This is a genomic window from Blautia sp. Sow4_E7 (assembly GCF_052116245.1).
GTDB lineage: Bacteria > Bacillota > Clostridia > Lachnospirales > Lachnospiraceae > Blautia_A.
In genome coordinates, this window is record NZ_JBQKLL010000016.1 from 1 (window position 1) to 57671 (window position 57671).

General features: G+C 45.7%; 42 protein-coding genes, 3 pseudogenes and 1 riboswitch (1 of these 46 running past the window's edge). Of the genes and pseudogenes, 34 read left to right on the plus strand and 11 right to left on the minus strand.

Going from position 1 to position 57671, the window contains the following annotated elements:
* Positions 1-372: 372 nt before the first annotated feature.
* Positions 373-1341: an Rpn family recombination-promoting nuclease/putative transposase gene (locus ACTQ50_RS10615; protein WP_441484181.1), complete on the plus strand. Its 969-nt coding sequence runs from the start codon at positions 373-375 to the stop codon at positions 1339-1341.
* 93 nt (positions 1342-1434) lie between these two features.
* Here ACTQ50_RS10615 and ACTQ50_RS10620 read toward each other — a convergent pair.
* Positions 1435-1704 (minus strand): annotated as a pseudogene (locus ACTQ50_RS10620) (response regulator); the annotation flags it as partial.
* 12 nt (positions 1705-1716) lie between these two features.
* On the minus strand, positions 1717-3447 hold the full coding sequence (locus ACTQ50_RS10625) for an ATP-binding protein (protein ID WP_441484182.1): 1731 nt from the start codon (positions 3445-3447) through the stop codon (positions 1717-1719).
* 144 nt (positions 3448-3591) lie between these two features.
* On the opposite strand from ACTQ50_RS10625, the gene ACTQ50_RS10630 reads away from it, so the two are divergent.
* The 4 genes from ACTQ50_RS10630 (at position 3592) to ACTQ50_RS10645 (ending at position 5204) form a co-directional block, all read left to right on the plus strand.
* Positions 3592-4275 (plus strand): hypothetical protein, encoded by a 684-nt coding sequence (locus ACTQ50_RS10630; protein WP_441484183.1) that lies wholly within the window; start codon positions 3592-3594, stop codon positions 4273-4275.
* A 28-nt stretch (positions 4276-4303) separates the two neighbouring features.
* Positions 4304-4543 carry a hypothetical protein gene (locus tag ACTQ50_RS10635; RefSeq protein WP_441484184.1) on the plus strand — a complete coding sequence of 80 codons (240 nt, stop codon included), beginning with the start codon at positions 4304-4306 and terminating at the stop codon, positions 4541-4543.
* Between the two features lie 93 nt (positions 4544-4636).
* A complete protein-coding gene (locus ACTQ50_RS10640; protein WP_441484185.1) occupies positions 4637-5011 on the plus strand; it encodes a hypothetical protein in 375 nt (124 codons plus the stop codon).
* On the plus strand, positions 5004-5204 hold the full coding sequence (locus ACTQ50_RS10645; RefSeq protein ID WP_441484186.1) for a hypothetical protein: 201 nt from the start codon (positions 5004-5006) through the stop codon (positions 5202-5204). The genes ACTQ50_RS10640 and ACTQ50_RS10645 overlap by 8 nt, the downstream gene beginning before the upstream one ends.
* Positions 5205-5215: 11 nt before the next feature.
* On the opposite strand, the gene ACTQ50_RS10650 is transcribed toward ACTQ50_RS10645, so the two are convergent.
* The 3 genes from ACTQ50_RS10650 to ACTQ50_RS10660 all read right to left on the minus strand — a co-directional run bounded on the left by ACTQ50_RS10650 (position 5216) and on the right by ACTQ50_RS10660 (position 10380).
* Positions 5216-6799, minus strand: a complete 1584-nt coding sequence (locus tag ACTQ50_RS10650) for a glucose-6-phosphate isomerase (RefSeq protein ID WP_441484187.1) — start codon at positions 6797-6799, stop codon at positions 5216-5218.
* Between the two features lie 375 nt (positions 6800-7174).
* Positions 7175-9859: a heavy metal translocating P-type ATPase gene (locus tag ACTQ50_RS10655; protein ID WP_441484188.1), complete on the minus strand. Its 2685-nt coding sequence runs from the start codon at positions 9857-9859 to the stop codon at positions 7175-7177.
* Between the two features lie 137 nt (positions 9860-9996).
* Complete coding sequence (locus ACTQ50_RS10660; RefSeq protein WP_295307829.1) at positions 9997-10380, minus strand: metal-sensing transcriptional repressor; 384 nt, start codon at positions 10378-10380, stop codon at positions 9997-9999.
* Between the two features lie 392 nt (positions 10381-10772).
* Here ACTQ50_RS10660 and ACTQ50_RS10665 point away from each other — a divergent pair, with 392 nt between their 5' ends.
* The 3 genes from ACTQ50_RS10665 to ACTQ50_RS10675 all read left to right on the plus strand — a co-directional run bounded on the left by ACTQ50_RS10665 (position 10773) and on the right by ACTQ50_RS10675 (position 17257).
* Positions 10773-14594, plus strand: coding sequence for an Ig-like domain-containing protein (locus ACTQ50_RS10665; RefSeq protein WP_441484189.1), 3822 nt, complete (start codon positions 10773-10775; stop codon positions 14592-14594).
* Positions 14595-14892: 298 nt separating this feature from the next.
* Positions 14893-15068, plus strand: a riboswitch (cobalamin riboswitch).
* Between the two features lie 226 nt (positions 15069-15294).
* Positions 15295-16545, plus strand: a complete 1251-nt coding sequence (locus ACTQ50_RS10670) for a sirohydrochlorin cobaltochelatase (protein WP_441484190.1) — start codon at positions 15295-15297, stop codon at positions 16543-16545.
* A gap of 97 nt (positions 16546-16642) precedes the next feature.
* Positions 16643-17257 carry a hypothetical protein gene (locus tag ACTQ50_RS10675; RefSeq protein ID WP_441484191.1) on the plus strand — a complete coding sequence of 205 codons (615 nt, stop codon included), beginning with the start codon at positions 16643-16645 and terminating at the stop codon, positions 17255-17257.
* A 206-nt stretch (positions 17258-17463) separates the two neighbouring features.
* Here ACTQ50_RS10675 and ACTQ50_RS10680 read toward each other — a convergent pair whose 3' ends face one another.
* Positions 17464-18861, minus strand: coding sequence for an alanine/glycine:cation symporter family protein (locus ACTQ50_RS10680; protein WP_441484192.1), 1398 nt, complete (start codon positions 18859-18861; stop codon positions 17464-17466).
* A gap of 134 nt (positions 18862-18995) precedes the next feature.
* On the minus strand, positions 18996-19562 hold the full coding sequence (locus ACTQ50_RS10685; protein WP_441484193.1) for a flavodoxin family protein: 567 nt from the start codon (positions 19560-19562) through the stop codon (positions 18996-18998).
* A 358-nt stretch (positions 19563-19920) separates the two neighbouring features.
* Here ACTQ50_RS10685 and ACTQ50_RS10690 point away from each other — a divergent pair, with 358 nt between their 5' ends.
* From ACTQ50_RS10690 to ACTQ50_RS10715, 6 genes and pseudogenes are all read left to right on the plus strand, one after another.
* Positions 19921-23673, plus strand: a complete 3753-nt coding sequence (locus ACTQ50_RS10690) for an ABC transporter ATP-binding protein/permease (protein WP_441484194.1) — start codon at positions 19921-19923, stop codon at positions 23671-23673.
* A gap of 298 nt (positions 23674-23971) precedes the next feature.
* Positions 23972-24904: a 1-phosphofructokinase gene (gene pfkB / locus ACTQ50_RS10695; RefSeq protein WP_441484195.1), complete on the plus strand. Its 933-nt coding sequence runs from the start codon at positions 23972-23974 to the stop codon at positions 24902-24904.
* A pseudogene (locus tag ACTQ50_RS10700) lies at positions 24901-25359 on the plus strand (PTS sugar transporter subunit IIA); the annotation flags it as partial. The gene pfkB and the pseudogene ACTQ50_RS10700, both read left to right, overlap by 4 nt.
* A 166-nt stretch (positions 25360-25525) precedes the next feature.
* On the plus strand, positions 25526-27175 hold the full coding sequence (gene ptsP / locus ACTQ50_RS10705; protein WP_441484196.1) for a phosphoenolpyruvate--protein phosphotransferase: 1650 nt from the start codon (positions 25526-25528) through the stop codon (positions 27173-27175).
* Complete coding sequence (locus tag ACTQ50_RS10710; RefSeq protein WP_441484197.1) at positions 27169-27924, plus strand: DeoR/GlpR family DNA-binding transcription regulator; 756 nt, start codon at positions 27169-27171, stop codon at positions 27922-27924. The genes ptsP and ACTQ50_RS10710 overlap by 7 nt, the downstream gene beginning before the upstream one ends.
* 121 nt (positions 27925-28045) lie before the next feature.
* On the plus strand, positions 28046-28843 hold the full coding sequence (locus ACTQ50_RS10715) for an HAD family hydrolase (protein ID WP_226822509.1): 798 nt from the start codon (positions 28046-28048) through the stop codon (positions 28841-28843).
* A 133-nt stretch (positions 28844-28976) separates the two neighbouring features.
* On the opposite strand, the gene ACTQ50_RS10720 is transcribed toward ACTQ50_RS10715, so the two are convergent.
* Entirely contained in the window at positions 28977-29789 is an 813-nt protein-coding gene (locus tag ACTQ50_RS10720) for an ATP-binding protein (protein WP_441484198.1), read from the minus strand.
* Positions 29790-29802: 13 nt separating this feature from the next.
* Complete coding sequence (gene hcp / locus ACTQ50_RS10725) at positions 29803-31398, minus strand: hydroxylamine reductase (protein WP_441484199.1); 1596 nt, start codon at positions 31396-31398, stop codon at positions 29803-29805.
* Positions 31399-31647: 249 nt separating this feature from the next.
* Here hcp and ACTQ50_RS10730 point away from each other — a divergent pair, with 249 nt between their 5' ends.
* From ACTQ50_RS10730 to ACTQ50_RS10740, 3 genes and pseudogenes are all read left to right on the plus strand, one after another.
* Complete coding sequence (locus ACTQ50_RS10730; protein WP_441484200.1) at positions 31648-32313, plus strand: Crp/Fnr family transcriptional regulator; 666 nt, start codon at positions 31648-31650, stop codon at positions 32311-32313.
* Between the two features lie 3 nt (positions 32314-32316).
* Positions 32317-33520 (plus strand): annotated as a pseudogene (locus ACTQ50_RS10735) (MalY/PatB family protein).
* A 150-nt stretch (positions 33521-33670) separates the two neighbouring features.
* On the plus strand, positions 33671-34042 hold the full coding sequence (locus tag ACTQ50_RS10740; RefSeq protein WP_441484201.1) for a PAS domain-containing protein: 372 nt from the start codon (positions 33671-33673) through the stop codon (positions 34040-34042).
* 751 nt (positions 34043-34793) lie between these two features.
* Here the strand turns inward: ACTQ50_RS10740 and ACTQ50_RS10745 are convergent.
* Positions 34794-35270, minus strand: a complete 477-nt coding sequence (locus ACTQ50_RS10745; RefSeq protein ID WP_226822704.1) for a COG2426 family protein — start codon at positions 35268-35270, stop codon at positions 34794-34796.
* Positions 35271-35475: 205 nt separating this feature from the next.
* On the opposite strand from ACTQ50_RS10745, the gene ACTQ50_RS10750 reads away from it, so the two are divergent.
* The 4 genes from ACTQ50_RS10750 to ACTQ50_RS10765 all read left to right on the plus strand — a co-directional run bounded on the left by ACTQ50_RS10750 (position 35476) and on the right by ACTQ50_RS10765 (position 39448).
* On the plus strand, positions 35476-35694 hold the full coding sequence (locus tag ACTQ50_RS10750; protein ID WP_226822705.1) for a cation transporter: 219 nt from the start codon (positions 35476-35478) through the stop codon (positions 35692-35694).
* Between the two features lie 161 nt (positions 35695-35855).
* Entirely contained in the window at positions 35856-37724 is a 1869-nt protein-coding gene (locus tag ACTQ50_RS10755; RefSeq protein ID WP_441484202.1) for a heavy metal translocating P-type ATPase, read from the plus strand.
* A 22-nt stretch (positions 37725-37746) separates the two neighbouring features.
* Positions 37747-38118, plus strand: coding sequence for an ArsR/SmtB family transcription factor (locus ACTQ50_RS10760; RefSeq protein ID WP_295277586.1), 372 nt, complete (start codon positions 37747-37749; stop codon positions 38116-38118).
* Between the two features lie 325 nt (positions 38119-38443).
* Positions 38444-39448: a calcium/sodium antiporter gene (locus tag ACTQ50_RS10765; protein WP_441484203.1), complete on the plus strand. Its 1005-nt coding sequence runs from the start codon at positions 38444-38446 to the stop codon at positions 39446-39448.
* 144 nt (positions 39449-39592) lie between these two features.
* On the opposite strand, the gene ACTQ50_RS10770 is transcribed toward ACTQ50_RS10765, so the two are convergent.
* The gene (locus tag ACTQ50_RS10770; RefSeq protein ID WP_441484204.1) at positions 39593-40177 is read right to left on the minus strand and encodes a manganese efflux pump MntP; all 585 of its coding nucleotides are present in this window, start codon (positions 40175-40177) and stop codon (positions 39593-39595) included.
* Between the two features lie 545 nt (positions 40178-40722).
* Here ACTQ50_RS10770 and feoB point away from each other — a divergent pair.
* The 13 genes from feoB to ACTQ50_RS10835 all read left to right on the plus strand — a co-directional run.
* Positions 40723-43068: a ferrous iron transport protein B gene (gene feoB / locus ACTQ50_RS10775; protein WP_441484205.1), complete on the plus strand. Its 2346-nt coding sequence runs from the start codon at positions 40723-40725 to the stop codon at positions 43066-43068.
* 101 nt (positions 43069-43169) lie between these two features.
* The gene (locus tag ACTQ50_RS10780; protein ID WP_441484206.1) at positions 43170-45257 is read left to right on the plus strand and encodes an efflux RND transporter permease subunit; all 2088 of its coding nucleotides are present in this window, start codon (positions 43170-43172) and stop codon (positions 45255-45257) included.
* 244 nt (positions 45258-45501) lie between these two features.
* Positions 45502-46248, plus strand: coding sequence for a nickel pincer cofactor biosynthesis protein LarB (gene larB, locus ACTQ50_RS10785; protein ID WP_441484207.1), 747 nt, complete (start codon positions 45502-45504; stop codon positions 46246-46248).
* A gap of 91 nt (positions 46249-46339) precedes the next feature.
* Positions 46340-47899 carry a nickel pincer cofactor biosynthesis protein LarC gene (gene larC, locus ACTQ50_RS10790; RefSeq protein ID WP_441484208.1) on the plus strand — a complete coding sequence of 520 codons (1560 nt, stop codon included), beginning with the start codon at positions 46340-46342 and terminating at the stop codon, positions 47897-47899.
* A 235-nt stretch (positions 47900-48134) separates the two neighbouring features.
* Positions 48135-48911 carry an ABC transporter permease gene (locus ACTQ50_RS10795; RefSeq protein WP_295306267.1) on the plus strand — a complete coding sequence of 259 codons (777 nt, stop codon included), beginning with the start codon at positions 48135-48137 and terminating at the stop codon, positions 48909-48911.
* Positions 48912-48920: 9 nt separating this feature from the next.
* Positions 48921-49661: an ABC transporter ATP-binding protein gene (locus ACTQ50_RS10800; RefSeq protein ID WP_441484209.1), complete on the plus strand. Its 741-nt coding sequence runs from the start codon at positions 48921-48923 to the stop codon at positions 49659-49661.
* A 5-nt stretch (positions 49662-49666) separates the two neighbouring features.
* Complete coding sequence (locus ACTQ50_RS10805; RefSeq protein ID WP_441484210.1) at positions 49667-50764, plus strand: glycosyltransferase family 1 protein; 1098 nt, start codon at positions 49667-49669, stop codon at positions 50762-50764.
* A 9-nt stretch (positions 50765-50773) separates the two neighbouring features.
* Positions 50774-51766 (plus strand): stealth family protein, encoded by a 993-nt coding sequence (locus ACTQ50_RS10810; protein WP_226822717.1) that lies wholly within the window; start codon positions 50774-50776, stop codon positions 51764-51766.
* Between the two features lie 2 nt (positions 51767-51768).
* Entirely contained in the window at positions 51769-53043 is a 1275-nt protein-coding gene (locus ACTQ50_RS10815; protein WP_441484211.1) for a CDP-glycerol glycerophosphotransferase family protein, read from the plus strand.
* A 134-nt stretch (positions 53044-53177) separates the two neighbouring features.
* Positions 53178-53594, plus strand: coding sequence for an adenylyltransferase/cytidyltransferase family protein (locus ACTQ50_RS10820; protein ID WP_226822719.1), 417 nt, complete (start codon positions 53178-53180; stop codon positions 53592-53594).
* A gap of 8 nt (positions 53595-53602) precedes the next feature.
* Entirely contained in the window at positions 53603-54979 is a 1377-nt protein-coding gene (locus tag ACTQ50_RS10825; protein ID WP_441484212.1) for a CDP-glycerol glycerophosphotransferase family protein, read from the plus strand.
* Positions 54980-55068: 89 nt separating this feature from the next.
* The gene (locus ACTQ50_RS10830; RefSeq protein WP_441484213.1) at positions 55069-56286 is read left to right on the plus strand and encodes a glycosyltransferase; all 1218 of its coding nucleotides are present in this window, start codon (positions 55069-55071) and stop codon (positions 56284-56286) included.
* Positions 56287-56353: 67 nt separating this feature from the next.
* Positions 56354-57671, plus strand: partial view of a CDP-glycerol glycerophosphotransferase family protein gene (locus ACTQ50_RS10835; RefSeq protein WP_441484214.1) — the 5' portion only. The gene runs 944 nt beyond the window's last position; the window shows 1318 of its 2262 coding nt (coding positions 1-1318); the start codon lies at positions 56354-56356; its stop codon lies beyond the right edge, outside the window.

Genomic DNA, 57671 nt, shown 5'->3' on the forward strand with positions numbered 1-57671 from the left:
AGTGAAAAACTCCAATCTATCAAAAATCGCATGTGAATTATAGTGAATTACTCCAACTCGCAAAGGGCTGGGGTAATTTTATATCTGACCGCATTATTATTTGGCGGTTACTTACATTGTAGTGAAATAAGGTAAAGAAACAAGCTTTTGGGGCAGTCTTTTGGGACTGCCCCTGTTTTGAAATATGTACTCTGTTGTAATAAAATTTCTTAAATTTCTATAAAACTTATTAAATAAAATTCATACTTCTGGAAAATATTTTTCTTTCAAAAATGAACAGGACGTGTTATTATAGATACATCATAAGAGTTTCAATTCTATATAATCTACATAAGCTCTTCTGAAAACAAATCTTAAAAGGTGGTGAAGTCCATGGGAAAAAAGGATATCATCACAAAAGAGTACATGGAGGACACAGAAGTTTTTGCGGATGTGTTCAACCATATGATCTACCAAGGAGAAAAGGTTATTGAGCCTGAGAAGTTGAAAGAACTGGATACGGCAAACGTGGTAATTCCGCATGGAGCGGATGGGGCTGAGGTGCCCTATCAGAAGTACCGGGATATTTTTAAGGTGCTTTGTGCCATGGAGGATGAAAATGCGGTGTATCTGCTCCTGGGAGTAGAGAACCAGTCTAAAGTGCACTTTGCAATGCCAGTGAAAAACATGGTTTATGATTCGCTGGGATATACAGCACAGGTGCAGAAAGCAGAGGCATCTCATAGGAAAGCGCGGCAGGAGAAAGATCCCAAGGAGAAGAAACCGGATTCCGCAGAGTTTCTTTCCGGTTTTTATAGGGAGGACAGGCTGCTGCCGATTATAACAGTCGTTGTATATTTCGGAGCCGATAATTGGGCTGCGCCAAGATCGCTGCATGAGATGCTGGTGGTGCAGGATGAGGAGATTCTAACGCTGGTTCCAGACTATCGGATCAATCTGATCGCGCCCGCAGAGCTGAGTGAAGAAGAACTGGAGCACTTCGCCTCCAGTTTCCGTGAAGTGATGCAGTTCATTAAAGCTTCCATAGACAAGAAAAAGATGAAACAGCTGGTGGAAGCAAATGCCGCATTTGAAACTATGGACCGGAAAGCTGTCCGGGTAATGGAGGAGATGACAGGAGTGAAGTTAGAAAGAGAAGAAAAGGAAGAAAAAGTGAACGTTTGTAAAGCGTTTAGGGATATAAAAGAAGAGGAAAGGGCTGAAGGAAGAAACGAGGGCAAAGAATGTGAGCAGCGACTTACGAAATATCTTTTGCAGGACAACCGTATCGAAGACTTAAAGCGTTCTCTTGATGACGAAGATTTCCGAAGTAAACTGCTTAAGGAGTACGGAATAGAGTAACGGTTATTTTGTACGAAACAAAGAGTAGAAGTTAATGAAATCCCGGTTTCCTCTCATTTGAAGAAGATGAGAGAAACCCGGGATTCTTTTATATTATTTATGGAATTTCTCCAAAATCCGTATCAGCTGCTGCTCCTCAATAGGCTTGCCGATGTGCGCATTCATCCCTGCGTCTTTGCATTCCATAACACTCTCAGGAGAGGTCTGGGCGGTCATGGCAAGGATTGGGATGCTCTTGGCATCTGGATGGGAGAGTGCCCGGATGGTTCTGGTGGCGGCAAGGCCGTCCAGAACAGGCATCATAACGTCCATCAGGATCATCTGGTAGGTGCCGGGAGCAGAACTCTGGAATTTCTCTACAGCTTCCTGTCCGTTTCATGCCTGATCCACTGTGGCCCCGCAGTCTGTCAGATAGAATGCTGCAATCTCCATGTTAATATCATTATCTTCTGCCAGGAGAATGTGCATTCCGGCAAGTGGAGAGGCAGGAGCACCAGGCGCAGCGGAATCTGATCCAGTGGAGCAATCCGCAGTTGGTACATCTGTCAAATCTTGAGGCCGTTCACTTCCAAAAGAATTAGAAGAGCTGCCTGAACTGGAACCAGGGGAACTAAGGCTGTGATCACAACTCTGGACGTCGGAAGCCTTGCTGGTATCCACCTCAAACTGAATCCGGAATACATAGGTAGTTCCCTCATTCAGAACACTGTGTACTTCAATCTCTCCGCCCATTTTCTCCACCAATGACTTTACAATGGACATTCCAAGCCCAGTTCCTCTGTACTGGGTGCGGGCATCCGCCTTTTCCTGGGTAAAGGGTTTGAACAGCTGATTCTGAACAAAATCTTCGCTCATTCCAATTCCGGTATCTACGATCTTGAACTCAAAAACCGTATTCTCCCCATCATAAGACAATTCTTTTGCATAAGTGTCAATGGAGCCATCTGGTTTGTTGTACTTAATGGCATTGCTGAGAAGATTCAGCATGATCTGGCGAAGCTGGAGCGGACTGCCGATAAGGTCGGTGTGAATCACATTCTCCCGATGCCTGCGATGGCAGATATTGCTCTCTATCAATTGTCCGTCTATCAGGGCTGCCACCTCATCCATCAGATCTTTCAGATCAAAGGATTCTCTTGGAAGTACCGTGTCAGAATCCTCCAGCTTGTTCATATCCAGTACATCATTGACCAGAGCCAGCAGATGTCTGGTAGAAAGATGGATCTTATTCAGGCAATCATCCACCTGTTCTTCATCTTTACGGTTCTTGTTGATAATCTCCAGCATTCCCATAATTCCATTGATGGGAGTGCGGACATCATGACTCATACGGTTCAGGAAAACGGTTTTTGCCCGATTCTCAGAATCCGCTTTTTCCACAGCCACCTGTAACCGTTTGTTCTCTTCCCGCTCTTTTTCATGGAAACGGGAGGTGTTTTTATAGAGGATGATTCCATGTACGATCCGTGTTTCCACATGGGTGCGGCTGTCGTACTGGGTGTCCTGTGACATAAGTACTGTCTTCTGAAGCCAGGTAGGAGTACCGGAAGCATTGATTTCCATATATTCCACAGTGATCTGTTTGGAACCCATCTGGAAACGTTCCAGAAGCTTCTGGGAAGAGTCCACGATCCGGTAAGTCTCCAGGGTATCCTCTGTGACAAAAGCGCTGCGCTCCTGACAGTAAAGGTCATAGGAACAGGGAGTCTCTACCGGATTGTCGAACTCTTTTAGATCCGTGTGATAAAAAACGTTTTCCAGTGTATCGTGTGTCAGGTCAACGGAATAGATCACCTGGGCATTTTCCATCAGCGCATCTACATAGCTGCCATTTTCCAGAATGGACTGCTTCATCTGTTCATAATAATGAAGCAGCTGCGCCTTTTCATTGGGGGCGATTGGATCCTCCTTGGTGTGGAAATTCTCGAAGCCAAGAATGAAATGGTGAAGCCGTCCGTCCGGTGTGTCATTGGAAAAGAGGGCGGTGATACGTCCGTAATGGGTGCGTCCATCCTTTTCATACTGGAACGGAAGCTCCAGGGAAGTCTGCTCTTTATTAAGATGCCCTCCCAGGTAGTCTGCCTGAAGCTTTTCCCACAGCGCCATACGGGTGTCATCTGTGGAAAGCTCGTGGACGATCTGCTCTACGGCACCTGAGTAGCTTCCGTCTTCCGCAAGGAAAAATCCGGAGCTGGCACGAAGGACATCATACTGATCCAGCAGTGCATCGCAGTAAAGGCAGGCAGAAAAATGGAAATTCTGTTACTTAATAAAATCCAGAAGCTGGTAGTGAAGGTTCTGTTTATCCTGTGCTTCCTGGATCTTCGCCTGGTTTTTGTCAATGTACATGTTCTTGTCTGCATACCGGACAATTTACCGGTTACAGACCAGGTCCGTTCCACGGAGGACTGGCATCAGAAATTTGCGGATAAATTTACAGATACCGTAGTGGCAACGGACACCTCTTACACCAGTCCAAATTTGTCTATTCAGCTTTCTTATAACAGTTATGACACTGGAAAACTGGATTATTCCAACTTTGGAAAGCACTTAAAATATGGGACTAAGACATCTTATGTGCTGGCGGACATCTATGTGGGAGATATCAGTCAGCTGAAAACGGCTTTTGCCCAGGACACTTATGGTGTGGGGTATACAGAGAAGCTGTCTGATATGTCGGACAGAATGAAATCTGTGCTGGCGGTGAACGGAGATTCCTACAGCAATGACAGGCACAAGGACAATGGTACGATCATCCGAAACAGCGTGATCTACAGAAGCCAGCAATCGGCAGCGGAGACCTGTGTGCTGAGCAAGAAGGCTTACAACCTGGACGGCGGGCATTGTTCGTTCATGACTTTTAATGGGACAACAGCCAATCATCCCTATAAACCGGAGCATGAGATCTCGGATGGGATTTTTATTACAGAGTAGGGCTCAAAAAAGCAAAGGAGGAATTACAATGGAGCGGGTGAGAGGAATTTTGCTTCACATCAGTGTGGTGTGCAGCCTGATCTGCATTACAACGAAAATATTGGATTATTATAATCCATATATGGACTTTTCCGGGAATACAGTTGGGTTCCAATTTGTTTTATACGTGGCGGTGATCGCACTGGCCGTTACCAGAACCTATAAGACCAGACAGAAGAAAAGTAAAAAGACACATTACAAAATGTTAAATAATTTAAAATACGTTTAACATTAACAACACACAGAATTTAACATAGATGGCTATAATATCTCTCAGAAAAGAAAAAATGAAGGATGTTTTTGAAGCAAGGGGGCTTCTTTTATGAGAAAGATATTACAGAGAAATGAGAAAGTAGAACTCAATAATTTTATAGAGGAATTTGTAAAGGCAAGACAGAAATATTTTACACCAGGTCAGGAATGGTTGGAGGCAGATCTGTCACAGGAAAAGATCAGCGTGTATATGGATAAAGCACAGCTGGAAAAAGACCTGGATGAGCTTGTGAAAACCAGTCTCATGTATGGAAAAGTACAGAATCTGGTAATGAAGATCCAGGTGAAGAAGACTGCAGATGGTGCTGAAATCTGTTTCTCAGATAATGGAGCTGGAAACTGGAGAAATAAAAGCATTTGTGTAACAGGAAAATCTGGCAGAAGCCTGGAAGTGAAGAAAAACTGGGGCGTACAGGTTGCCTGAATGTAAAGGAAATTATGAATTGCGGATCGCAGAGGAATGTAGGGATACAGGAATCTGCGGTCCGTTTTTGTGTTGTAAGGACGAGACAAAAGCGGTTCTTCGAGTTTTATTCGTTATCGTGGGAACGATCAAGGTTTGGCTCGTTGCATGCGAAAATAAAAACGGCAGCCCGGAAATTCCCGGACTGCCGTAAATCTTCTATAATTAGATGTTCAGAAGATCACTGAATACCTTCAGTGCACCGTCTGTATTGTGTGCAAGTACACGTTTCGCAAGAACTTTACCAAGCTGAACGCCTTCCTGGTCGAAGCTGTTCAGGTTCCATACGAAGCCCTGGAACATGATCTTGTTCTCAAAGTGAGCAAGTAATGCGCCAAGGGAAGCAGGGGTAAGCTGCTCGCCGATGATGATGCTGGATGGACGTTTACCTTTGAAGTTCTTATTCAGGTTCTCATCCTCTTTACCGCAGGCAAATGCTACGATCTGAGCTGCAACGTTAGCACAGAGCTTCTGCTGGCTGGTGCTGTTCTCAATGTCAACGTCTACGCCAAGCTGGCTGTTCTTGAAGCCGATGAACTGAAGCGGGATGATGTCAGAGCCCTGATGTAATAACTGGTAGAAGGAATGCTGTCCGTTGGTTCCTGGCTCACCGAAGATAACCGGTCCTGTCACATAGTTCACTGGCTCACCGAAACGGTTGACTGTTTTACCATTGGACTCCATATCACACTGCTGAAGGTGTGCCGGGAAGCGGCTTAATGCCTGTGAATATGGAAGAACAGCTGTGGAAGGATAGCCCTGTACGTTTCTCTCGTAGATACCGATGAGAGCGTCCAGCATATCCGGGTTCTTCATAAGGTCGCGGTTGGTTGCAAGCTGATCCTCAGCTGCTGCGCCGTCAAGAAGCTGTGCAAATACTTCCGGTCCAAATGCCAGGGAAAGGATTGCGCCGCCTACACCGGAAACGGAAGAGTAACGGCCGCCGATGTAATCATCCATAAAGATGGCGGTGAGGTAATCCTCGCTCTTTGCAAGAGGAGATGTCTCGCTTGTAACGGCAAGCATATGTCTGGAAGGATTCAGGCCTGCTTTTGTGAGGGCATCCTTTACAAATGCTTCGTTGGTCAGAGTCTCAAGGGTTGTACCGGATTTGGATACAACGATGAATAAGGAGTGTGCAAGGTCTACAGAAGCAAGGACTGCAGCTGCGTCATCCGGGTCAACGTTGCTGATGAATTTCGCTTCCATCTTGAAGGTGTTATTGGCCTTCGCCCAGTTTTCCAGTGCGATGTAAAGGGCACGAGGACCAAGGTCGCTTCCGCCGATACCGATCTGTACAACGGTGGTGAATTTCTCACCAGCTTCGTTGGTGATCTCACCAGCATGAACCTTATTTGCAAAATCAGCTGCTTTCTTCTGCTGGGCAACGTAGAATTCACGCTTGTCTACACCGTCTACAACAACCGGGTTACCAAGCTGTTTACGTGCAAGGTGATGAAGGACCATACGGTTCTCTCCGGTGTTGATCACTGCACCATTGTATAATTCCTGGAACTTGTCGATCAGCTGTGCCTCGTCAGCCAGCTTCGCAAGTGCGGCTAAAACGGTTTCGTCTACTTCTTTGGCTGCATAGTTGTAAGAAAGACCTGCTGCCATTGGTGTACTATAATCAGCTACACGCTTGCCACCTTCTTCACCAGACAGAGCTGCTGCAATGTCTACGTGATCCTTAAGTTCTTTCAGCTCGTCAAAAGAATCAAGTGTGTCAAGATTTTTCCATGTTGCCATAATATAATTCCTCCTTTAGATGGTTGAGATGATAGCTGCTGCCCACAGTCGGATCAGCGGCTGCTTATGCTCTCAGAGGAGTCTCACTGTGAGACTCACATTAATGCCATTATACTGAATAAATTACAGAATTTCAATGCAAGGATGAAGATTCTTGAAAAATTAACATTAACATAGGAAAGAACAAGGGCGATATGAAAAAAAGAACATAAAACCTGACAAAAGCAAAAGTGGGAAGTCTGATTAAAGATAAAATATAAAAAAGCCAGTCGGCAGAAGCACAAAACTGTCTCTGCCGACTGACGGATCAGACCGTTGCAATGAGATTTAGAAATCAACTATTACGCATTGGTCAATTAGAAGATGAGAACCTGATTACTCCTGAGTAATTCCAGTTACTTCATAACCAGCATCTTTGATCACCTGGCGGACTTTGTCTTCGTCTACTTTTTCTGGTGCTGAGAAGATGGTGGTTCCGGCATCGTGGGAGGATACAACATCCTGTACTCCAAATGCTTCCTGGATTGCTTTGTTTACATGTGCTTCACAATGTCCGCACATCATTCCTGTTACATTTACTGTTACTTTTACCATGGTATGACTCTCCTTTTTGTTATTATTGTTATTAATATCGTCGCACTCGTTGGAAAGGGTGCAGCTGTTATTAATCGCTTTTTCTGCTCCTGAAGTTTTATCTGCATTGGATGATTTAGAGGAATCGGCAGATGGTGCTTTAACGGAACCGGTAATATTTGCAGAATTTGATTCTATGGAAACAGGATTCTTAATTTTCTTGTCTTTGCTTGCATCATGGATTTTAAACAGATTCAGTCTCAGTGCATTGGTGACAACGCAGAAGCTGGAAAGGCTCATGGCAGCAGCACCGAACATTGGGTTCAAGGTCCAGCCGAAAATCGGGATCCAGACACCGGCAGCCAGCGGGATGCCGATTACGTTGTAGAAGAATGCCCAGAAAAGATTTTCGTGGATGTTCCGAAGGGTTGCGCGGCTCATACGGATGGCAGCTGGCACGTCGGAGAGCTGGCTCTTCATAAGAACTACATCTGCGGCATCAATGGCTACATCAGTTCCGGCACCGATGGCGATACCGATATCTGCTCTGGTAAGGGCCGGAGCATCGTTGATTCCATCGCCCACCATGGCTACCTTGCCTTTTTCTTTCAGGAAGCGGATGACACTTTCTTTTCCATCCGGAAGGACACCTGCAATAACCTGGTCAACTCCGGCCTGTGCGCCGATAGCTCTGGCAGTGCGCTCGTTGTCACCGGTAAGCATAACTACATGGATGCCCATATTCTGAAGCTCTTTGACTGCCTGGGCACTGTCTGGCTTAATTACGTCAGCAACTGCAATGATTCCAAGAAGCTTTCCATTCTTTGCAAAGAGAAGGGGAGTTTTTCCTGCTTCGGCAAGCTTCTCGGCCTGGTGCATAAGGGAAGGGGATACAGACACCAGTGTGCTGATATATTTCATGCTGCCGCCGATCAATGTGGAAGCGCCAAGCTTTGCAGAAAGTCCGTTTCCCGGAAGGGCCTGGAAATCTGTGACTTCCTGGGCAGTAAGGCCAAGGGTTGCCGCTTTTTCCAGGATGGCTTTTGCAAGAGGATGCTCGCTTTTTTTCTCAAGGGCGTAGGCAAGGGTGAGAAGATCGTTCTCGGATATGCCATCGGCGGGAAGAATATCGGTAACCTCCGGCTGACCGCTTGTGATGGTTCCGGTTTTGTCAAGGGCAACGATCTGGACCTTTCCAGCTTCCTCAAGGGAGACTGCGGTTTTGAAAAGGATACCGTTCTTGGCACCCATTCCGTTTCCTACCATAATGGCAACCGGGGTGGCAAGACCAAGGGCACATGGGCAGCTGATGACCAGAACGGAAATTCCTCTTGCAAGGGCATAGCCGAATTCGTGGCCTGTGAGCAGCCAGATAATGGTGGTCAGGACCGCAATGGTAATAACGGCTGGTACGAAAACGCCGGAAACACGGTCTGCAATCTTGGCAATAGGAGCTTTGGTGGCTGCGGCATCACTGACCATTTTGATGATCTGGGAGAGGGTGGTGTCTTCGCCAACGCGGGTAGCTTCACATTTGATAAAACCAGACTGGTTGACTGTGGCTGCGGAGACAAGATCTCCGGCAGCTTTGTCAACGGGGATACTCTCGCCGGTAAGGGCGGATTCGTTGACTGCACTGGAGCCTTCGATGATCACGCCGTCCACCGGGATGTTTTCACCAGGGCGGACAACGAAGGTATCGCCTTTTACAACCTGGTCAATGGGAACAGTGGTTTCCTGGCCGTTCCGGATGACAACGGCAGTCTTGGGAGCAAGCTTCATAAGACCTTTTAAGGCGTCAGTGGTTTTGCCCTTGGAACGGGCTTCCAGCATTTTTCCAACAGTGATCAGGGTCAGGATCATGGCTGCGGATTCGAAATAGAATTCCATCATGTAGTGCATGACAAGCTCGGAATTTCCGTCAACCTGGGCTCTTGTCATGGCGAACAGGGCGTAGACACTCCATACAAAGGAGGCCATGGAGCCAAGGGCTACCAGGGTGTCCATGTTCGGGGAGCGGTGCCACAGGCTTTTGAAGCCGCTGATGAAAAACTTCTGGTTGATGACCATGACGATTCCTGCAAGAAGCAGCTGCACAAGTCCCATGGCGATGTGGTTGCCATCAAACCAGGCTGGCAGCGGCCATCCCCACATCATGTGTCCCATGGAGAAGTACATCAGCACCAGAAGAAAGCCTACGGATGCGATAAGACGTTTCTTCAGGATTGGGGTTTCGTGATCTTCCAGGGCTTTCTCAGCGTCGGAAACGGATTCCTTCTGGCCGGAAGCACCTTTTAAGCTGCAGCCGTATCCGGCTTCTTCTACAGCTGAGATAATGGCAGAGGCTGGGGCGGTTCCTTCTACGCCCATGGAGTTGGTAAGCAGGCTCACAGAGCAGGATGTAACACCCGGGACCTTGTTTACCGCTTTTTCCACACGGGCGCTGCAGGCCGCGCAGCTCATGCCGGTGACGTTGTATTGTTCCATAACAAATTTCCTCCTTCTAATATGGTACTCCGATACCTACGGACTGCTCCGCACTTTTGTGCTCCCGCAGTCCTGCACAAGCTAAAATGTCTTTTCGTGCAAGCACGAACGACATTTCACTTTGCAATCCTGGTATCTCATTTCATTAATTTCTGCAATGTTGCAACCAGCTCATCAATGGTTTCGTCCTTGCCCTCACGGATATCTCTTGCAACGCAAGTACGGATATGGTTGGCGAGCAATTCCTTATTGAAGGCATTTACAGCGGCATTTACAGCGGCAGACTGGATCAAGATGTCGTTGCAGTAAGCGTCATTCTCCAGCATTCCTATAATGCCCCTTATCTGGCCTTCAATACGTTTCAGGCGGTTCACAAGCTTCTTGCGTTCTGCCTCGGAACGGTCGGTGTGCTTGGTACAGCAGCAGGAACAGACCTTCTTGGTGGGTTCCTGGCTGGAAATATTCTCCGTATCAGCTGCTGGCTTAGTGCAGCAGTTTTCAGATTTATGTTCAGCTGTCATAGGCAGTCTCCTTTCTCAATATACCCCTTGGGGGTATCACTTGATGAAAACAATATATACCCCATGAGGGTATTTGTCAACCCCGATTTTATAATTTTTTAATGTTTATAAATTGGGGGATATTTGGGAAAAGTAATTGATTCTTTGGATTTTTTATAGTATCATAAGAAATGATAAAAAAGCACATTTAAATGGAATGCGGTTTATCTCCGCAGCGGCGTCCTTGCCACCGTAAAGTCGGGTCTTTTTGAATGTGTCTTATAATGTAGGCTGTATCTCAGGGGCGTTGCAGCATACATTAGATCCTTAATACAGATGGCAATTGCCAGATGCATTAACGTTTACCTGTACCCTCTTGTATAAGAGGGCTTTTTTTATGAAGGAGGAAGAAAATGAAACAAAGAAGAACAAAAATTTTGGCTCTGTTTCTTACCGCTACGATGGCAGTTGGCTCCCCGGTCACTGCTTTTTCCGTAAGCGCAGAAGACTGGGCATCCGCCGATGAGATTGCTGGTTTTGAAAGCGATTGGGAAAGCACTGATACCCAGGAGTCTGCTGATGATTTTGCAGCTGTGGAAAGTGAAGCAGCCCCTGAAGCTTCCAGTGATGCTGCAGTAGATGATTTTTTCAGTTCAGAAGACGGATTTGCAAGTGAGGTAACAGAAGAAGCGGCTGGTGAAGCTGTTGGAACAGAAGCAGTAGAAACCGGTCTTGGAGAAAAGACGGAATTTGCAGACGGAACCTATGTGCCAGATGACTTTTCTTTTTCAGGCGGAACTGGAAAAGTTACCATTACCTGCCCATCTATTGTGATCGAAAATGGTGTTGTTTATGGAAATATTCTGTTTTCCAGTAAAAAATACACACAGATTAAATTGAATGGGGAAGTATATCCAGTACTTTCAACAGAGGATGGTTCTTTGTTTAAAATCCCGGTAGTACTGAACCAGGATATGGCGATTGCGGCAACAACCGTGGCTATGACTGAGGCTCATGATGTTGATTACACTCTGAAGATTACACAGGATACCAGCAAGTTTACTCCGAAACCTGAGGAGAAAGCAGATTACACAGCTGTAGATGCTGCGCTTGCGAAGGTTCCGTCAGACCTTTCCATCTATACTGAGGAAACTGCAAAAGCAGTCACAGATGCAGTTGCAGCAGTTCAGCGCGACTATGGAAAGTCCAGACAGGCTGAGGTTGATGCAATGGCTTCTAAAATTGAAGCAGCAGTTGCTGCCCTGGTCAAAAAAGCAGTAGAGCCTACAGAGACAGAGCTGGCAATTACCAATAATACTGCAATGTTTAAAGCACAAAAGGCCGTTCTTCATAAAGATGAAAACGGAACCAGCCTTATTGTAACTTTAAGTGGATCTGGTTATCACTATCTGTATAAGGGTACATATGAGGAAGCAGTTGCAAACGGCGACAACAGAGCCAACTGGTGTGCAGGAACTTTGGTAGATGGCAAATGGCAGTTTACCATTCCGGTAAGTGAAGGTGAGACAAAGCTTGCACTGGTAGCAATTTCAAACAGCTATCTTACCAAATACGAGCAGGGCTTAAATACACTGGAGAGAGCTTTCTATCCGAGACAGGCTGTGATCGATTATGACGCAAAGACTCTGGTAACAGGTGATTTTGATCATACAATTGATCTGACTGTAACCAATAATGTGAAAATGTTTAATGTAGCTGCTGCAGCATTACATACCATTGGTGGTCCAACTTCCAATAATTATCAGGAAATTTTACAGCTGACAATGGGAAGTGACAGCTTCGACCAACTGTATGTAGGAACCGCAGCAGAGGCAGCTGCAGCAGAAAGTACAATTGCGATCACCAGCCGTAAAGCAGATGTTGTGGTAAAAGCAAATGCCATGGGCGGAAGTACAGCTGTAGATTACCTTGATAAAGCAACAACTTTAGCATTCCATTCTGCAAAAAATGAAAAATGGTATGAACGAGTTTTCACAGTAAGCAAAACAGGAAAAACGGTTGTGGTTGATCCAGTTCCGGTACCTGCAACTGGTATTACACTGGATGCTTCTGAGAAATCTGCTTATGCAGGAGAGAGCTTTACCCTCACAGCAACTGTAGAGCCAAAGGATTCCACAGATAAGGCTGTATGGTCCAGTGACAAGGAAAATGTTGCAAAAGTAGATCAGAATGGTACGGTAACTGCTGTGGGCGAAGGAACAGCTGTGATTACTGCAAAAGCTGGAAATTTCAGTGCGCAGTGTACAGTAACGGTAAAGAAAGGCTTCTCCATTGGAGTAAAAACCTATCTTCTTGATGAAAACGGGGCAACTCCTTCCAGGCTGACTGGTGTAGAAGTTACTTTAACTGATTCTGAAGGAAATGTTCTGAAGGAAACAAGTCAGAATACTACTACTTTTTCATTTACAGGCATAGATGCAACAAAAGAATATACACTGAAAGTAGTCAGAGATGGCTGCTATGTAATTGATGGAAAAACAAAAGAGCCAGCCGGATATTTTGTTTATACCACAAAGGTTACAAAAGAAAATGACGGTGCTTCCTATTCTGTTTACTTTAAGAAGGATGCGCTGATTGCAGCACTTAAGAAAGCTCCGGCAGATTATTCCCTTTATGATGAGGCGTCTGTACAGGCTGTGAAAGATGCTATTGCAGCAGCAAATCCTGATGAGACAGATTTTGCAAAGAGAGATGAAGCAGCGGCTAAGATTGAGGAGGCAGTCAGCAAACTGGTTCTGAAAGATGGAAAATATGCTGCAGCAGCAGAACCAGGAGAGAGCAATGCCGGTTTTGAGGCAAAGGACGTTGTGATTTTCACAGAAGATGGCGTACTGAAGGCAAGCTTTACAGGAACTCAGCCAGTTTACAAGAGGCTGTATCTGGGAACTGCTTCCGAAGCGAAAAAGGCAGTGAAGAGTGACACAGAAGATCCAAAACTGATCCAGGGTGTTGCAGTAGAAGAGGCTGATGGAAGTACTTCTTATCGTTTTACAATGCCAATTCCGGCATTAAATACAAAGGTAGAATTTGTTGCAAATAGTGGTACAGGTACAAGATGGCTTTCAAAAGCTCTTACATTTACTACTGATAAAGTGACGAAAGGTATTACCCTTGATACAACTGAGGAAATGCTGAATGTAGGTTCTGAGAAAGCGATCACAGCTACTGCAGCTGCTGATTACAGCACAGGTAAAAAGATCACATGGACTTCCAGTGATGAAAAGGTTGCGACTGTAACAGATGGTACAGTAAAAGCAGTAGGAGAAGGAAAAGCAGTGATCACAGCACAGGTTGGAGAGTTTACAGCAGAGTGCCAGATCACAGTTCATACTTATGAAACCCTTCCGGCAAGAACTGCAACCTGTACAAGAACCAGTCTTACAGAGGGCCTTAAATGCTCTGTATGCGGTGAGATCCTGAAAGCTCAGGTGGAAGGTCCGGCACTTGGACATAAAGAAGTAGTTCTTCCGGCTGTGAAAGCTACCTGTACCAAGGATGGATGGAGTGAAGGTAAGAAATGCTCTGTATGCGGTATCATCCTGAAAGCCCGCAAGCTTGTAAAGGCAAGCGGACATAAAGAGGTTGTGATCCCGGCTGTGGCAGCAACACAGGGACATACCGGACTTACAGAAGGAAAGAAATGCTCCGTATGCGGTGAGATCCTGACAGCCCAGAAAACCACACCGGCACTTCCAATCCTTGTTGCCAAGGTAACTGTAAGTGCGAAAAATTCCGTAAAGGTAGCAGCAGGCAAGAAAGTACAGCTTCAGGTGAAAACAGCTCCTTCTAATGCAGACAACAGCGCGGTAACCTGGAAATCCAGCAATACCAAGGTAGCAACTGTCAATGCAAAAGGCGTTGTAACTATGAAGAAAAATGCTGGTGGAAAGAGCGTTGTAATTACCGCAACTGCAAAAGACGGCAGCAAGGTATACGGTTCCATTAAGCTTACCTGCATGAAGGGCTATGTGAAGAAAATCACCATTTCCGGAAAGAAAACAGTCAAAAAAGGAAAGACCCTGAAGCTGAAAGCAAACGTTACAGCATCCAGTAAGGCAAACAAGAGCGTGGTATGGAGCTCCAGCAATACCAAGGTAGCAACGGTATCTTCCAAGGGTGTTGTGAAAGGGAAAAAGAAAGGTACTGTAACAATTACAGTCAGATCTCTTGACGGAACCAATAAGAAGGCAACGATCAAGATCAAAGTAAAATAAGTAAAAATGTTTAAATGCGATAATATCTGAATTGCTTTAAAATGGTCCATGGCATAGTCTGTGGACCATTTTTTTCTATGAAAGTTCTGGACGGCAGCCACGAATTCGTCATGCCTGCATGTTAGAAAATCTGCTGGAAATCTGTATAGAAGAGTGGACTGTGGAGGAGCGGAAAAATATGGCTGAGAAGATTTAAAGAAAATGTATAAATCCAGGCTGATTTACAAAAAATACATATTTTGTTCATAAAAAATACATGAAAATATGGTAATTTCTAATCATCCGAGTCGAATATGTATAATGGTTATAACGCAAGGGTTGCATCATGAACATGGTGCATAAAAGAGAATCCGGTGAGAATCCGGAACGATGCCGTCACTGTGTAAGGGAGCTGCTTCAGAGCCCACTGGGAAACCGGGAAGGGGAAGCGGCGTTGACCGAAGTCAGGAGAACTGCCTTGGCGTGGAATCTTAGGTCTGCGGTACACAGAACCTGTATTCTCATAACGATACATGAATATTTTCTAAATGTTTTTTGGAAGAAACGTGTGTATATGGGGATGGTTACAGTCGCAGAAAATGCGGCTGTTTTTTACGCGGTATGAGCCAGAGACTATGCTTGCATGAGACCTTGGCGATTGCCGCGGGATTCTTTATACGTGATTCTATCCGGAAATACAAGAAAAAAAGAGGAAAAAGAAATGAAAAGAAACTCTTTATTAGCAATCCTTCTTGCAGCTTCTATGGCAGCAAGCATGACAGTAGCAACTGGATCTGTTGCATTTGCAGAGACAGAGGAAGCTACAGAGGAGACAGCAGACGATGCAGAAGCAGCCGATGATGCAGAAGCAGCAGATGACACAGCGGATGCAGATCAGGAAGCTGCTGATAAAGTAGCAGCACTTATTGACGCAATCTATGTTCAGGAGAGAACAGATGATACAGACGCACAGTGCAAAGAAGCAAAAGAAGCATGGGATGCCCTTACAGATGCTCAGAAAGAGCTGGTAGAGGGAGAAGAAGCAAGCCCAGAGTATTTCGGACGTGACACAGGTGATGCTTCCAAGGATGATCCACGTAACCAGGATGAGATCGGTGACAATGAGCTTCTGGTTGTAAGCTTTGGTACATCCTTTAATGACAGCCGTGCTGAGGATATCAAAGGAATTGAGGATGCTCTTGCAGAAGCATTCCCGGATTGGTCTGTAAGAAGAGCATTTACCGCTCAGATCATCATCAATCATGTACAGGCAAGGGACGATGAGCACATTGACAACATGCAGCAGGCTCTTGAACGTGCTGTAGAGAACGGTGTTAAGAATCTGGTTGTTCAGCCTACACACCTTATGCATGGTGCTGAGTATGATGAGATGGTAGAAGCTATTGATGCGTACAAAGATAAATTTGAGTCTGTAGCAATCGCTGAGCCAATGCTTGGTGAGGTTGGAGATGACGCTACTGTTATCAACGACGACAAAGCTGCTGTTGCACAGGCAATTACAGATGAGGCTGTAAAAGAGGCTGGATATGACACCATGGAAGCTGCTGCAGAAGATGGAACAGCATTCGTATTCATGGGACATGGTACTTCCCATACAGCAAACGTTACATATGACCAGATGCAGACACAGATGGAGAACCTTGGATTCACAAACGCATTCATCGGTACTGTAGAGGGTGAGCCAGAGGATACCGCTTGTGACGTAGTAATTGACAAAGTTAAAGATGCTGGCTTCAAGAAAGTAATCCTTCGTCCACTTATGGTTGTTGCTGGTGACCACGCAAACAACGATATGGCTGGTGATGATGACGATTCCTGGAAGAGCATGTTCGAGGCTTCTGGAGATTTTGATGAGATCGATTGCCAGATCGAAGGTCTTGGAAGAATTGATGCTGTAGAGCAGCTTTATGTAGCTCATACTCAGGCAGCTATTGATTCTATCGCTGAGTAATCAGAAGAATAAATTTTATAGCATACAGGCAGCTGCTCCACGGTGGGGCAGCTGTTTGAGTAATAAAATATAAGAAAGAAAAGCAAGGAGAGTTATTATGAAACGTTCATTAGTCATTTTATTAACAGCAGTAAGTATTTCCACTATGACAGCAGCAACTGCATTCCCGGCATTTGCAGAGAGTACAGAAGCCACAGCAGAGGAGCCAGCAGATGATGCAGCAGCTACGGATAGTGAGCTTGAGGACGGCGTATACGGCGTAGAGTTTGACACAGACAGCGGTATGTTCCATGTAAATGAGGCTTGCAACGGAAGAGCTACCCTCACTGTAAAGGATGGCAAAATGACCGTTCATATCACTCTTGTTTCCAAGAATATTGAAAATCTTTTCCTTGGAACCGCAGAGGATGCACAGAAGGACGGTGCTAAGCTGATCCAGCCTACCATTGATAAGGTAACTTACAGTGATGGTATGACAGAGGAAGTTTATGGATTTAATGTCCCAGTGGAAAAACTGGATGAGGAATTTGACCTGGCCATCATTGGCAAAAAGGGAAAATGGTATGACCATAAGGTAAGCGTTACGGATGTACAGGAGCAGACTGAGGAAGAGAAGAATGCAGTTGAGATCGGCGAGGAAGAGGAAAGCGAAGATGCTGAGGCTACTGATACAACCGCAGATGCAGCTGCTGAGGAAGAGTCCAAGGATTGATCTTCAGAAAAATAAAAGATCTGCCGGAAGTTTCATTTTATGATGAAAATGAATTATTCGGAAAATTTTATTAGAGAATGAATGAAAAAAGGGACATCCCATGAGTGAAAATGTATTCATGAGATGTCCTTTTTGTATAGCAGGAGATTCCAATGTGATTTCCTATCACATAAAAAACAGGCTCCGAAGAGCCTGTCCTTTACCATTTATTTCCCTCTCCCTTCTCCTGCGAAATACTCTTTCGTCAGTTTTACAACTGTACCGGAGAGCAAGAACAGGGCGATCAGGTTGGGAATCGCCATCAGGCCATTAAAGGTGTCTGCAATATTCCACATCAGCCCCAGGTTTGCAGTTGCACCAACAATAGCAACCAGGGAATATACAACCATAAAAGGCTTGATCACTTTTTCGGAAAACAGGAACTCGATGCAGCGGGCTCCGTAAAGTCCCCATCCAAGAGCTGTGGAAAAAGCAAAGCAGCACATAGCAACAGCAGTAAAGATGGATACCCAGTTTCCGTATGTAGAAGTAAATCCAAGGATGGTCAGTTCTGCACCTGCAGCTTCGCCGTAATTGACCGTAACACCGCTGCAAAGGATAACAAGTGCAGTCAGGGTACAGATCACGATGGTGTCTGTAAATACTTCGAAAATACCGAACATACCCTGTTTTACAGGCTTCTTGGTATCTGCACATGCGTGGGCAATGGATCCGGTACCAAGGCCGGCCTCATTGGAGAAAATACCACGGGAAACACCCTTTTTCATACTGGTGAACATGCTTCCGATGATTCCTCCGGTTACCGCTGCTGGCTGGAATGCACCGCGGAAAATAGAAGCAAACACAGATGGTACGTGCTGGATGTTCAGAAGGATCACCCCAAGTCCAAGAAGGATGTAAAGCAGTGCCATAAATGGAACCAGCTTCTCTGTAACCTGTCCGATACGTTTGACTCCGCCAAGAAGGATCATGGCAATGAGAATGGCAATGATAATGCCAATGATCAGGTTGGAAGTGGAAACGGAGCTTTCGCTGATCACGTTATAATTCAGCAGTGCGGAATTGACAGCAGTGGTGATGGTGTTGACCTGTGTGGCATTACCGGTTCCAAATACGGTGAGGACACCAAATGCAGCGAACAGATAAGCCAGCCAGTTCCATTTCTTTCCAAGACCGTTTTTAATATAGTACATAGGACCGCCTACCAGCTCGCCGTTTGCGTTGATCTCACGGTAGTGGACCGCCAGGGTGACCTCGGCAAATTTGGTGCACATGCCAAAAAGAGCAGAAACCCACATCCAGAAAATGGCTCCGGGACCGCCGATGGCGATGGCACCTGCAACACCGGCGATATTGCCGGTACCCACTGTGGCGGCCAGTGCCGTACACACTGCCTGGAAAGGAGTGATAGCACCGTCGGAAGCATCACGCTTGCGGAAAATACGTCCAAGGGTTGTCTTGATGGCATAGGGGAATTTGCGGATCTGAAGGAAATTGGTGCGGATACTAAGATAAAGACCAACTCCGAAAATACAGACCATTGCAGGAACACCCCAGATAAAATTATTTACAGCTGTGTTGATGGTTTCGATTATTTGCAGCATAAAATACCTCTCTGGAAGTTTTGTAGTTGATACATGCAGTGCAGAAGCAATCCGTACACTGCATGTATTCTTTAAAGGAGTCTGGCAGCAGTGAAAATCCATGTAATGGGAAAGGAATCGCTGCCATGCTGTTATTAGCGGATAAAGTTTGTCTTGATCTTATTCTCTGCCTGAGGAATGGCTACGCCTGCGGCTTTTCCCGCCTCCAGAGATTTCAGAAGCCATGCCATGTTGTTTCCAAGGGTACGCATGATCTGCAGTCCCTCACCGTCCTGTGCAACCTCTGCAGGAGTATTGCCATGGACCATATTCCAGTAGTTGGCAGATACGATGGGCATCTCATGATAGCTGAAATATTTCAGAAGTACGTCTAAAGTAGCTGTGGTTCCGGCTCTTCTTGCAGATGCAACTGCAGCGGCTGGCTTGTGGAGCATGTCTTTCCCAGCCATGGAGCAGAGCTTATCCATAAATTCAATGATCTGGCCGGATGGGGATGCCCAATATACAGGGGAACCTACTACAAGAGCGTCCGCCTCTTTTAATTTCGCCGCCGCGGCCTTTACGTTATCTGTATCTGGATTTCCTGCCTGGAAAATCTCGGTATCAATTCCATTGTTATTCAGTGCTTTTGCAACTTCACTCAGTGCTGTGAAGGTACAGCCTTCTTTACGCGGGCTGCCGTTTAAAAGTAAAACCTTCATCTTGTTCATCCTTTCTTACTTTTGTTGTACCGGACTGCGCAGAAAAATACGGTCCGTACACATCATCTCTCTAAAGCGGTAATGTATTTCCTTATTATACGATAGAAATGGTTGGATTTCAAGAGAAGGGTTTCATTTTAAAGATATTAAAGACACAATATGTTCACAATTTAAGGATATAATAGGGACATTCTGTGATAATGGGGATTTTGCCAGCTGTGGGAGTGCCAAAGGCACGGAACAGCTGACTTTCATATATGGTGATGCTGCCGGTAGGCGACATATCCGTTTAGTGCGGGAACCCCTCACAGACTTTGCAAAATGACAGTATCAGACATGACCAGAAAGGAAGTAATCAGTGCTTCAGATCAAAGACATACACAAAGAATACAGAACCGGAAACCTGGTGCAGCGGGCGCTGGATGGGGTGAGTCTTGCCCTTCGGGACAACGAATTTGTGGCAATCCTTGGCCCCAGCGGTTCGGGAAAGACCACCCTTCTTAACATTATTGGCGGTCTTGACCGGTACGACAGCGGTGACCTGATCATCAACGGGATTTCCACAAAGAAATATAAGGACAGGGACTGGGACTCCTACCGAAACCATACCATTGGTTTTGTTTTCCAGAGCTATAACCTGATCCCCCATCAGACGGTGCTTGCTAATGTGGAGCTTGCCCTTACCATCTCAGGCGTTTCCAAAAGTGAGCGAAGACGCCGGGCGAAGGAGGCTTTGGAAAAGGTGGGCCTTGGCGCCCAGATCCACAAAAAGCCCAGCCAGATGTCCGGCGGACAGATGCAGCGTGTGGCAATTGCCAGAGCTTTGGTAAATGATCCGGAAATCTTATTGGCAGATGAGCCAACAGGAGCTCTTGATTCAGATACCAGTGTCCAGGTTATGGACCTTCTGAAAGAGGTTGCCAAGGAGCGGCTGGTGGTAATGGTCACCCATAACCCGGAACTTGCCCAGCTTTATGCTACCAGAATTGTGACTGTAAAAGATGGACGGATCCTTTCCGATACAGATCCTTTTGAAATCGACAGTGAAAAAATGGCACCTCCGGTTCATAAGAATATGGGAAAATCCTCCATGTCCTTTTTTACCGCTCTTTCCCTGAGCTTTCAGAACCTAAAGACCAAGAAGGCCAGAACTCTTCTGACCTCTTTTGCAGGTTCTATCGGTATTATTGGAATTGCGTTGATCCTTTCTATCTCAAATGGAGTGGATAAATACATTACAGATATGGAAGAGGAGACACTTTCGGAATATCCGCTGCAGATCCAGAGTACCGGAATGGACCTTACCTCCATGATGGTGGGAGCGGCCGCTGCGCAAAGTGAAAAGAAGGATGGAGAAGTAGGGGTAGCCCAGATGGTGACCAATATGTTTTCCAAAATGAATTCCAATGATCTGGAGTCCCTGAAAACCTATCTGGACAGCGAAGAAAGCGGTGTTTCCCAGTATGCCAATTCGGTGGAATACACCTATTCGGTTTCCCCGCAGATTTTCCGGGAAGACGGGAAAAAGATCCGCCAGGTAAATCCGGACAAATCTTTTTCGGCTATGGGACTTGGCTCCGGTTCCTCCAACAGCATTATGTCCTCCACCATGAGTACGGATGTTTTTTATGAAATGCCGGAGAATGAAAATCTCTATAAAGACCAGTACGAGGTAAAGGCCGGCAGATGGCCGGAAAATTATAAGGAATGTGTGCTGGTGCTTACTTCGAATGGTGATATCAGTGATTTTCTCCAGTATACTCTGGGCCTTCGGGACAGTAAGGAACTGGATGAAATGGTGCAGGCGTTTATGGCAGAAGAAGCTGTGGAGACGCCGGAGGATGTTGGCCCCTATAAGTATGATGAGATTCTGGGGACGAAGTTTAAGCTGGTAAGCAGTACGGATTATTATGAATACGATAAAGAATATAAGGTATGGAAGGACAAATCCGACAACAGTTCTTATATGAAAAAACTGGTAAAAAACGGAGAAGACCTTACCATTGTGGGAATTGTCAAGCCAGCAGAGGGCGCGACGGCCTCCATGCTGACTGCTGGAATCTGCTATACCCCGGAGCTGACCAGACATGTGATCGAGAAGGCTGCTTCCAGTGAAATTGTGAAACAGCAGCTGGCAGATGAGAAGACCAATGTTTTCACAGGGGAAGAGTTTGGAAAAGAGGATAATGAAGACAGCAAGTTTGACATGGAATCCTTGTTTTCCATTAATGCAGATGCCCTGCAGGAAGCCTTCCAGGTGGATTTAAGCGGTTTTAATATGGATCTTTCCAGTCTTTCCAGTCTGTCTTCGGGCATGAACGTGGATATGCCGGATCTTTCAGGAATGGCAGGAAATATCAATCTGGATGCAAGTACCATGCCAGATCTTTCCGGGCTGATCAAGATGGATGATCTGAATCTGGATCTTTCTGATGTGATCGATCCGGATGAGATCCTGAAAAGCCTTCCCGCAGATCAGGTTCCGGATATGAGCCAGGCCCTGCAATCTGTGAAATTTGATTTCACAGAGGAAAAAATCAGTGCGTTGTTAAAGGATGTCCTGGCAGGATATCAGGAGAGCATTAAGGATAAACCAGAGTCAGATTCAAATAAAATGCAGGCTGCGCTGCAGCAGTATCTGACTTCCAAAGAAATGAATGACCGTTTGTGCAAGGATTTGCAGGAACTGGTAAAAAATAATGTAAAAGTGGATGTGTCTTCGGAAAAAGTGATCGTCGTGGCGGCGAAGCTGGTGAACCAGTATCAGGAGTACGCCAAGGCAAATAACATCACACAGACAGATGCAGCCAGCATTCTTGCCTTTTTAAGCCAGAGTGAGATCCAGCAGCAGATCAAGCAGGAAGCGGAGGCGATTATTAATAACAGCGTAACAGTAACCATCACCACAAAGCAGATTCAGGACCTGCTATTACAGGATGTGGTAGAGGCTTATCCGGAATATGCAAAAAAGAACAGCCTTCCGGATCCTGCCAATCTGGCAGATTACTTCCTGGAATACATGCAGACAGAGGATGCACAGAGCCGTCTTATGAATGGTTTTATGACCATGGTAGATACAAGCGAAGTGCAGAAGCAGTTTTCCCAGGCTATGGAAACTTATATGAAGACCATGATGACTTCCTTTACAGATGCGCTGACAAAGGGGATTGAAGCCAAGTTCACAGATGTGATGGGACAGGTGGAACAGCAGCTGACCAAGGGCATTCAGACTGCAATGGAGCAGATGATGGGAAATATCAGCTCCAGCATGCAGGGAGCCATGGAGTCTGTAATGGCAAGTGTGTCCTCCAGCATTGCATCCGCCATGAGCCAGGACATGGGAAGCCTTGGAAGCATGGGGGATATGAGCAGTATGGAAAATGCCCTGTCTATTGATCCGGAAGCTTTTGCAAAGGCCATTCAGATGAATATGAACGAAGATGACCTTTCTGAGCTTATGATGTCCCTGATGTCTTATGAAAATGCTTCTTATGACGGAAATCTGAAGAAGCTTGGTTATGCAGATCTGAATGTTCCTGGCGGGATCAATATTTATCCAAAGGATTTTGAGTGTAAATCAGAGATCGTGAATATTCTGGATCAGTATAATGCAGATATGGAGGCTGCCGGGGAGGATGAGAAGGTGATCACCTACACCGACCTGGTGGGTACCCTGATGTCGTCTGTCACGGATATTGTAAATATTATCAGTTATGTGCTGGTGGCTTTTGTGGCCATTTCTCTTGTGGTTTCTTCCATTATGATCGGTGTTATTACTTATATCAGCGTTCTGGAGCGGAAAAAAGAGATTGGTATCTTAAGAGCGATTGGTGCTTCCAAGCATAATGTGTCACAGGTGTTCAATGCGGAGACGTTTATCATCGGATTTTGCGCGGGAGCCATGGGAATTGGAATTACTTTATTGCTTCTGATCCCGGCGAACCGTATTATCCGGTCACTGGCTGACGGAGTGAATGTAAAAGCGGCGCTTCCGCCGGTGGCTGCGGTGGTTCTGATCGGGCTGAGCGTGGTGCTGACCTTGCTTGGCGGTCTGATCCCGTCGAGAAAAGCGGCTAAGAGTGATCCGGTAACAGCGCTTCGGACGGACTAGAGCAGGCTGGATTTATGGGATTTGAAGAAAAATGCAGATAGCAGATTGCGTGAATGATGTTCGAAACACGCAGCAGTCTGGTATCTGCATTTTTTTGCAATTTGTGGACATTACTATAGGAAACGGCTGTGCTGAAAAATGCACGAAAGCCAAACTCGATCAAAATAATTCATATTTGTGCAATTGTGATAAATTCAATCCGTCAATCTTATGAAAAAGATTGATTGACTTTGACTGTGCATGACGATATAATAAGCTCAACAAATCAAAAACAAGCAAAAGTAAGCAGGAGGCAGACATGATTTACACTGTAACTTTTAATCATTCACTGGATTACATTGTGTCGGTAGAGGACTTCCAGCTTGGTCTTACCAATCGCACCAGTTCGGAGATGCTTCTGCCGGGAGGCAAGGGAATTAACGTATCTACAGTTCTTATGAACCTTGGAATTGAGAGTACCGCCCTTGGATTTACAGCCGGATTTACCGGAGATGAGATTATCAGACGTCTTGAGGATATGGGTGTGAAGAATGGTTTCATCCAGGTAGGGGAAGGCTTTTCCAGAATCAATCTGAAGCTGAAGAGTATAGACGGAACAGAGATAAATGGACAGGGACCGAAGATCGGGACAGACAAGGTTGACATGCTGATGAAGCAGCTGGGAGAATTAGGAGAGGGAGATGTGCTTTTCCTTTCCGGAAGCATTCCATCTTCCATGCCAGATGATGCCTACCAGAAGATCATGGCGATGTTGGATGGCAGAGGAGTAAGGATCGCGGTAGATGCAACCAGAGATCTTCTGATGAAGGTTCTTCCCTATCATCCATTTCTGATCAAGCCGAATAACCATGAGCTTGGCGAGATCTTCGGCGTGGAGCTGAAGGACCGCCAGTCCGTGATTCCATACGGCAGGAAGCTTCAGGAAATGGGAGCTGTGAATGTACTGATCTCCATGGCAGGAGAGGGCGCAGTCCTGATCGCAGAGAATGGAGAGGTTTACCAGGAGCCGGCTCCGAAGGGCAAGCTGATCAATGGTGTTGGAGCAGGAGATTCCATGGTAGCCGGATTTATGGCCGGATATATGGAGAAGCAGGATTACGAATATGCATTCCACATGGGAATCGCAGCAGGAAGTGCCAGTGCATTTTCCGAGAATCTTGCTACCAGAGAAGAGATTGAAGCTGTCTATCAGCAGATCACAGGAAAGGATCAGGAGGAAAGGAAGAAATGAGGATCACAGATTTACTGGATGTAAGAAGTATTTCATTAAATGCTGCCACCGCAGATAAATCCCAGACTCTGGACGCAGCGGTTGCTCTTATGATGAAGAGCGGCAAGATCAGTGATGAAGAAGCATACCGCAGGCAGGTTTACGCCAGAGAGGAAGAGAGCACCACTGGAATCGGGGAAGGAATTGCCATTCCACATGGGAAATGTGATGCAGTAAAGAAACCAGGACTTGCAGCTATGGTAATTCCTGGCGGTGTTGATTTTGATTCCCTGGATGGGGAGCCGGTTACCTTGCTGTTTCTCATCGCGGCTCCGAATACAGAGGATAACGTACATCTGGATGTGCTGAGCAAGCTTTCCATGATGCTGATGGATGAAGAGTTTACCAAGAGCCTTCGCGCTGCGAAGACACCAGAAGAATTTCTGGCGATCATCGACCAGGCGGATGAAGAGAAGTTTTTCATGTAATAGGAAATTCCGTTGGAATTCCCTATTACATGAAAAAGCCCTACCGGGCAGGATCACACTGCGGCGGAAAGGCAGATGTCGCTTGAAGCGACCCGCCGCAGGCGTAGAATCCTGCAAGACAGGATTCTTTTTTTATATAAGTGGGAGAGAGAAAATGCAGATATATAACGGAAAAAGTGTTTTCGGCGGGATAGCCATCGGTAAGATCAGTGTATATCAGAAAAAAGAGCAGCAGGTTAAGCGTGTGAAGATAGAAGATCCAGACCAGGAGATGGCACGCTATGAGAAAGCAAAGGCAGAGGGAATCAAGCAGCTTCAGGGTTTATACGATAAGGCCCTTCGGGAAGTGGGAGAAGCAAATGCAGCCATCTTTGAGGTTCATCAGATGATGATGGAGGATGACGGCTATAACGAATCTGTAGAGAATATTATCCGCAGCCAGGGTGTAAATGCAGAGTATGCAGTAGCAACCACAGGCGACAATTATGCGCAGATGTTTTCCGCTATGGATGACGATTATATGAGAGAGCGTGCCGCAGACGTACGTGATATTTCTGAACGGCTTCTTACTATTTTAAATGGAGAAGATACAAGTTCGGTAGATGCAGATGAACCGAAGATCATTGTAGCCGAAGATCTGGCGCCATCTGAGACGGTGCAGCTGGACAAGGATAAGGTCCTTTCCTTTGTGACAGTAAAGGGTTCTTTAAATTCCCATACTGCTATTCTTGCAAGAACCATGGCGATTCCGGCACTGGTAAATACTTCCATGTCTCTTGAGAGCGAGATGGATGGCAAGCTTGGAATTGTAGATGGAGCAAATGGTACATTCTATGTAGATCCAGATGAGGCCACTCTGGAGGAAATGAAGAAACGTCAGGAGGAAGACCTTTCCAGAAAACAGCTCCTTTTGACTCTTAAGGGAAAAGAAAACGTTACACTTGACGGACAGAAGGTAATGCTGTACGCTAATATCGGCAACATTAAGGATCTGGCAACAGTTATTCAGAATGATGCAGGTGGAATCGGGCTTTTCAGAAGTGAGTTTATCTATCTGGAGAAGGAGGATTTCCCTACAGAGGAAGAGCAGTTCCAGATTTACAGACAGGTAGCACAGACAATGGCTGGCAAACGAGTGATCATTCGTACTCTGGATATCGGTGCAGACAAGCAGTGTGATTACTTCCACATGGAGCATGAGGAGAACCCGGCACTGGGCTGCAGGGCCATCCGTATCTGCCTGACCAGACCGGAGATCTTTAAGACACAGCTTCGCGCGTTATTCCGCGCCAGTGCATTTGGCAAGATTGCCATTATGTATCCAATGATCACCAGCGTACAGGAAGTACGAAAGATCAAAGAAATCGTAGAAGAAGTGAAGGCAGAGCTTACCAGTCAGGGCGTGGAGTTCGGAGAGCCGGAGCAGGGAATTATGATCGAGACTCCTGCAGCGGCGATCATCAGTGATGATCTTGCTAAGGAAGTGGATTTCTTCAGTATTGGAACCAACGATCTCAGCCAGTATACCATGGCAATTGACCGTCAGAATCCACAGCTTGACCTGTTCTTTGATCCCCATCACCCGGCAGTACTGCGCATGATCTCCATGGTTGTAGAGAATGCACATAAAGCAGGGATCTGGGCAGGAATCTGCGGAGAACTTGGTGCTGACCAGTCACTTACAAAAGAGTTTCTTGCAATGGGTGTGGACGAGCTTTCTGTTTCACCAGGAAGTATTCTGCCACTGCGTAAGATCATTCTGGAGACGAACGTTACAGATTATAAGGCGGGAAAAGAATGTTAACACAACAGAGACATGAGATCATTTTGAAGCTTCTGAGAGAAAAGGGCAGTATTACTGTCACAGAAGTGAAGGATCTTTTAGATACATCAGAGTCAACTGTGCGAAGAGATATTACAGCACTGGATCGGGAAGGCAAGCTGGAGAAAGTTTTTGGCGGTGCCGTGGAATTGAAGGAACGGGTAACCGCATATGAGTATTCCGTAGCCGAGAAGATGGGACTGAAGCTGGAAGAAAAGGATCGGATCGCTAGATATGCAGCTGGTCTTATTCAGGATGAAGACTTTGTATATATTGATGCAGGTACTACCACTGGAGATATGCTGAAATTTCTGAAGCTTACAAGGGCCGTGTTTGTTACCAACGCCGTGGTTCATGCCCAGACGCTGGCTGGAAGAGGTTTTAAGGTCCTTCTGGTGGGCGGTGAGTTAAAGAGCACTACAGAAGCAGTGATCGGCAATCAGGCTATGAATACCCTGCGGGGATATCATTTTACCAAGGGCTTTTTCGGGACCAATGGGCTTACCAAGAAGAGTGGCTGTACCACTCCGGATGCCAATGAAGCGGCGGTGAAGGCGGCTGCCATGGAACAGTGCAGGGAGTGTTATGTACTCTGTGATAGTTCCAAGTTTGATAATATCAGTTCTGTGACCTTTGCGGATTTTTACAGGTCCACTGTCATAACGGATAAGATTCCGGCTGGATATGAGGATTGCGCGAATATTATTGAAGTACAGAAAGAGCAGAAGTAGGGGAATGATTTTTCAAACACGCTCTAGATAAAGTTTAAATTTCATAGTATAATAGTCCACAGGATTTCCGCTGATCAGAGGGCGGAAGTTGTGTGGACTTTTTGTATGTGAGGTAAGAGTTATGATAAAACTGATCGCGTCAGATCTGGATGGAACACTTCTGAAGGAAGGAACCATGGATATTAATCCGGAGATTTATGAGATCATCCGGAAGCTGAAGGCTAAAGGAATTGTGTTTGCTGCAGTCAGCGGCAGAGAATATGACAGTATTGAAAGAGTGTTTGCTCCTGTGAAGGATGATATTTATTTTATTGCCGGAAATGGCGGAATCATTTCCTATCAGGGGGAAATCATTGAAAAGATGGCGATTCCGGCAGATGTGCTGAAGGAGGTCGTAGAGTACGTGAGAGCCCAGGAGGGGGCTTCCTTTATGACTGCTGGCAGTGCCCAGGCGTATGTGGAGCGTGCAGACCAGGCGTTTGTGAAAAAGCTTCGGGAAGGATATAAGCTTCATGTAAATGAGGTGGATGATGTGCTGAATGCGCCGGAGACTATGACAAAGGTTGCCATGTATAATGAGAAAATAGATGCCGCCGTGGGTGCCGAAGAAGCAAAGAAGCGTTTCGGGGACAAGATCCAGATCATGGCTTCCGGGGATTACTGGGTAGATTTTGTAGATGTGCACTCCGGAAAGGGAAATGCCCTGGAGAAACTGATGGAGCGGCTGGGAATTACCAGGCGGGAAGAAGTGGTGGCTTTTGGGGATAACTGCAATGATGTGAGCATGCTGCTGGAGGCAGGAAAGAGCTACGCGGTTACCACTGCCAGGGAAGAGGCTAAGCAGGCTGCCAGATATGTACTGGAGAAACCGGGCCCGGATAGCGTGCTGAATGTGTTAAAGATGATACTGGAACTGTAAAAAGAAACGGCCTCTTATTTAAAAGTGAAAAGAAAATTCTATACAGTATGAATAAAAAATCCGGGCTGCGTGATACAACCTGGATTTTTTGTTGGGCAAAATTTATTTTTTTATGGAGTATTTGAAAGGGGTGTCAGGCGAGAATCCGTCCATCTGTGGAGATGGTGTAGACCTGCCAGGGGAGAAATTTGCCGCTGGCTTTCATGGCATTTATGGCTGCATTCTGGATTCCGCCGCAGCAGGGGACTTCCATGCGCACGATGGTGACGCTTTTAATATTGTTCTGGCGGATGATCTCGGTAAGCTTTTCACTGTAATCCACAGAGTCAAGCTTCGGGCATCCGATAAGGGTGATCTTACCTTTGATAAAATCCTGGTGGAAGTTTGCATAGGCGTAGGCTGTACAGTCTGCTGCAATGAGCAGGTCTGCTCCGTCAAAATATGGTGCGTTGATAGGGACGAGCTTTATCTGCACCGGCCACTGCTGAAGTTGGGATTCTGGTATGGATGAAGCTGCGCCAGTATTGGTATCCGTATTGGCGGTCTGATCTGCTGATCCTGCATTTTTGTCATTATTGTTATGACGTTTCGCTAAAAAAGAAGAAAAAGACGGTAAATTATCATTCCTCTGAATGCGTCTGGCCATACTGCCAGGGCAGCCATTGTGAACAGGCGCAGCTGTATTGGTGTCTGCGGACTGTGCTTCCAGCTTTTTCTTGATTTCCAGAACGGCAGCTTCGTCATAGGCTGCGGCTTCTCTTTCTACAAAAGAGATGGCGTTTGTAGGACAGGCCGGGAGGCAGTCTCCCAGACCATCACAGTAATCTTCACGGAGCAGCTTTGCCTTTCCATCTATAATTCCGATTGCACTTTCGTGGCAGGCCCGGGCACAGAGCCCGCAGCCATTACATTTTTCTTCATCTATGTGAATGATTTTTCTGATCATGAGATTTTCCTCCTTATCCCAATAACATTTTCAAATCTTCCCCTGGCGTGGTGATTGCGGCAATTCCAAAGTTCTCCACCAGATAATTCAGCACATTTTGAGATAAAAAGGCTGGCAGTGTGGGGCCAAGGCGAATGTTCTTAATTCCAAGGTGAAGCAGTGTGAGCAGAATGGAAACGGCTTTCTGCTCATACCAGGACAGAACCATGGAAAGAGGAAGCTCATTTACGCCGCAGCCAAATGCTTCTGCCAGAGCTGCGGCAACTTTGATGGCACCATAAGCGTCGTTGCACTGTCCCATATCCATCAGTCTTGGAAGTCCGCCGATGGTCCCAAGGTCCAAATCATTAAATCTGTATTTTCCACAGGCAAGTGTAAGGATCACAGAATCGGAAGGAGTCTGCTTTACGAAATCAGTGTAATAGTTACGTCCGCTTCTTGCACCGTCGCAGCCTGCCACCAGGAAGAAGTGGCGGATCGCACCGGATTTTACTGCGTCGATCACCTGGTCAGCCACACCAAGGATGGTTCCATGGGAGAATCCAGTTGTCACAGAAGTTCCACCGTTAATTCCTGTAAAATGCTGATCTTCTTTGTAGCCTCCAAGTTCCAGAGCACGCTGGATCACAGGAGTGAAATCCTTTTCTCCATCAACGTGAACCGTTCCTGGGAAAGTGACGGTTCCTGTGGTGAATACCCGGTCCATATAACTTGGCTTTGGCGGCATCAGGCAGTTGGTAGTAAAAAGAATAGGTGCTGGAAGATCCACAAATTCTTTTTGCTGGTTCTGCCATGCAGTGCCAAAGTTTCCTTTTAAGTGGCTGTATTTTTTCAGCTCCGGATAAGCGTGGCAGGGAAGCATTTCTCCGTGGGTGTAAATGTTGATGCCTTTTCCTTCTGTCTGCTCCAGAAGCAGCTTCAGGTCGTGGAGGTCATGACCGGTAATGACGATAAAGGGACCTTTTTCCACAGTCAGAGGTACTGTCACAGGAGCTGGTGTGCCGTAAGTGGTGGTGTTGGCACGGTCCAGAAGCTCCATGCAGGAGAGATTGTATTTTCCCACTTCCATTACAATAGGAAGAAGCAGATCCATATCCCAGTCCTCACCCAGTGCGAAAAGGGCTTTTGCAAAAAATTCATTTACTTCGGTATCGGTATAGCCAAGAGTCATTGCGTGGTAGGCATAAGCGGCCATTCCGCGGATCCCGAAAAGAATCAGGGATTTCAGGGAGCGGATATCTTCCTGGGCGTTCCAGAGAAGCTTCATATCATAGTCGTCGTTATGTCCACAAGGGGAAGCGCATCCGCCGCAGCCTGGGCGAAGACGGGCTTTTTCCTGATGGATGCGCTCTGTGATCTCTGCAAGAGCATTATCGTCAAAGCTTACATTGGTAAGGGTGGCAAAAAGACCTTCCACCATCAGTCTCCATGTGCTTTCCGGAAGAGGTGCGTTTTCGTCTGCTGCGTGAGCAAGCCCGATCAGTGCGCCGGTAAGCTCATCCTGAAGTCTGGCAGTGTCAGCGGTTTTTCCACAGACCCCTTTGGCGCCTGTACAGCCGGTACATCCGGCAGTCTGTTCACACTGAAAACAAAACATATTTTGTTCCATAAATGGTAACCTCCTGTATTTTGATATATTAGTTGATAGGATATAAATAAATCGTGAAAAGTAATAATGAATTTGGGGTTTCTGTGAACTTTGTTCACAAAAAACACCTCACGGAACGCAGCCTGTGAACAGTAACGATTACTGTTTACGGAAATTGAGGTAAGTGCGTTTCCGTCCTTGACTTTGTACCCATACTATAATATAATCCAACCAACAAGTATGTTGTTATAACAACAAAAAGGAGAAAAAATGAACTATGAATTTCTTTCCAGGACCTTTCTCTTTCAGGGAACCAGTCCAGAAGAAACAAAGCATATGCTTTCCTGTCTAAATGCCACCCCTCAAAGTTATGGGAAGGGCAGCGCTATCTGGCAGGTTGGGGACCAGGTGAAGGCAATGGGACTTGTACTTACCGGCAGCGTTCATATTGAGAATATTGATATGATGGGAAATAAGAGTATTTTGAACCGGATCGCACCAGGACAGGTTTTCGGTGAGACCTATGCCTGCATCCCCGGGGAAAAATTGCTCATAGGGGTAACAGCTGCGGAGGATTGCCAGATCCTTTTCCTGGAGGTGGGTAAGATTTTTCACACCTGCCCGGATACCTGTCCCTGCCATGAGAAGCTGATCCGCAATATGCTGATGGTGATGGCAAAGAAGAACCTGGAGCTTTCCAGAAGAAGCCTTCACACAGCGCCAAAATCCATCCGGGGAAGGCTGCTTTCCTATTTTTCCCAGGAGATGGTGCAGCAGGGCAGCAGCCGGTTTATCATTCCCTTTAACCGGCAGGAGCTTGCGGATTATCTAGGGGTGGACAGAAGTGCACTGTCCAATGAGCTTGGAAAAATGCGAAAAGAGGGAATCATTGAAGTAAACAGAAACCAGATCCATTATCTGGAGCAGGAGGAATAGAACATGAAATACGATTTTACCAGTATCTTAAACCGCAGGGGAATGGACGCCATTGCGGTGGATACCCCATTTGAAGAAGAGGGATTTAACCATGATTATTTTGCAGGGATCCATTTAAAAGAAGGAATGGACTGGATTCCCATGTGAGTTGCAGATATGAATTTTCCTATCGTTCCCACAGTGCAGGAAGCTATTATTGAGAGAACCAAACACCCGGCTTTCGGATATTTTTCCCCGCGAAAGGAATATTTTGAGGAAATTATCAAATGGCAGGAGACCAGAAATGGTGTAACCGGGCTTACCAAAGCGTGCATCGGGTATGAGAACGGTGTGCTTGGCGGCGTGGTCAGTGCTCTAAATGTGCTTTGCTCCAAAGGGGACAGCGTGCTTTTACATTCCCCTACTTATATTGGGTTCACAGGTGCCCTTACCAATAATGGTTACCACATTGTACACAGTCAGCTGAAAAAGGATGGGGAGAAAGTCTGGCGCATGGATTTTGAGGATATGGCAAAGAAAATCGTGGAGAATCATATCCATGCCTGCATTATGTGCTCTCCACATAACCCTACAGGACGCGTCTGGGAGAAGTGGGAGCTGGAAAAAGCATGATGTGTATGTGATTTCAGACGAAATCTGGTCGGACCTGATTCTGGATGGGTATAAGCATATTCCCACGCAGATGATTTCTGAGGATGCCAGAAACCGGACCATTGCCATGTACGCACCATCTAAGACCTTTAACCTGGCCGGACTGATCGGAAGCTATCATATTATATACAATACCTGGCTGCGTGATCGCGTAAATAAGGAGTCCAGCCTCAGCCACTATAATGATATGAATATGCTTTCTATGTATGCACTGATCGGTGCTTACCAGCCGGAAGGCTATGAGTGGGTGGACGAGCTTCGCCAGGTGCTTACAGAGAATGTAAAACTTGCCTGTGATTTTATTGAGGAGCATTTCGAGGGCGTGGAGGTGTCAAGACCTCAGGGAACTTATATGCTGTTTCTGGATTGCGAGAAGTGGTGCAAGGCTCATGGCAAAACCATGGATGAACTGCAGAAGGCTGGTCTTGAAGTTGGCGTCATGTGGCAGGACGGAAGACCGTTCCATGGGGAGTATGGGATCCGCATGAATCTGGCGTTACCGCTGTCACGGGTGAAGGAAGCATTTGAAAGACTTGACAAATATGTATTCCACTGACATACTAAGAAATCATTAAGGGGATGGCAGTGACAAAGGATCTTTGTGCACTGGTATCATAAAACCACTGAATGAGGAAACATTTCGCAAGTTGTTTCTTATGGACAAAAGTCCATAAACACAGGGAATTAGAGAAAGGAGAATTTCAAAATGAATCTGACACCATATTTTAAAAGCATCATTGATCAGGATACTGCAGCTGTGGTCATCTGTAATCTGGAACATGAGATCCTTTATATGAATCCCAAGGCTGTGGAAAATTATCATAAATGGGGCGGTGAGGCTCTGGTAGGAAAGTGTCTTATGAACTGCCACAATCCAAAGTCTAAGGAAATGATCGAGAAAGTGATCGCATGGTTTCAGGAAGATAAGGATCACAACCAGATCCACACCTTTTATAATGAAAAGCAGGCGAAGGATGTGTATATGGTTGCACTTCGTGACGAGGATGGAATGCTGATCGGATATTATGAGAAGCATGAGTTCCGCACCCGGGATGAAGAGCCGTATTATAATTTCTAAATTTTATAACTGTAGGAATTTTACTTTGATAAATTTGTCTTGCTATTTTGTGGGTTGGTCGTTACCCCGTACGCGATTTCACAATGTATATTCACCGCCGCGCGGAGCAACGTTCCGGCAAGCTAGCTGGTAACTACGACTAAGGCGCTCGGGAGAGCCCTCTCGCCTAAGTCTTCGTAACCATCGGATCTCGCCTCCACTAAAACCGCTCCTGAAATGCGCGGCTACGTGAATATACATTGCAAAATCGCTGGTTACTGGCAGAGGGAAGAAAGAAACAGTAACGACAACAATGGGGGGTGGGTGACATAGTTGCTATCCCGCATATTTACTGGCTTTTCTAATCTACCGTTGCCAAAAGGTATCGGGAAACCAACATATGTAACCACCACCCAGGTGAAAGTTTCTATGTACCAGCTAGTCCCAGCCAGTACACAGCATTTGGGCAATGGGGATTACTCCAGCGAACCATTTCAGGCGCGTTCTTAGCGTAGATGAAATCCAGCGCTTACGAAGACTTAGGAGTGACGGCTCTCCGGAACTCCTTAGTCGCAGTTAGCGATTAGTTCATCGTAGCGTTGCGCCGGTGAGTGAGTAATCCCCATTGTCCGAATGCGTCCCTCTTCGACGAACTTTTCAACCCACAAAATAGCAAAAGCATATGAGTTTATCCATAAACAGATAATCCTCATATGCTTTTTATATACCTGTTTTTATAAAAAACTTCTATACAGCTGCAGGGCGTTTGTGATCAGCTGAACACTGCAAACAGTGCCCCGAACAGTCCTGCGCTTGCAGCACCCATGATCACGCCTGCAAGGAGAACTCCAAGCATTACGGCAAGGATACTGGACTTAAAATCCATGTCAAGAAGGCTGGCAGCTAATGTTCCAGTCCAGGCACCAGTGCCGGGAAGAGGAATTCCTACGAAGAGCAGAAGCGCTACGAATAAACCGCGGCCGGCTTTTGCCTGAAGAGCCTTTCCGCCCTTTTCCCCCTTCTCAAGACAGAAAGTGAAGAAGCGTCCGATCACAGGTTTATCCTTTCCCCATTCCAGAACCTTACGTGCGAAGAAGTAGATAAAAGGTACCGGAATCATATTTCCGATAATGGCGATAATGTATGCCTGAACCAACGGGATTCCAAAGCCTACAGCATAGGGAATTGCACCACGCAGTTCAATCAGCGGCACCATGGAAATCAGAAAAACAATCAGATAATTTTTCATGTTTAAATCTCCTCTAATTCGATACAATAACATATATAAAATCAATCTGGTTTATTATACATGAAAACCGTCGTATTGAACAGAGGAAAAATAAAGAATTTCAGGGAAAACTATTGACAGATTTAAGATAAATGTTATAATAAACTCAAACATATGAATAATTGTTCATATGATAAAGAGAACATTTTTAAAGGAGACCATTACCATGAAGAAAACCTACAAAATCGATGTTGACTGTGCAAACTGTGCGAACAAAATGGAAGATGCTGCAAAGAACACTGCAGGTGTTAAAGATGCAACTGTAAACTTCATGACTCTGAAAATGATCGTTGAGTTTGAAGATGGACAGGAGCCGAAGGCGGTTATGCAGGAGGTTCTGAAGAACTGTAAGAAGGTAGAAGACGACTGCGAGATCTTCTTATAAGAAACAATGGGGAAAAGCAGTTGCTGGGCACCGGGTAAACTGTAAGACAATGACCGGACAGGATGTACTCTGTCCGGTCATTCAAACAAATTAAGTGAATGTGTCGCTTGCCGGCGACAGCATCATAATGGAGGCCATGCCCTTAGGGCATGTGAAAGAATATGAACAAGAAGCAGAAAAAAGTATTGATCAGAATTATTATTGCCTTTGTCCTTTTGGTTTTGCTGCGTTTTCTTCCGGTAGATGGCTATCTTAGAATGGCACTTTACATGATCCCCTATCTGGTGATCGGTTATGATATTCTGAAAAAAGCGTTTAAGGGAATTATGAACCGTCAGGTATTTGATGAAAACTTTTTGATGGCAGTTGCCACAATTGGTGCCATTGCTCTCGGTGATTATCAGGAAGGTACTGCTGTTATGCTGTTTTACCAGATCGGAGAACTTTTCCAGAGCTATGCCGTTGGAAAGAGCAGAAGAAATATCAGTGAACTGATGGATATCCGTCCGGATTATGCAAATATCCAGCAGGACGGCAGGCTGGAAAAGGTAGACCCGGACGAGGTAGAGATTGGAACTATCATTGTGGTTCAGCCAGGAGAGAAGATTCCAATTGACGGAATGATTGAAGAAGGAAATTCCACATTAAATACAAGCGCACTGACAGGGGAAAGCCTTCCACGAGATGCAAAAGTGGGAGATGAGGTCATCAGTGGCTGTATCAACATGACAGGTGTATTGAAAATCCGCACCACCAAGGAATTCGGTGAATCTACTGTTTCCAAGATCCTGGACCTTGTTGAAAACTCCAGCTCCAAGAAATCCAGATCTGAAAACTTTATTTCAAAATTTGCGAAATATTATACCCCGGCAGTTTGCTACAGTGCTCTGGCACTTGCAATTATTCCTCCTCTTTGCAGAATGCTGTTTATGGGACTTTCTCCGGAATGGGGAGACTGGATCTACCGTGCCCTGACATTCCTTGTCATCAGCTGTCCCTGTGCACTGGTGATCAGTATTCCACTTAGTTTCTTTGCCGGAATTGGTGGTGCAAGCAATCAGGGCGTTCTGGTAAAAGGTTCTAATTATCTGGAGACGCTTTCCCAGACAAAGATTGTTGTTTTTGATAAAACAGGTACTATGACAAAGGGTGTATTCGAGGTCAGTGGAATCCACCACAGTGAGATGGAGGATGCAAAGCTTCTGGAATATGCAGCATATGCAGAGTGTTCTTCCTCACACCCCATCAGCAAGAGCCTTCAGAAAGCATATGGCAGGCCAATTGACCGCAGCCGTGTCACAGACATTGAGGAAATCGGTGGAAATGGTGTTATTGCAAAGGTGGACGGCGTGTCTGTAGCTGCTGGCAACGCGAAGCTGATGAACCGTCTGGGGATTGCGTACAAAGAGTGCCATCATGTAGGAACGGTTGTCCATATGGCGGTGGATGGAAAATATGCCGGTCATATCCTGATTTCTGACATTATCAAGCCTCACGCAAAAGAGACTATTGAGAATCTGAAAAAAGCAGGCATTACAAGAACGGTTATGCTCACCGGTGACGGAAAAAAAGTGGCAGAGTCTGTAGCTGCAGACCTTGGAATCGGAGAGGTTTACAGCGAGCTTCTTCCGGCGGATAAGGTTTCCAGGGTGGAAGAGCTTCTGGCAAATAAGTCTGAAAAAGAGAAGCTTGCCTTCGTTGGAGACGGAATCAACGATGCACCGGTTCTTTCAAGAGCGGATATTGGCATTGCAATGGGCGCTCTTGGTTCTGATGCTGCAATCGAGGCGGCTGACGTTGTACTGATGGATGACGACCCATTGAAAATTGGAAAAGCCATTCGCATTGCCAAGAAGTGTATGCGGATTGTATATGAAAATATTTATTTTGCAATCGGTGTGAAGCTGATCTGTCTGGTACTTGGTGCCCTTGGCATTGCAAATATGTGGATAGCCATTTTTGCAGACGTAGGAGTTATGGTGCTGGCAGTGCTCAATGCGATCCGGACTTTGTTTGTAAAAAATCTTTGATGATGATATCGAGGTATTCAGAATGAAAAAAGACATAGAGAAAGAAGTGGAAATCTGTGATTGCTGTGAGGTCCATGAAAATCTTCTGCAAATTGTAAACGAGACCCTCCCGGAGGAAAATGAGCTGTACGACCTTGCGGAGCTGTTTAAGGTATTCGGAGATTCTACCAGAATCAGGATCCTGTTTGTACTTTTTGAAGCGGAGGTATGCGTGTGTGACCTTGCAAAGGCTCTGAACATGACCCAGTCAGCTATTTCCCACCAGCTTCGTATTCTGAAACAGAATAAGCTGGTAAAAAGCCGCAGGGATGGAAAATCCATTTTCTATTCTCTGGCAGATGAGCATGTTCGGACTATTATCGACCAGGGAAGAGAGCATATAGAGGAAGATTAAAGGTTGACTTCTTAACGGCAATTTGGTATATTAACTACACATATGGATTCTGTGAGGGAGTAGTTTGCGTGAAAACGTGGTTTGTCAACAGTCGCGGCTTTGATCGGATCTGATTCAGGCCTGGCAAATCTTAAAGAATGAGACTCATGTATGCATGTTATGGCATACATGGGTCTTTTTACATTTTCGGCAGATGTAATTCCAAAGAATCAGGCTTATGAAGTAAATGCTGTTTTGTAACGCACATTTTGCAGAATGCCTTTTTCAAACACACTTCGGAGAATCTGTAAAGGTAAAAATATGCGGATAAGAAAAGGAGATTATTATGCAAAATATTATTAATGGATTGCCAATTGCAGCCGTTATTCTGCTGCTGGCAGTGGGATTTGCTTTTCTGGTAAAAGGGGCTGACTTTTTTGTGGAGGGAAGTTCCAGTATTGCGAAGAAGTTAAAGGTTCCGCCCATCATCATCGGTCTTACGATTGTGGCTATGGGAACCTCGCTGCCAGAAACAGCCGTGAGTGTGACGGCTTCTCTGGTACAGAATAATGAACTTGCGGTCAGCAATGTAGTAGGATCCAATATTTTTAATCTGATGCTTGTAATTGGTGTCTGTTCAATTCTGACGCCAATTATGGTCCAGAAAGCAACTGTGGTAAGAGATATTCCCTTGTCTTTAGGCTGTGCACTGTTGCTGCTTGTACTGGGAATTTCAGGACTGGGAGATAAGGCGGGAATGACACTGGGACATGCAGATGGAATTATTTTCCTGATCGTGTTTGCCGGATACCTTTTCACAATGGTACGAAGCGCAATGAAAGCCCGTGCTGCAGGACAGAAGGTTGAAATAGAAGGCGTTGAAGAATGTGACAATATGAAAGAGCTGTCATACAGCAAAAGTATTCTCTTTCTGATCGTGGGTGCGGCTGCAATTGCTTTTGGCGGAGACCTTACCGTTGATACAGCCAGCAGGATTGCAATAGAGCTTGGAATGAGCCAGACTCTGGTGGGGCTTACCATTGTATCCATCGGAACTTCACTTCCGGAGCTTGTAACCTCTGTAGTTGCAGCAAGAAAAAATGAAGTTGATATGGCAGTTGGAAATGCAGTTGGATCCAATATTTTCAATATTCTGATGGTTCTTGGAATCTCATCTGCTATCAGTCCGGTAGCTTTGATCCGGGAAAACATAATTGATATTGTGCTTCTTATGGTATTTTCAGTTATGGTCTGGATCTTTGCAGGAACCAGGAAAAAAATTGAGCGCAAAGAAGGTATTATAATGGTGGTGGTATATCTGGTTTATTGCGCATATATTATTGCCCGTTAATAAAAGCAGAAAAAGCTTTCATCCATCCCGCAAAGGGAAAGATGAAAGCTTTTTTTGATCGGACAACAGGTAAAAATCAACGCTTACATAGTAAAACATCTGGCAGAACAGTACCTGCTGAATAACAGCAAATATGCTTAAAAACTAAAACATATTGCTGATAAAAATTTCCAGACCAATTGCAATGAGAATAATGCCGCCGAGAATATCCGCCTTGTTGGAAAGCCTGGTTCCGAAGCGTTTTCCAAGGGAAAGTCCGGTCATGCAGATAAAGAATGTGACTATGGCAATGATCAGGGAACAGACAAGAGCCATCAGCCAGTCATACTCTGAGATGGTGAATCCTACGGACAGGGCGTCAATGGAAGTTGCAACTCCCTGAATGAAAAGGGCTTTGGGACCAACTCCCGGAATTTCATCATCCTCGCCAGTTCCCCGGATACCATTGATCAGCATGGAGCCACCAATATAGCCAAGAAGAATCAGCGCGATCCATGGAATAAATTTCTCAAATGCTTTGAAGTATTCTACAATGGTATGGACACACAGCCATCCGGTCATTGGCATGATGGCCTGAAAAGCACCGAATGTGCCTGCAATGCCGCACATTTTTTTCATGCGCATCTCAGGCTCGTGAAGACCGTTTGCCAGGGACACGGAAAAAGCATCCATTGCAAGTCCGACTCCAAGCAGGGCGCTGTTCAGAAAAAACACAAAACTGTAGTTCATTTTTACGCTCCTCCGTAATGTATTTTATTACTGGTTTCCATTTTAAAATTTGCTGTGGAAACGGATCTTTCGACAAAGCTTCTTAAAGCATGAAAAAAGACCCGATATATAACCACAGGCTATATATGGGCCATCTGCATTCTTATAAAAGGACAGACTCCATGTATAGCATAAAGTTATACATGAGTCTCGCAATTTAATGCAAGCCAGATCGAAACACTGCTCGAAAAGCTGCTGTTCATTTAGTGAACAGTAATCTATACAAACAGATCCATACGGTCGGTATGTTGACTTGCCACGCGTCTGTGGACACGCTTGCTACTCCCTCACGGGGAAACCTTGTTTCGTAACTTTATCAGATAATGAGGAAATTGTCAATAATTTTTCTCAATAATATTGACATCCTGATAATATTAGAATAAACTAACTCCTGTAACATTAATGATAAAATTTATCATTAGCAGACGAATTTTATCAAAAATTGTTGTTGCTTAGTTTTGAACAGCGGCAAAAATCTTACATATGGGAAAAGAGGACAAGTACATATGACCTTAAAAGATCTTCCAATAGGGAAAACCGCCACAGTTACAGTTGTTGGCGGAGAGGGTGCCCTGCGGCAGCATTTTCTGGATATGGGAATTATTCCCATGGCTGATGTGACCATGGTAAAATATGCGCCGATGGGTGATCCTGTGGAGGTACGGATCCACAGCTACGAGCTGACTCTGCGTCTTGCAGATGCAGCGAAAATTGAAATTGACAATATAAGAGATGCAAAAGAAAAAACACACAGTGAAAGAGCGAAAGCAATTCCACATCCCGGACTTGGAGAGGGCGGTAAATATCATGAAAAAGCAGATGAACATCCCCTTCCGGATAGTGAGCTTCTTACCTTTGCCCTGGCAGGAAACCAGAACTGCGGTAAAACAACCCTGTTTAATCAGTTAACTGGCTCCAGTCAGCATGTAGGCAACTTTCCGGGAGTTACTGTAGACCGCAAGGACGGTATTATCCGTGGGAAAAAGAATACTCTGGTGACAGACCTTCCGGGAATTTATTCCATGTCCCCCTATACCAGCGAGGAAATCGTAACCAGAAGCTTTATTCTGGAACAGCATCCAAAAGGAATCATCAATATTGTGGATGCGACTAATATTGAGAGAAATCTTTATCTTACCATGCAGCTGATGGAGCTGGATGTTCCTATGGTTCTGGCATTGAATATGATGGACGAGGTAAGGCAGAATGGCGGCTCTGTACGTGTGAACCATATGGAGGAGGCACTTGGAATTCCCGTAGTACCTATTTCAGCAGCGAAAAATGAGGGAATCGATGAACTGGTAGCCCATGCGATCCATGTGGCAAAATATCAGGAAAAACCAAAGCGTCTGGATTTCTGTGATGCAAACGATGATGGCGGAGCCGTTCACAGATGTCTTCATGGAATTATGCATCTCATTGAAGATCATGCACAGCAGGCAGATATTCCGGTGCGTTTTGCAGCCAGCAAGCTTGCGGAAGGGGATGAACTGATCTTAGAAAAGCTTGGACTGGATCAGAATGAAAAAGAAACCCTGGAGCATATTGTAAAGCAGATGGAGACAGAGCGTGGGCTTGACCGGTCCGCAGCGATTGCCCATATGCGCTTTGATTTTATTGAAAAAGTCTGCGGTGAGACCGTGATTAAGCCTCATGAGAGCAAGGAGCATCTGCGTAGTCAGAAGATGGATAAAATACTTACAGGTAAATATACAGCCATTCCATGCTTCGCAGGTATTATGGCCCTGGTTTTCTGGCTGACCTTTGGCGTGATCGGAAAGGGGCTTTCCGATCTTCTGGATATGGGAATTACCTGGCTGACAGCAGTGGTGGACCAGGCAATGACTGCATGGAATGTAAATAATGTGCTTCATTCTCTTGTGATTGACGGTATTTTCAATGGCGTTGGAAGTGTGCTCAGCTTCCTGCCGATTATTGTTACCCTGTTTTTCTTCCTGTCCCTTCTGGAAGACAGCGGATATATGGCAAGAGTTGCTTTTGTGATGGATAAGCTGCTTCGTAAGATCGGTCTTTCCGGACGAAGCATTGTGCCTATGCTGGTGGGCTTTGGCTGTACAGTGCCTGGCGTTATGGCAAGCAGAACCCTGCCTTCTGAGCGTGACCGTAAGATGACCATTCTTCTCACCCCGTTTATGAGCTGTTCGGCTAAGCTTCCGATTTATGCCTTTTTTACAGCTGCCTTTTTCCCGAAATATGGGGCGCTGGTGATGGTAGCCCTTTATTTTGGCGGCATCCTTATGGGCATTCTGATGGCGCTGATTTTTGGAAGAACCATGTTCAAGGGGGAGGCAGTACCTTTCGTTATGGAGCTTCCCAATTACCGCCTGCCTGGTGCGAAAAATGTGGGACAGCTTCTCTGGGAAAAGGCGAAGGATTTCCTGCAGAGGGCATTTACCGTTATTTTTATAGCAACCATTGTGATCTGGTTTTTACAGACCTTTGGTCTGCACCTGAATATTGTAACGGATTCCAAGGACAGCATTCTGGCGGTAGTGGCTGGGATCGTGGCACCTGTGTTTGGACCTTTGGGATTTGGGGACTGGAGATTTTCTACAGCGCTGGTAACCGGATTTATGGCAAAGGAGAGCGTAGTTTCTACCTTATCGATCCTGTTCGGAAGTACGAAAGCACTGGTAGAAGTCCTTTCTCCGCTGGCAACAGTAAGTCTTTTGACATTCTGCCTGTTATATACACCTTGTGTGGCGGCAATCGCTTCTGTGAAGCGGGAGCTTGGTGGAAAATGGGCGGCAGGAGTGGTGATCGGGCAGTGTGTGATCGCCTGGCTTGCGGCATTTTTGGTAAAAATCGTTGGCGTTTTGATGGGATTTTGAGAAAAATGACTATTTTTCATTTTTGTCAAAAAAAATATTGACTATTGGTCATTTTGGTTTATACTATAGTACGAAAGAAATGAGTTAAGGAGATGACATCAATGGTCAAAGTAGGAAAATGGATAGCCAAGCACAAGGTTCTGGTGCTTCTCATCGGACTTTTGCTGGTAATCCCGTCTGTGATCGGAATTGCAGAGACGAGAGTAAATTATGATCTGTTAAGTTACCTGCCGGATACCCTTGAGACAGTAAAGGGTCAGGATATTCTGGTTGATGAGTTCGGTATGGGCGCCTTTTCCATGGTAATCGTGGAGAACATGGATATGAAGGATGTCCAGAAACTGGAAGAGAAGTTCAGCGAAGTAGAGCATGTAAAGGATGTTCTCTGGTATGATGATGTGGCAGATATCACCCTTCCTGTGGAAATGGTTCCTGAGAAATACAGAAAGGTATTTATCAACGGGGATGCCACCATGATGTTGGTACTGTTTGACAATACCACATCCTCTGATGATTCTATGGAGGCCATCACAGAGCTTCGTAAGATTGCCAATGAGCAGTGTTTCTTAAGCGGTATGACAGGCGTTGTTACCGATATCAAAAACATTGCCATGCAGGAGCTGCCGATTTACGTTGTGATCGCAGCAGTGCTCAGTCTGATCGTTCTGGAGCTGACAAGCGGATCCTTTGTTGTTCCGTTTTTGTTCCTGCTTAGTATCGGACTTGCCATTCTTTATAATTTGGGAAGCAATATTATTTTGGGCGAGACTTCCTATATTACACAGGCCCTTACCGCAGTCCTTCAGCTTGGTGTTACAATGGATTACTCCATTTTCCTTCTGAACAGCTATGAAGAGAATAAGAAACGATTCCCTGGAGAGAAGGACCGTGCCATGGGGCATGCCATTGCCAATACCTTTAAATCTGTAGCAGGAAGCTCCGTTACCACGGTTGCCGGTTTCGTTGCACTTTGTGTTATGACCTTTGCTCTTGGACGTGACCTTGGTATTGTTATGGCGAAGGGTGTTATCATTGGTGTTATCTGCTGTGTAACCATTCTTCCGGCACTGGTATTGTTCTTTGACAAGCCGATTGAAAAAACACAGCATAAACTCCTGTTTAGCAGAATGGATAAGCCATCCGCTTTTATTACCAAACATTACAAAGCATGGACAGTGATCTTCCTGGTACTTTTGTTCCCGGCTATTTACGGAAACAACCACACAAAGATTTACTACAACATTGCAGAATCCCTTCCGTCCACTCTGGACTGCAACATTGCAAATGCAGAGCTGGATAAAACCTTTGCTGTTGGAAACATCCATATGATCATGCTGGATAAGGGTATGGATTCCAAACAGAAGCAGCAGATGTTAAATGAGATCGATGAGGTTGATGGTGTGAAGTGGAGCCTGGGAATGAATTCCCTGATCGGACCTACTGTTCCGGATTCCATGATCCCGAAGGACATCAAGAGCATTTTCGAGGGTGATCAGTACGAGCTTGCATTTGTCTGCTCCGAATATGCATCTGCCACAGATGAGGTAAATGCACAGCTTGCATCCATCAATGAGATCGTAAAGAAATATGATGATACAGCAATGGTAATCGGTGAAGCACCGCTTATGAAAGACCTTCAGGATACTACAGACGCCGACCTGGTTCGTGTAAATGTTATTTCCATCGGCGCGATTTTCCTGATCATCATGATCATTTTCAAATCAATTTCCCTGCCGATCATTCTGGTTGCGGTTATTGAGTTTGCGATTTTTGTAAATATGGCCATCCCGTTCTATCAGGGAATCAGCCTTCCGTTCGTTGCAAGTATTGTTATCGGTGCGATCCAGCTTGGTGCTACCGTTGACTATGCGATCCTGATGACTACCCGTTATCAGAGAGAGAGACAGCATGGCAAGAATAAGATGGAAGCCATCAGCATTGCCCATAAGACCAGCATGCCGTCCATTATCAGCAGTGGTCTCAGCTTCTTCGCAGCAACATTCGGTGTTTCCTGCTATTCACAGGTTGAGATGATCGGTTCTATCTGTACATTGCTTGCACGTGGTGCCATCATCAGTATGGTAGTTGTACTGTTCATCTTACCGGCTATGTTTATGATCTTCGATAAACTGATCTGTGTTACATCCATTGGCTTCCTTGGAGATAAAAAGGCAGCGAAAGCGAAATAAAACATAATCAGGCGGCCTGGATGCGCTGCTTTTGCGCATAACAGCCGGCTTTGGAAGAAATCCCGCTTCAATAAAATGAGGCGGGATTTTTTTGTTGAATAAAAGGTGAGAAAACGTTATAATTGTGGTGCTGTTTCTTACAGCATAATATAGAAGGAAACGTGACTGTAACCTCTTGAAAGGAAGAAATTCCGAGAGATACGGCTGCGTCAGGATTGATTTTTGAAATGGAGTGAGATTGTAAATGACGCTAGAAGAAATTCTTGCCCAGGTGCAGCAGGGGACGCTTTCCCCGGAGGCAGCAGGGAATCTGATCCGCCAGGATGGTTATAAAGAAATGGATTACGCGAAGCTGGACACTGGCAGAAAAGCCCGTACAGGTTTCGCAGAGGTTGTTTACTGCAGCAATAAGGCGGATGCTCATTTATTGAAAATTTTTGAAAGGTTATATCAGGAAGAAGGAGAAGTGCTGGGGACAAGAGCTTCCCAGGCACAGTTTGAGCTGGTGAGAGAGAGACTGCCACAGGTGCAGTACGATCCCATTTCCAGAATCCTGAAAATTGAGAAGCCAGATAAGGTGCATGAGGGAAAGGTTGCTGTGTGTACCGCTGGCACCGCAGATATTCCGGTGGCAGAGGAAGCAGCCAAGACGGCAGAATACTTTGGAACTCATGTGGAGCGGATCTATGACGTGGGAGTAAGCGGCATGCACAGGCTTTTTTCCAGGCTGGAGACCATCCAGGATGCAAACTGTGTGGTGGCTGTGGCTGGAATGGAGGGCGCCCTGGCAAGTGTTATGGGCGGACTTGTGAGCAGACCGGTGATTGCAGTTCCTACGTCTGTGGGATATGGAGCCAATTTCCATGGCCTGTCCGCACTTTTGACCATGATCAATTCCTGCGCCAATGGAATTGCCACAGTGAATATTGACAACGGATATGGAGCTGGATATCTGGCAACACAGATGAACCGGCTGGCTCTTGGAAAATAAAGGTCAGACAAGACCGCGAAGGCTGTACCTGCGAATAAGTGGCAGGGCAGTACTTAAAAATACTTTGATATTTTTGTAACGAGGAGAAATTATGGGAAAATCATTATATCTGGAGTGCTACTCCGGAATCAGCGGGGACATGACAGTGGCAGCCCTGCTGGATCTGGGAGCGAATCAGAAGGTGCTGGAAGAGGTGCTTGCAAGCCTTCCGGTACAGGGATTTGAGATAAAAGTAAGCAGAGTGAAGAAATCCGGGATTGATGTCTGCGATTTCGATGTGATTTTAGATAAAGAGATCGATGGACACGATCATGATATGGAGTATCTGCATGGACATGAGCACGCAGCTGCTGCACATGGGGGAGAAACTCAGAGTGTGGCAGAACATGTTCATAGTCACGAGGAAGAGCACAGCCATGAGCATACGCATAGTCATGAAGAAGCTCATAGCCATGAGTATGCTCACGGTCACGAAGAAGCTCATAGCCATGAACAGGCCCACAGTCATGAAGACCATACCCACCATCACCACCAGCACCGCGGCATGAATGAAATCCGTCAGATCATTGCTGGCGCGAAGATGACCGAGGGCGCCAGAAAAACAGCTCTTGCCATCTTCGAAATCCTGGCAAAGGCGGAGGCAAAAGCCCACAATGTTCCGGTAGAAGAGGTGCATTTCCACGAAGTTGGAGCGGTAGACTCTATTGTAGATATTTTGTCAGTGGCAGTCTGCCTGGATAACCTTGGAGTGACTGAAGTGATCGTACCTGTATTATATGAGGGAACTGGCACCATCCGCTGCCAGCATGGCATCCTTCCAGTTCCGGTTCCGGCTGTGACAAATATTGTACAGCAGTGTGGTCTGGATCTTAAGATTACCCAGGTACAGGGCGAGCTGGTGACGCCTACTGGTGCTGCGATCGTGGCAGCTGTCCGAACTTCTAATAAACTGCCAGAGGATTTTGTGATTGAGAAAACTGGTATCGGAGCAGGTAAGAGAACTTATGAGTGCCCTGGAATTCTCAGAGCTATGTTGATCCATGGAGAAAATTTAAAGAGATCAAAGCCAGAGGATGGAATACAAAGCAAAAATGGCAATCAGAAAAATGATGCAAATGAAGTGAAAGCGTACACCAGCTTGGAAGCCGGCGAGATTTTTAATCAGGAGGCTGAGAACAAAATTCAGACCGGAGTTACGGACAGCACCGATTCTGCCGACTACATCTACAAGCTGGAAACCAACATCGACGATTGCAGCGGTGAAGTCCTTGGTTTCGTTATGGAAAAATTATTTGAGGCAGGGGCAAGGGATGTCCACTACACCCCGGTCTATATGAAGAAAAACCGCCCTGCCTGGCTGCTCACTGTGATCTGTAAGGAGGAGGATATCCCGGGAATGGAAGCACTGATCTTTGCAGAGACTACCAGTATCGGTATCCGCAGAGCCAGAATGGAACGCACCATTTTGCCAAGAAGGAAGATCAAGGTGATGATTCCCTTCGGTGAGGTGGAAGTGAAGATCTGTGGTCCGGAAGGAGCCCAGAAGTGCTACCCGGAATACGAAAGCCTGGCAAAAATCTGCCGGAAAACCGGAATCTCCTATGCGGAAGCTTACCAGATGGCAGTGGAAGCAAGTAAGAATCTGGAATGACGGATTAAGTAATGGTTTTTGTAATATCTGAATGTGCTGCAATTCTCTGTAAATGTGAATAAAAAATCAGTAAAAACAGGAAAATACCGCGGCAAATCGCAATATTGCAACCGATAAAATTGTATGTTACAATACAGGTTGGCTTTTTTGAATGAAAGTTCCTAAAGAAAACAGAAATTGAAATACGGGACAGAATTCTTTTTTGCCAAATTTTTCAAAATACAATGGAGAGAATATGAAGAAATATATTGATAATCTCAGACAGTACCAGTTCCTTTTAAGTGAGCTGGTAAAAAAAGGAATCAAGCTGAAATATCGTCGTTCCTACCTTGGTATTTTGTGGTCCATGCTGGAACCGCTGCTTTCCATGGTGGTTCTGACCATTGTCTTCGGAACATTGTATGGAAATACAGATAAGACGTTCCCTGTATATATCCTTTCAGGACGTCTTCTGTATTCCTTTTACTCCAATGCCACAAAAGCTGCATTGAAGTCCATCCGTTCCAACTCGGCCATGATCAAAAAGGTATATGTGCCGAAATACCTGTACCCCCTTTCAGGAGTTATTTATAACTATATTATTTTCCTGATCTCTCTTCTGGTACTTGGTATTGTAAGCGTTGTTCTCGGTGTGAAGCCAACGATTTATCTGCTTCAGGCACCGGTTGCGCTGATCATCATTCTGATTTTATCCTATGGATGCGGAATGTTCCTTGCAACTATCGGCGTATTTTTCAGGGACATTGAATACCTTTGGACAGTTGTGCTGATGCTGATCATGTACACCTGTGCAATTTTCTATTACCCAAGCAAGCTGTTAAAGAGTGGATGGGCATGGATCCTGAAGTTTAACCCTCTGTACTGTACCATCCAGATTTTCCGTTCTGCGATCTTCGGAGAGCCGATGTATGCACCATATGTAATTTATGCAGCCGCATTCAGTGTGGGAATTACCATTTTGGGACTTGTATGCTTTAAGAAAAAACAGGATAGTTTCATTCTGTATATTTAAGGAGAGAATATGGGTAAGCCAGCAATTGAAGTTGATAATGTAAGCATGAAATTCAGCCTCAGCCGTGAGAAGGTTGACAGCTTAAAAGACTATATTTTTAAAACCATCAAAAGAGAGATCCAGTACAATGAGTTCTGGGCTTTGAAGAACGTAACCTTTACTGTAGAAAAGGGAGACCGTGTAGGAATCCTGGGCCTGAACGGTGCTGGAAAAAGTACCCTTCTGAAAGTTATTTCCGGTGTATTTAAGCCAACAGAGGGCCATGTGGAAAAACACGGCAAGATCGTACCGCTTCTGGAATTAGGAGCCGGTTTTGACCCGCAGTATACAGGCAAGGAGAATATCTATCTCTATGGTGCCATGCTTGGTTACACCAAGAAATTCATTGACAGCAAGTACGATGAGATCGTAGAATTCTCCGAGCTTCAGAAATTTATGGATGTGCCGGTGAAGAATTATTCCTCCGGTATGAAATCCAGACTTGGTTTTGCAATCGCTACTGTAGTAGAGCCGAAGATCCTGATCCTGGACGAGGTTCTTTCCGTTGGTGATGCCAAGTTCCGTAAAAAAAGTGAGAATAAGATCCTGAGTATGTTTGACTCCGGCGTGACGGTGCTTTTTGTATCCCATTCCCTGGAGCAGGTACAGCGTCTTTGCAACAAAGCAATGATCCTGGAAAAAGGACAGCTGATCGCATATGGCGATATTGGTCCGATTTCTGAACAATACAGTGAAATGATAGGTGGCTGATCCACGTGAAAATATTGCAGGTAGGACTGGGAAATAATCCGGGCGGCATGGAAGCCTTTGTGATGAATTATTTCCGGGAACTGGCGAAACAGGGGATTTCCTTTGACTTTGTGTCCATGTATGGAACCATTGCACACGAACAGGAAATCCTGAAGCTTGGGGGAAGAGTGTTCTACGTCCCTAATGTGAAAAAAGACTACTTTGGCTATGTAAAAGCGTTCAGAGAGCTTTTGCAAAGGGAAAAGTATGACATTGTCCATGTAAATATGCTTTCCGCAGCCAATATTGTGCCCCTTCGCCTGGCGAAACAGGCTGGCGTCGGGAAAGTGATCGCCCACTCCCACAATGCTTCCGCTCCGGGCCTTGTCAGAAAGCTGATGGACAAATGGAACCGTCCGGGACTGAACCGGTATGCAGATATGAAACTGGCCTGTTCTGAGACGGCAGGCAGATGGCTGTTTGGAGATTCGGTCTTTGAAAGAGGAGAAGTAACGGTGGTATCCAATGCCATTGATACTAGGAAATATAGCTTTTCCCTGGAAAACAGAGAGGCAGTGCGCAGACAGCTTGGAGTAGGGGATGGAATCCTGGTTGGCCATGTTGGCCGTTTCCAGGTGCAGAAAAACCACCAGGCAATTGTGAAAATTTTTAATGAAGTTCAAAAAATCATGCCAACAGCCAGATTATGTCTGGTCGGCGACGGCGAATTAAAGGAAAAGATCCGTGAGGAGCTTCAGCAGCTGGGCATCCTTCAGAAAGTGATCTTCGCAGGAGTCTGCCCGGATGTGGAGCGGTATTTAAGTGCCATGGATGTGTTTTTGTTCCCTTCTTTATTTGAAGGGCTTCCTTTTACCCTGTTAGAAGCCCAGGCGAATGGGCTTCCCTGTGTGATCTCAGATTCGATTACGGAAGAAGCCGTTTTATTAAAAGAAAAGATCCTTCGTCTTTCCCTGGAAGAAAGTGGACCAAAGTGGGCGAAGACGGTTATTTCCTGTGCGGGAAAAGGAAGGGAAGAGAATGTGAAGGCGGCAGAAGCGCTTGCTGCAGCACATTTTGACATCCATCAGGAGGCAGGAAGACTGCTGGAATTGTATGAAAAGTAGGAGAACAGCATGGAGAACAAAATAGATTTTGTAATTCCGTGGGTAGATGGCTCAGATGAGGCATGGCTCAGCGAGAGAAGAAAATACAGCCCGGATAAAGAGACAGGAAGCACCAGCCGCTACCGTGACTGGGATAACCTGCAATATTGGTTCCGAGGGGTAGAGAAATTTGCCCCATGGGTAAACCATGTCTATTTTGTCACCTGCGGTCACATTCCCAAGTGGCTGAATCTGAGCAATCCTAAGCTTACCGTGATCCGCCATGAAGAGTTTATGGATCCAGAATATCTCCCTACTTTCAGCAGCCATCCCATTGAATTGAATCTACACAGGATCAAAGGCCTTTCCGAACAATTTGTTTATTTTAACGACGATACCTTTTTGATCAGTCCTGTTACCCCAGAGGATTTTTTCAAAAATGGACTGCCAAGGGATTGCTGTATTGAGACTGCCATTGCCCAGGACAATATTGACGATCCTTTTGCCCATATTTTGCTGAACAACACCGCACTTATCAACATGCATTTCCAGAAGAAAGAGGTGATACACCGCACCTGGAAAAAGTGGTTCAGCCCTGCATATGGTAAGATGCTGCTCCGGAATTTTCTCATGCTTCCTTATCAGGAATTTTCCGGGTTCAAGTACACCCATATGCCAAGTCCTTTTTTGAAAAGCTCCTATGAGAAGGTTTGGGCCGCAGAAGGGGAGCGGCTGGACCGTGTATGTCACAACCGTTTCCGCTCTATCTATGATGTAAGCCAGTATGTGATCAAGCACTGGCAGTGCATGGAAGGAAGTTATGAGCCCCAGTCCCCAAATTTTGGACAGTTCTGTGTGATGGGACGGGACGATGAGGTCCTTTATGAAACTATGAAAAAACAGTCCAGAAAGATGATCTGCATCAATGATGATGACAGACTGAAGAATTTTGAGGAAGCCCGTGACAAGGTGATTCTGGCCTTTGACCGGATTCTTCCGGAAAAATCCGGCTACGAGGTATAGGAATGTCCAGAGAAGCAGGAAAGAAAATTTTAAAAGAACAGGGAATTTCCGGTTTTGTGCTCCACTATGGTGCCAGAGCTCTTACAAAAGTGGAGAAAAAAGTGATCGGCAAGGGCACCGCCCGTTTTTGCAAGATAAAAAAGAACCGTCTGGTATTCAAAAACAGGGAGAATCTGGATTTTACAGATAATCCAAGGGCATTCTTTGATTATCTTCTGAAAATGGGTTATAATGACAAATATGAGATCATCTGGCTGGTATCAGATCCGGGAAAATTCCGGCATCTGAATTATAAGAATGTGAAATTTGTAACAGCAGAGAACCGCTATGGCTGGAACAGCTGCAGGGCCTATTACTATGCGGCAACTGCCAGATTTTTTTTCTTTTCCCATAATACCCAGGATCTTTTGGACTACGGGTGCGAGGGAAGACAGATCATCAATCTGTGGCATGGCTGCGGCTATAAGGGACCGGAGCAGGGAATGAAAACAGAGGCAGGACAGAAAGCCAAGTCTGAGTTTGACTATGGACTGGTTCCTGGCCCTGTTTTTGTCCAGACAAAATCTGCAGCATGGAACTGTGAGAAGGAGAAAATCTGGCCGATCGGTTATCCAAGATATGACTGGATGCTCCACCCGTCTATGGAGAAGGGCGAGATGCTGAAAGAAATCTTTGGCTGGGAGCGTGCTAAAAGCAAAGTGGTGATGTGGATGCCTACTTTCCGCAAAAGCAATCTGAAGGGATGCAGGGAAAGTGAGATCCAGATGGCCTACCAGCTGCCAGGGCTTTCCGGCAAGGAGGATCTGAAGAAACTGGATCTGCATCTGAAGAAGCTTGACATGTTCCTGATCATTAAGAAGCATCCTCTTCAGACGGAGTGGTCGGAGGATGAGAATGAGCTTGTTAACATTCGTTACGTGACAGAAGCCATGCTGGAACAGGCTGGAGTTCAGCTGGCGGAGCTGATGGGAGTCTGTGATGGGCTGATTTCGGATTATTCCTCGGCAGCAGTTGACTTTATGCTGCTTCACAGACCGATCGCCTATGTGCTGGAAGATTTTATGGCGTATAAGGAGAAACGGGGATTTGTATTTGAGGATCCCCTTGCGTATATGCCAGGTGAGAAATTATATGATTACCAGGGCATTGAGGCATTTCTGGAGCATGTTGCGGCAGGAGAGGATCTTTATAAGGAAGAGCGTGAGAGACTGATGCCGGTGATGCATAATCCGGCGGAAAATTATTGCCGCAGGCTGGTCCAGTGGCTGAAGCTGTGAGAGAGGGTGTTGGCTGCTTATCAGAACGCGGACAGGAGTGGATATTTCATTTACGCGGGCAGCGAGCCAAAGTTCGTGTATGCACGAAAACTTGGCTGCACCAGGGCTTTTACAGCATTTGAAAGGAAGATTTTATGGGAAAATTAATCGGATATACACAGGGAACCTACGATATGTTCCATATCGGTCATCTGAACCTGATCAAAAACGCCAAGAGACGATGCGATTATCTGATCGTAGGCGTGAATACAGATGAGCTGGTGGAGAGCTACAAGCACAAAAAGCCTATTATCCCTCTGGAAGAGAGAGCGGAGATCGTCCGCGCCATCAAGTATGTGGACGAGGTGATCATTACCGACACACTGGATAAGAAGGTGATCTGGGATAAGATCCGCTTTGATGAGATCTATATTGGAGATGACTGGAAGGGCAACGAGCGCTGGGAGCGCACTGGCAGGCAGATGGCAGAGCTGGGTGCCAAGCTGGTATATCTGCCTTATACCAAGGATACTTCCTCCACAATGCTGAGGGAGAAACTTACAGAGTATTAGGATACTATTTGCCAAAATACAATATAAAAGGTATTGCCACGAAGTGCGGCGAAGCAATTATTGTTCACGGTGTGCGCAGTAACACGAAGAATACAGTTTACCAGGAAAGGTTTGTTACTATGGGAAAAGTACAGACATTATTTAAGATGTTTTCAAAGATCGGGGAAGACAAGAGCATGTATGACCGCTACCTGACCTTGAGAGCCTTTGGAACCTATGTGATTTATGATAAATGGAAGATTAGAAGGATGAAGAAGTTTCCCCCGGCTATTGTGGAGAACCGCATCCTTTTTGAGACAAATGACGATTTTACAGACAACGGACGTGCCCTTTTTGACTATATGGTAGCCAACGGCTATAACAGGAAATACGAGCTTGTGTGGCTGGTGCACGATCCGTCCAAATATAAGAAATACGAGACAGAAAACGTAAAATTTGTGGAAGGCTTTAAGAAGCACAGCACCATACGCCATGCGGTGGCCTACCGCTATGCCCTTACCTCCCGCTATATTTTTTACACCCAGGCCTTTAACTGGATCGGAATGGCAAGAAAGGGACAGACCTTTATTGACCTCTGGCACGGCTGCGGCTACAAGGCAAATAAGAACAACCGGAAGGTCTTTTTCGATTACTGCCTAGTGCCGGGAGATGTGTTTATTAAGACCAAGATGGAATTCTTTGGATGCAGCTCCAAGAAGCTTCTGGCCTTTGGCTATCCAAGATATGACCAGATGCTGGCAGGAAGCGACGCCGCAAGGGCATATAGAGAAAAGCTGCTGAAGGAATCTGACAGCGAGAAGCTGATCCTGTGGATGCCCACCTACCGTCATGCCAGCAGCGAGCGTTTAAATGAGGAAACCCTGAACAACGAGTTTAACATTCCTATTCTGGATACCAAAGAGAGCCTGCTTGCTTTTAACAATTTCTGCAAGGACAATCACATGCTGGTAGTTATTAAGAAGCACTATCTGCAGATCCCATATGATTTCGGAGAAAATGTGTTGACCAATATTGTATATCTGGAGAATCAGGATCTGGAGGACAATGGTCTTCAGCTTTATGAGTTTATCAACTGCTCCGATGCCCTGGTATCCGATTATTCTTCTGTGGCAATTGATTATCTGCTGCTTGACAAGCCTCTTGGCTTTACTCTGGACGATTACGAAGCCTACACCGAATCCAGAGGCTGGGTATTTGAGGATCCGCTGGAATATATGCCAGGAGAGCATATTTACAATGTGCAGCAGTTTGAACAGTTTGTTCTGGATGTGAAGAATGGAAAGGACGAGTATGGGGAAAAACGTGCCCAGGTCCGTGCCAAGACACACAATGTGACAGACTGTTATTGTAAGCGAGTGCTGGATTACTTTAACATTAACCCGTGATATTCATATGATTTCGGAAAAGTATTTTGCAGCCTTTTAGCGGAAAAATGGCAAAAAGAAGGAGGAACCCCGGGCGGGGTGTATACAACATGAAAATATGTATCTGGATGACAAAAATCTTTGATCTTGGTGGAACCAAGCGTGTGGTTTCCCTTCTGGCAAATGAGCTGGTGAAGGAGCATGATGTGACCATCATGACTTACGAGGACCGTTTCCTGGAAGACCGCACCATGTATCACTTAAGCGAAGATATTGACGTGGATTTCATTGACAATAACCACTTTGTAAACCGGCACTGGAACTTTGCCTTTGCCAAACGATATCTGGTGAAAAAGTTAAACGATAAATTCGGGATTTTTAATAAAAAATGTTTTAATGATCTCCTTGCTGAGTCCATTTTTCCAAAGAAGACAAGGGATAAATGGGTGGAGTATTTAAATTCCAAGGATTATGACGTGATCATTACCACAGCTTCCTTAAGCCTGCGGCTTGGCATGATCGCCCCTCGCTTAAATGCGGCGACCATCGGCTGGCAGCACAACTGCTACGACGGCTATCTTCATGTGAAACCGGTGGTATTCTGGCAGCAGGAATGCCTGCTTCAGGAATATCTGCCAAATCTGGACCGCTATATCGTCCTCAGCAAATATGATCAGAGAGATTATATGGAGAAGCTGGGGATTGATACAGAGGTAAAGATCAATCCAAGAAGTTTTGTCAGCGAGAAGAAGTGCAATGTGAAGTCCAGGCGCTTTCTTATGGCCACCCGTTTTGTATACGCCAAGGGGCTGGATCTTATGATGGAATCCTTTGAAGAGTTTTGCAAAGAGGATTCTGAGTGGGAGCTTGACATTCTTGGAGATGGAAAATTATTCGGACAGATCAAGGCAGATGCGAAGAACCGCCATCTTGAAGACCGTGTCCATTTTGTAGGATACACCAATGAGCCGGAGAATTATTACCTGAATTCTTCTGTGTTCCTTCTTCCATCCAGATGGGAGGGATGGCCAATGGTAATTATGGAGGCTTTTGAGTTTGGTCTTCCGGTAATTGCTTACCACATGGGTGCTATGGACCTGATCATTGATGACGGAAAGACCGGATTCTTGCCGGAAGCCTTTGATCCTCACAAATTTGCACAGGCAATGCTGAAGATCGCCCATGACGAGGAGCTCCGGGCGCAGATGTCTGCAAATGCCATTGCCAAGTCCGAGGATTTCTCCATTGATAAGGCGGTAGCAGCGTGGGATGATCTTTTTGAGCGTGTAGTTGCAAAGAAAAAGGAAAAGAAGACACACAGGCAGTAATGCGTAAGTGAGTGTCCGCTTAGTATATGTCTGTTTGTGAATTATGATAAAAAGGGGGCTGGGACCAATGAAAGTCACCGTAAATGACCTGAAAAAGCTGGCGAAGAAAGTAATCCGGAGGGATACCTATTCCCAGGCTGTACGGGATGCCCAGGAAGAAGCCCGTTACAATCTGACGGAAGAGCTTCGGGAAAAATATGCGGATTTTTATGAGAACAGTCCGCTGAAGGAAAAATGTATTTTATATGAGGCGTTCGGGGGCAGGGGAATGACCTGCAGCCCTCACGCCATTTTTAAGTATCTGCTGGCCCAGCCGGAGTTTCAGGAATATCTCCACGTCTGGGCTATTGATGACTTTTCGGATAATGCTTCCTGGATGGAACTTTATAAAGAAAAGCAGAATGTAAAGTTTATCAAATTTCAGTCCCTGGAATACCGGGAATATCTGGCAACTGCCAAATACCTGGTGAATAACGTAAGCTTTCCGGGATATTTTACCAAAAGGGAAGGGCAGGTGTTTATCGACACCTGGCATGGGATTCCGCTGAAAACCATCGGATTTGACATTCCGGCAGGTAAGATCAGCGCAGGAAATACGGTGAAGAATTTTCTGGCAGCAGACTACCTGATCTCCCCGGATGCTTTTATGACGGAAATTTACAAGAATGCTTTTAAAATGGGCGGACTTTTTCCAGGAAAGATTCTGGAAATCGGACAGCCTCGTAATGACAGCTATTTTCACACGGAAAGGGAAGCTGTTTTCCAGAAATTACAGATGGCTGGGATCCAGGCAGATCCATCTAAGAAGCTGATCCTGTATGCCCCTACCTGGAAGGGCAGCAAATACTCCAGCCCGGACACCAGTCTGGATGCCTATGAGAAGATGATCCGCACCATTGAGGACAACGTGGATACTTCTGTCTATCAGGTGTTTGTAAAGCCTCACCAGATCGTCTATTACCACATAAAAAATACCCAGGGCGTAACCGGCCAGTACATTCCGGCAACGGTGGACACCAATGAACTGCTGCGTGCTACAGATGTTCTGATCTCTGACTATTCCAGCATATATTTTGATTATCTGGTATCTGGAAAGCCCATCCTGTTCTTTATTCCAGACCTTGCCAATTATCTGAATTACAGAGGTCTGTATTTTGGAATCGACAAACTGCCGGGACCAATTGCAGAAGATTATGAGCAGCTTGGAGGCTATTTAAGAGATCTGGAAAAAGCCATGGAGCCATACCGGCAGGTCTATGACCGGGAAGCGAAGTGGGCGTGTCCAAGAGATGACGGAGAGGTGTGCTACCGCCTTGCAGACATTGTGTTTCATGGAAAAGAAGGGGAGGACTGCATCAGCTGTGAAGAGACCTGGCGTGCTAAAG

Excerpts from the sequence above, each read along its gene's own strand:
- ACTQ50_RS10615 (WP_441484181.1), top strand. The coding sequence starts at position 373 with ATGGGAAAAAAGGATATCATCACAAAAGAGTACATGGAGGACACAGAA.
- ACTQ50_RS10625 (WP_441484182.1), bottom strand. The coding sequence starts at position 3,447 with ATGGCGCTGTGGGAAAAGCTTCAGGCAGACTACCTGGGAGGGCATCTT.
- ACTQ50_RS10630 (WP_441484183.1), top strand. The coding sequence starts at position 3,592 with ATGGAAATTCTGTTACTTAATAAAATCCAGAAGCTGGTAGTGAAGGTT.
- ACTQ50_RS10635 (WP_441484184.1), top strand. The coding sequence starts at position 4,304 with ATGGAGCGGGTGAGAGGAATTTTGCTTCACATCAGTGTGGTGTGCAGC.
- ACTQ50_RS10640 (WP_441484185.1), top strand. The coding sequence starts at position 4,637 with ATGAGAAAGATATTACAGAGAAATGAGAAAGTAGAACTCAATAATTTT.
- ACTQ50_RS10650 (WP_441484187.1), bottom strand. The coding sequence starts at position 6,799 with ATGGCAACATGGAAAAATCTTGACACACTTGATTCTTTTGACGAGCTG.
- ACTQ50_RS10655 (WP_441484188.1), bottom strand. The coding sequence starts at position 9,859 with ATGGAACAATACAACGTCACCGGCATGAGCTGCGCGGCCTGCAGCGCC.
- ACTQ50_RS10660 (WP_295307829.1), bottom strand. The coding sequence starts at position 10,380 with ATGACAGCTGAACATAAATCTGAAAACTGCTGCACTAAGCCAGCAGCT.
- ACTQ50_RS10665 (WP_441484189.1), top strand. The coding sequence starts at position 10,773 with ATGAAACAAAGAAGAACAAAAATTTTGGCTCTGTTTCTTACCGCTACG.
- ACTQ50_RS10670 (WP_441484190.1), top strand. The coding sequence starts at position 15,295 with ATGAAAAGAAACTCTTTATTAGCAATCCTTCTTGCAGCTTCTATGGCA.
- ACTQ50_RS10675 (WP_441484191.1), top strand. The coding sequence starts at position 16,643 with ATGAAACGTTCATTAGTCATTTTATTAACAGCAGTAAGTATTTCCACT.
- ACTQ50_RS10680 (WP_441484192.1), bottom strand. The coding sequence starts at position 18,861 with ATGCTGCAAATAATCGAAACCATCAACACAGCTGTAAATAATTTTATC.
- ACTQ50_RS10685 (WP_441484193.1), bottom strand. The coding sequence starts at position 19,562 with ATGAAGGTTTTACTTTTAAACGGCAGCCCGCGTAAAGAAGGCTGTACC.
- pfkB (WP_441484195.1), top strand. The coding sequence starts at position 23,972 with ATGATTTACACTGTAACTTTTAATCATTCACTGGATTACATTGTGTCG.
- ptsP (WP_441484196.1), top strand. The coding sequence starts at position 25,526 with ATGCAGATATATAACGGAAAAAGTGTTTTCGGCGGGATAGCCATCGGT.
- ACTQ50_RS10710 (WP_441484197.1), top strand. The coding sequence starts at position 27,169 with ATGTTAACACAACAGAGACATGAGATCATTTTGAAGCTTCTGAGAGAA.
- ACTQ50_RS10715 (WP_226822509.1), top strand. The coding sequence starts at position 28,046 with ATGATAAAACTGATCGCGTCAGATCTGGATGGAACACTTCTGAAGGAA.
- ACTQ50_RS10720 (WP_441484198.1), bottom strand. The coding sequence starts at position 29,789 with ATGATCAGAAAAATCATTCACATAGATGAAGAAAAATGTAATGGCTGC.
- hcp (WP_441484199.1), bottom strand. The coding sequence starts at position 31,398 with ATGGAACAAAATATGTTTTGTTTTCAGTGTGAACAGACTGCCGGATGT.
- ACTQ50_RS10730 (WP_441484200.1), top strand. The coding sequence starts at position 31,648 with ATGAACTATGAATTTCTTTCCAGGACCTTTCTCTTTCAGGGAACCAGT.
- ACTQ50_RS10740 (WP_441484201.1), top strand. The coding sequence starts at position 33,671 with ATGAATCTGACACCATATTTTAAAAGCATCATTGATCAGGATACTGCA.
- ACTQ50_RS10745 (WP_226822704.1), bottom strand. The coding sequence starts at position 35,270 with ATGAAAAATTATCTGATTGTTTTTCTGATTTCCATGGTGCCGCTGATT.
- ACTQ50_RS10750 (WP_226822705.1), top strand. The coding sequence starts at position 35,476 with ATGAAGAAAACCTACAAAATCGATGTTGACTGTGCAAACTGTGCGAAC.
- ACTQ50_RS10755 (WP_441484202.1), top strand. The coding sequence starts at position 35,856 with ATGAACAAGAAGCAGAAAAAAGTATTGATCAGAATTATTATTGCCTTT.
- ACTQ50_RS10760 (WP_295277586.1), top strand. The coding sequence starts at position 37,747 with ATGAAAAAAGACATAGAGAAAGAAGTGGAAATCTGTGATTGCTGTGAG.
- ACTQ50_RS10765 (WP_441484203.1), top strand. The coding sequence starts at position 38,444 with ATGCAAAATATTATTAATGGATTGCCAATTGCAGCCGTTATTCTGCTG.
- ACTQ50_RS10770 (WP_441484204.1), bottom strand. The coding sequence starts at position 40,177 with ATGAACTACAGTTTTGTGTTTTTTCTGAACAGCGCCCTGCTTGGAGTC.
- feoB (WP_441484205.1), top strand. The coding sequence starts at position 40,723 with ATGACCTTAAAAGATCTTCCAATAGGGAAAACCGCCACAGTTACAGTT.
- ACTQ50_RS10780 (WP_441484206.1), top strand. The coding sequence starts at position 43,170 with ATGGTCAAAGTAGGAAAATGGATAGCCAAGCACAAGGTTCTGGTGCTT.
- larB (WP_441484207.1), top strand. The coding sequence starts at position 45,502 with ATGACGCTAGAAGAAATTCTTGCCCAGGTGCAGCAGGGGACGCTTTCC.
- larC (WP_441484208.1), top strand. The coding sequence starts at position 46,340 with ATGGGAAAATCATTATATCTGGAGTGCTACTCCGGAATCAGCGGGGAC.
- ACTQ50_RS10795 (WP_295306267.1), top strand. The coding sequence starts at position 48,135 with ATGAAGAAATATATTGATAATCTCAGACAGTACCAGTTCCTTTTAAGT.
- ACTQ50_RS10800 (WP_441484209.1), top strand. The coding sequence starts at position 48,921 with ATGGGTAAGCCAGCAATTGAAGTTGATAATGTAAGCATGAAATTCAGC.
- ACTQ50_RS10810 (WP_226822717.1), top strand. The coding sequence starts at position 50,774 with ATGGAGAACAAAATAGATTTTGTAATTCCGTGGGTAGATGGCTCAGAT.
- ACTQ50_RS10815 (WP_441484211.1), top strand. The coding sequence starts at position 51,769 with ATGTCCAGAGAAGCAGGAAAGAAAATTTTAAAAGAACAGGGAATTTCC.
- ACTQ50_RS10820 (WP_226822719.1), top strand. The coding sequence starts at position 53,178 with ATGGGAAAATTAATCGGATATACACAGGGAACCTACGATATGTTCCAT.
- ACTQ50_RS10830 (WP_441484213.1), top strand. The coding sequence starts at position 55,069 with ATGAAAATATGTATCTGGATGACAAAAATCTTTGATCTTGGTGGAACC.